The 51,825-nt window shown below is 65.8% G+C and carries 40 protein-coding genes, 1 tRNA gene and 3 pseudogenes; 26 read left to right on the top strand and 18 right to left on the bottom strand.

The genetic code is table 11. From position 1 onward, the window contains the following. The 3 genes and pseudogenes from BFF77_RS34435 to BFF77_RS34430 form a co-directional block, all read right to left on the bottom strand. Nucleotides 1–231, bottom strand: a 231-nt coding sequence (locus BFF77_RS34435; RefSeq protein ID WP_211280210.1) for a Sua5/YciO/YrdC/YwlC family protein, incomplete at its 3' end; no start/stop codon positions are given. A 183-nt stretch (nt 232–414) separates the two neighbouring features. Then, entirely contained in the window at nt 415–759 is a 345-nt protein-coding gene (locus BFF77_RS12345) for an isochorismatase family protein (protein ID WP_066947745.1), read from the bottom strand. Between the two features lie 43 nt (nt 760–802). Beyond that, nucleotides 803–958: pseudogene (locus BFF77_RS34430) on the bottom strand (site-specific integrase); the annotation flags it as partial. Here BFF77_RS34430 and BFF77_RS35160 point away from each other — a divergent pair. Continuing rightward, a complete protein-coding gene (locus BFF77_RS35160) occupies nt 950–1,837 on the top strand; it encodes a ParB N-terminal domain-containing protein (protein ID WP_169922656.1) in 888 nt (295 codons plus the stop codon). The pseudogene BFF77_RS34430 and the gene BFF77_RS35160 sit on opposite strands and share 9 nt — an antisense overlap. Nucleotides 1,838–2,052: 215 nt before the next feature. Here BFF77_RS35160 and BFF77_RS35595 read toward each other — a convergent pair whose 3' ends face one another. Then, a complete protein-coding gene (locus BFF77_RS35595) occupies nt 2,053–2,199 on the bottom strand; it encodes a hypothetical protein (protein WP_169922659.1) in 147 nt (48 codons plus the stop codon). A gap of 178 nt (nt 2,200–2,377) precedes the next feature. On the opposite strand from BFF77_RS35595, the gene BFF77_RS12335 reads away from it, so the two are divergent. The 3 genes and pseudogenes from BFF77_RS12335 to BFF77_RS12325 all read left to right on the top strand — a co-directional run bounded on the left by BFF77_RS12335 (nt 2,378) and on the right by BFF77_RS12325 (nt 5,679). Beyond that, nucleotides 2,378–3,049, top strand: coding sequence for a hypothetical protein (locus BFF77_RS12335; protein WP_141698423.1), 672 nt, complete (start codon nt 2,378–2,380; stop codon nt 3,047–3,049). Nucleotides 3,050–3,420: 371 nt separating this feature from the next. Then, nucleotides 3,421–3,855, top strand: a pseudogene (locus BFF77_RS12330) (aldo/keto reductase); the annotation flags it as partial. Between the two features lie 1,176 nt (nt 3,856–5,031). Continuing rightward, the gene (locus BFF77_RS12325) at nt 5,032–5,679 is read left to right on the top strand and encodes a hypothetical protein (RefSeq protein ID WP_141698422.1); all 648 of its coding nucleotides are present in this window, start codon (nt 5,032–5,034) and stop codon (nt 5,677–5,679) included. Between the two features lie 223 nt (nt 5,680–5,902). Here BFF77_RS12325 and BFF77_RS12320 read toward each other — a convergent pair whose 3' ends face one another. After that, nucleotides 5,903–6,220, bottom strand: a complete 318-nt coding sequence (locus tag BFF77_RS12320) for a helix-turn-helix domain-containing protein (protein WP_066947732.1) — start codon at nt 6,218–6,220, stop codon at nt 5,903–5,905. Between the two features lie 191 nt (nt 6,221–6,411). On the opposite strand from BFF77_RS12320, the gene BFF77_RS12315 reads away from it, so the two are divergent. From BFF77_RS12315 to BFF77_RS12295, 5 genes and pseudogenes are all read left to right on the top strand, one after another. Next, nucleotides 6,412–7,365, top strand: coding sequence for a hypothetical protein (locus BFF77_RS12315; RefSeq protein ID WP_245703375.1), 954 nt, complete (start codon nt 6,412–6,414; stop codon nt 7,363–7,365). A 220-nt stretch (nt 7,366–7,585) separates the two neighbouring features. Further along, a complete protein-coding gene (locus BFF77_RS12310; RefSeq protein ID WP_066947730.1) occupies nt 7,586–8,500 on the top strand; it encodes a hypothetical protein in 915 nt (304 codons plus the stop codon). Beyond that, complete coding sequence (locus BFF77_RS36815) at nt 8,497–10,050, top strand: hypothetical protein (protein WP_245703374.1); 1,554 nt, start codon at nt 8,497–8,499, stop codon at nt 10,048–10,050. The genes BFF77_RS12310 and BFF77_RS36815 overlap by 4 nt, the downstream gene beginning before the upstream one ends. A gap of 227 nt (nt 10,051–10,277) precedes the next feature. Next, nucleotides 10,278–10,350, top strand: a tRNA-Arg gene (locus BFF77_RS12300). A 128-nt stretch (nt 10,351–10,478) separates the two neighbouring features. Then, nucleotides 10,479–10,956, top strand: a pseudogene (locus BFF77_RS12295) (DUF3631 domain-containing protein); the annotation flags it as partial. 548 nt (nt 10,957–11,504) lie between these two features. Here the strand turns inward: BFF77_RS12295 and BFF77_RS12290 are convergent. The 4 genes from BFF77_RS12290 to BFF77_RS12275 form a co-directional block, all read right to left on the bottom strand. Beyond that, nucleotides 11,505–12,977, bottom strand: a complete 1,473-nt coding sequence (locus BFF77_RS12290) for a hypothetical protein (RefSeq protein WP_066947727.1) — start codon at nt 12,975–12,977, stop codon at nt 11,505–11,507. Nucleotides 12,978–13,046: 69 nt separating this feature from the next. Next, on the bottom strand, nt 13,047–14,021 hold the full coding sequence (locus BFF77_RS35155; protein ID WP_141698421.1) for a hypothetical protein: 975 nt from the start codon (nt 14,019–14,021) through the stop codon (nt 13,047–13,049). 91 nt (nt 14,022–14,112) lie between these two features. After that, a complete protein-coding gene (locus tag BFF77_RS12280; protein WP_141698420.1) occupies nt 14,113–14,637 on the bottom strand; it encodes a hypothetical protein in 525 nt (174 codons plus the stop codon). Between the two features lie 329 nt (nt 14,638–14,966). Then, the gene (locus BFF77_RS12275) at nt 14,967–15,545 is read right to left on the bottom strand and encodes a hypothetical protein (protein WP_066947722.1); all 579 of its coding nucleotides are present in this window, start codon (nt 15,543–15,545) and stop codon (nt 14,967–14,969) included. A gap of 481 nt (nt 15,546–16,026) precedes the next feature. On the opposite strand from BFF77_RS12275, the gene BFF77_RS35590 reads away from it, so the two are divergent. Beyond that, a complete protein-coding gene (locus BFF77_RS35590) occupies nt 16,027–16,350 on the top strand; it encodes a helix-turn-helix domain-containing protein (RefSeq protein ID WP_066947759.1) in 324 nt (107 codons plus the stop codon). A 543-nt stretch (nt 16,351–16,893) separates the two neighbouring features. Here BFF77_RS35590 and BFF77_RS37735 read toward each other — a convergent pair. From BFF77_RS37735 to BFF77_RS12255, 4 genes are all read right to left on the bottom strand, one after another. Continuing rightward, entirely contained in the window at nt 16,894–17,022 is a 129-nt protein-coding gene (locus BFF77_RS37735) for a hypothetical protein (RefSeq protein ID WP_281196396.1), read from the bottom strand. Nucleotides 17,023–17,257: 235 nt separating this feature from the next. Further along, entirely contained in the window at nt 17,258–17,422 is a 165-nt protein-coding gene (locus tag BFF77_RS36265; protein WP_211280209.1) for a hypothetical protein, read from the bottom strand. After that, nucleotides 17,419–17,625, bottom strand: coding sequence for a hypothetical protein (locus tag BFF77_RS12260; RefSeq protein WP_066947717.1), 207 nt, complete (start codon nt 17,623–17,625; stop codon nt 17,419–17,421). The genes BFF77_RS36265 and BFF77_RS12260 overlap by 4 nt, the downstream gene beginning before the upstream one ends. An 826-nt stretch (nt 17,626–18,451) precedes the next feature. Then, nucleotides 18,452–18,973: a VUT family protein gene (locus BFF77_RS12255; protein ID WP_066947714.1), complete on the bottom strand. Its 522-nt coding sequence runs from the start codon at nt 18,971–18,973 to the stop codon at nt 18,452–18,454. Nucleotides 18,974–19,529: 556 nt separating this feature from the next. On the opposite strand from BFF77_RS12255, the gene dpdE reads away from it, so the two are divergent. Genes dpdE through dpdD form a run of 8 tightly spaced genes read left to right on the top strand, consistent with a single transcriptional unit; the run spans nt 19,530 to nt 37,109 of the window. Beyond that, nucleotides 19,530–22,814 carry a protein DpdE gene (gene dpdE, locus BFF77_RS12250; RefSeq protein WP_079125071.1) on the top strand — a complete coding sequence of 1,095 codons (3,285 nt, stop codon included), beginning with the start codon at nt 19,530–19,532 and terminating at the stop codon, nt 22,812–22,814. Next, nucleotides 22,807–25,410 carry a protein DpdF gene (gene dpdF, locus BFF77_RS33150; RefSeq protein ID WP_079125070.1) on the top strand — a complete coding sequence of 868 codons (2,604 nt, stop codon included), beginning with the start codon at nt 22,807–22,809 and terminating at the stop codon, nt 25,408–25,410. The genes dpdE and dpdF overlap by 8 nt, the downstream gene beginning before the upstream one ends. Further along, a complete protein-coding gene (gene dpdG, locus BFF77_RS12240; RefSeq protein WP_066947708.1) occupies nt 25,410–26,321 on the top strand; it encodes a protein DpdG in 912 nt (303 codons plus the stop codon). Before dpdF ends, dpdG begins: the two co-directional genes overlap by 1 nt. Next, entirely contained in the window at nt 26,314–29,385 is a 3,072-nt protein-coding gene (gene dpdH / locus BFF77_RS12235) for a protein DpdH (RefSeq protein ID WP_066947705.1), read from the top strand. The genes dpdG and dpdH overlap by 8 nt, the downstream gene beginning before the upstream one ends. Nucleotides 29,386–29,390: 5 nt before the next feature. Beyond that, nucleotides 29,391–30,071 (top strand): hypothetical protein, encoded by a 681-nt coding sequence (locus tag BFF77_RS12230; protein WP_066947754.1) that lies wholly within the window; start codon nt 29,391–29,393, stop codon nt 30,069–30,071. After that, nucleotides 30,068–34,573 (top strand): protein DpdJ, encoded by a 4,506-nt coding sequence (gene dpdJ / locus BFF77_RS12225; RefSeq protein WP_066947703.1) that lies wholly within the window; start codon nt 30,068–30,070, stop codon nt 34,571–34,573. Before BFF77_RS12230 ends, dpdJ begins: the two co-directional genes overlap by 4 nt. Further along, nucleotides 34,570–35,091: a phospholipase D-like domain-containing protein DpdK gene (gene dpdK / locus BFF77_RS12220; RefSeq protein WP_245703373.1), complete on the top strand. Its 522-nt coding sequence runs from the start codon at nt 34,570–34,572 to the stop codon at nt 35,089–35,091. The genes dpdJ and dpdK overlap by 4 nt, the downstream gene beginning before the upstream one ends. Continuing rightward, nucleotides 35,088–37,109: a protein DpdD gene (gene dpdD / locus BFF77_RS12215; protein ID WP_066947700.1), complete on the top strand. Its 2,022-nt coding sequence runs from the start codon at nt 35,088–35,090 to the stop codon at nt 37,107–37,109. Before dpdK ends, dpdD begins: the two co-directional genes overlap by 4 nt. Before the next feature lie 55 nt (nt 37,110–37,164). On the opposite strand, the gene dbpB (BFF77_RS12210) is transcribed toward dpdD, so the two are convergent. The 4 genes from dbpB (BFF77_RS12210) to BFF77_RS36810 are packed head-to-tail and all read right to left on the bottom strand — an operon-like array spanning nt 37,165 to nt 41,190. Further along, entirely contained in the window at nt 37,165–38,262 is a 1,098-nt protein-coding gene (dbpB, locus tag BFF77_RS12210) for a DGQHR domain-containing protein DpdB (protein ID WP_066947696.1), read from the bottom strand. A gap of 47 nt (nt 38,263–38,309) precedes the next feature. Next, nucleotides 38,310–39,563, bottom strand: coding sequence for a tRNA-guanine transglycosylase DpdA (gene dpdA / locus BFF77_RS12205; protein ID WP_066947693.1), 1,254 nt, complete (start codon nt 39,561–39,563; stop codon nt 38,310–38,312). Further along, nucleotides 39,560–40,702 (bottom strand): DGQHR domain-containing protein DpdB, encoded by a 1,143-nt coding sequence (dbpB, locus tag BFF77_RS12200; RefSeq protein WP_066947690.1) that lies wholly within the window; start codon nt 40,700–40,702, stop codon nt 39,560–39,562. The genes dpdA and dbpB (BFF77_RS12200) overlap by 4 nt, the downstream gene beginning before the upstream one ends. After that, on the bottom strand, nt 40,699–41,190 hold the full coding sequence (locus BFF77_RS36810; protein ID WP_245703372.1) for a hypothetical protein: 492 nt from the start codon (nt 41,188–41,190) through the stop codon (nt 40,699–40,701). The genes dbpB (BFF77_RS12200) and BFF77_RS36810 overlap by 4 nt, the downstream gene beginning before the upstream one ends. A 505-nt stretch (nt 41,191–41,695) precedes the next feature. On the opposite strand from BFF77_RS36810, the gene queC reads away from it, so the two are divergent. The 8 genes from queC to BFF77_RS12165 all read left to right on the top strand — a co-directional run bounded on the left by queC (nt 41,696) and on the right by BFF77_RS12165 (nt 50,465). After that, nucleotides 41,696–42,406 carry a 7-cyano-7-deazaguanine synthase QueC gene (queC, locus tag BFF77_RS12195; protein WP_066947686.1) on the top strand — a complete coding sequence of 237 codons (711 nt, stop codon included), beginning with the start codon at nt 41,696–41,698 and terminating at the stop codon, nt 42,404–42,406. A gap of 2 nt (nt 42,407–42,408) precedes the next feature. Then, nucleotides 42,409–43,044 carry a 7-carboxy-7-deazaguanine synthase gene (queE, locus tag BFF77_RS12190; RefSeq protein ID WP_066947683.1) on the top strand — a complete coding sequence of 212 codons (636 nt, stop codon included), beginning with the start codon at nt 42,409–42,411 and terminating at the stop codon, nt 43,042–43,044. Continuing rightward, a complete protein-coding gene (gene queD, locus BFF77_RS12185) occupies nt 43,044–43,400 on the top strand; it encodes a 6-carboxytetrahydropterin synthase QueD (RefSeq protein ID WP_066947680.1) in 357 nt (118 codons plus the stop codon). Before queE ends, queD begins: the two co-directional genes overlap by 1 nt. 3 nt (nt 43,401–43,403) lie before the next feature. Beyond that, the gene (locus BFF77_RS12180; RefSeq protein WP_066947677.1) at nt 43,404–44,171 is read left to right on the top strand and encodes a GTP cyclohydrolase I FolE2; all 768 of its coding nucleotides are present in this window, start codon (nt 43,404–43,406) and stop codon (nt 44,169–44,171) included. Nucleotides 44,172–44,432: 261 nt separating this feature from the next. Continuing rightward, the gene (locus BFF77_RS35585; protein WP_169922657.1) at nt 44,433–44,582 is read left to right on the top strand and encodes a hypothetical protein; all 150 of its coding nucleotides are present in this window, start codon (nt 44,433–44,435) and stop codon (nt 44,580–44,582) included. A 1,300-nt stretch (nt 44,583–45,882) separates the two neighbouring features. Then, the gene (locus BFF77_RS12175; protein ID WP_245703370.1) at nt 45,883–47,280 is read left to right on the top strand and encodes a S8 family peptidase; all 1,398 of its coding nucleotides are present in this window, start codon (nt 45,883–45,885) and stop codon (nt 47,278–47,280) included. A gap of 262 nt (nt 47,281–47,542) precedes the next feature. After that, a complete protein-coding gene (locus tag BFF77_RS12170; RefSeq protein ID WP_066947674.1) occupies nt 47,543–48,298 on the top strand; it encodes an SDR family NAD(P)-dependent oxidoreductase in 756 nt (251 codons plus the stop codon). A gap of 181 nt (nt 48,299–48,479) precedes the next feature. After that, on the top strand, nt 48,480–50,465 hold the full coding sequence (locus BFF77_RS12165) for a class I adenylate-forming enzyme family protein (RefSeq protein ID WP_079125080.1): 1,986 nt from the start codon (nt 48,480–48,482) through the stop codon (nt 50,463–50,465). On the opposite strand, the gene BFF77_RS12160 is transcribed toward BFF77_RS12165, so the two are convergent. Continuing rightward, complete coding sequence (locus tag BFF77_RS12160) at nt 50,462–51,691, bottom strand: M6 family metalloprotease domain-containing protein (protein WP_066947747.1); 1,230 nt, start codon at nt 51,689–51,691, stop codon at nt 50,462–50,464. The genes BFF77_RS12165 and BFF77_RS12160 overlap by 4 nt on opposite strands. Nucleotides 51,692–51,825: the final 134 nt, after the last annotated feature.

Below are 51,825 nucleotides of genomic sequence, written 5' to 3'. Positions count from 1 at the left end.
TCCCTGCCCTCCGCCGGCCGGCGGAGGGCAGGGATCGAGGCAGGCTTGTCGGCGCCGCGCCGTTTGGGCGGCCAGGAGGACGTGTACAGCCTGTGGGTCGAAGGCGTTGGCGCCGATGGCGTAGACGGTGTCGGTGGGAAAGCCGGTCAGTTGTCCGGAACGCAGGGCTTCCGCGGCGTGAAAGATCCCGGTCTGCCGGGTCGCCCCGGTCAGGCAGTTGTAGACCTGCAATGTGCGCTGCTCCTGTGCAGTGGCTCGTGTGGGGCTTCGGTCCGCCCGTCGGCTGGGGTGCCTGGGGGCCGCTCCGGTCCGGTCCGGGGCGCATTCGGCGCCCGCGGTGCACGCCTCCCGGGTGTCGGGTACGCAGGCGCCAAGGCACCGGAGCCCATGCCCCGTCCGGCCTGGCCCTCTGCGTCAGCGGGCCGGGTTCTCGGGGGAGACTGCCGCGCCTGTGGCGGCCTCGAAGGCGGCGACGTCGAGGATGTCGGCCTGCGTGGGCAGGACTGACTCCATCAGGCTCTGATGGACCTGCGGGTCGGGGTCGGCACAGACATCTCCCAGGACCAGCAGATGGTAGTCGCGGTCGGCGCCCTCGCGCACGGTGGACAGGACCACGCCGCTGGTGAAGATACCGGCGAGGACCAGGGTGTCGATGCCCTGCTCCCGCAGAAACGGATCCAGCGTCGTGGTGCTGAAGGCTCCGACCCGTGTCTTGGTGACCGTGCGAGACGCCTGATGAACAGGACCATCACCGAGCACGAAGCCGTAGAGGAACCGTTCGTCGAGTCAGATGCGGAGGCGGTCAACGGCGGGCGTCGCCGGCGACGAGCAGGCTGGTCAGCTCGGAGATCGCCTCCGGGGAGGGCTTGAAGTAGCGGCGGACGTTCTCCGGCTTCTTGCGCCGGGACTTCGCCATCAGCATCAACAGCGAGACACCCTGCTCGCCGAGATGGATCAGGGCGTCACAATGGCGTCCACCAAGCCGATCTCTCCCTCGCTGATCGCCGTGATGGACAAGAGCGCCACGCCGAACCGCCTCGGCCAACACGTCATCCGCCGGGCCAAACTGTTCGAGGGCCGGGTCACCTACCTTGCCAGCGCCGCGCACAAGGAGCTGGCCAAGGAGACCGGCGACGCCTTCGAGGCCCTCTACCCGGCTGCGGCGGCCCGCTCGGCCGCCTCGGCCATCGCGGGCGTCGGCGTCCGCGACCGCTCCCCCGAGATCCGCGAGACGCACCTGGACGCGATCGTCCAGGCCCGGACCGCTGCGGGGTCCTCGGGGGACGAGGCTCTGGCCCTGATCGGCGACGAGGTCGTGGAGCTCCTGGACCTCGCGTTCGAGCGGATGCCTGGCTGGCGCGAGATCGCTGAGGGGACGATCAGCGTCACCGAGTTCCGTCAGCAGTACCTCCACTCGGCGGCGGCCGGTCTGCACGTCATCGCCAACTGCATCGCAGCGGCGCGGATCGCCAAGGTGCCCGTGCCCGAGGTCTTGGACGCTCTCGTCGAGATCCCGTGGCGGCGTGACGCCCTCCAGACCGAGGCCCCTCCGAAGGACGGTTCCACCGACCTGACCGACCAGAAGCTGCCCGCCTTGCACCGCTTCTTCGAGGGCACCCTCGCCAAGACCGTGTGGGACGAGCGCGCGCGGAGCTGGCGTTCCAGCGCTTCGGGGGCGACCCGGGCGGGCTACGAATCCGCGATCAACCGCGTGCTGCACCACATCTGCAAGGAGCACCCCGAGCTCAAGGCCATCGCCTCCGACGACACGTTCACTGAGCTCGGCCTGATCGCCCGCAAGCGCAAGCCCGGCCGTCCGAAGAAGACTGCTGAGTAGCCGCTCGGCTCGCACACCGAGGCCCCGCCCCTGCCAGGGCGGGGCCTCGGTCCTGCCCAGGTGCCCGAGCGGCCTCGGACGTTGCCCGGCTGCAGGCGATGCGTGGGGAGTGGCTGGACTCCCCGGCCGAGGACCGCACGTTCGCGCTGGCCAGCGCCTGCAGGCCCGAACTGCCACACGCCACACTGACCGCCAGCCCGCGTCGGTGCTCACTCCTACTCGGCCCGGTCCGGGTCGTGCAGGGGCCGCAGCCCGCCGGCCGGGCGTCCGCGATCCGCCAGCACGTCCTGGAGATGCCCGCCCCCGTCGTCGCCGACGCCCTCGGCTACCACCAGGTCACCACCGCCAAACTGACCGCCCAAACCGGAGGAACCTGGAGCCCATACGCCGCTAGAGACCACCTACGATCACCATCCGGCTGGGCACCACAGAGAACTGACGACACTTGAACAAGCAAGCTCACCGGTATCAGTCCCCGATCATGTCCCGATCCGGACACTCCACCGGGTGCGGCCGCCGCTGCTGCTACGGTCCAGCGCCATGAACACTGACGGCTGGACGGCGCTCAGCGCCATTGCTGCCGCGGTCGGGGTGGTGGTCACCGCGGTCATGGCGTACTGGACGACCCGCAAAGCGGCGGCGGCCGCCGCGGACTCGGCTGACACCGCGCGAGAGGTGGCAAAGATCGAACGCGACCGCTGGCACCGCGAGCTGACTCCTGAGCTGACCTTCAGCCTGATCCGCGTGGGCCCCAACCGCCTGAGGCTCACCACCACACTCGACGGCCCGATCGGCCTGGATCACCTCGACACGATCACCCTCACGGTGCGCGACGAGGCCGGACGGGATCACTCAGCCAGACCGCATTACGACGAAGCAATGCGTACAGAGCTGTCGTCGGTGATCTGGGGGGCCGCCCGATTCAGCCCCGGGGTCGACGGGGTTGCCGCGCCCGGCCGCAAGAGCATTATCCGGAGCCTGGAGCGCGGCAACTTCGTGTACCGGCAGATGGATAACTCCGAGCCGCCGAGCTGGTTCCAGGACCCGGGAGACTGGGTGGACGGGTACTGGGACGCGAAACTGCGCCTGCACGCGGTCTGCGAGGTGGAGGGGTATAAACCATGGATCGTCGTTGCCGAGGTCGAGAACCCGGGGATGGAGTACATCTCCGACGGCTCAAACGAGATGGAAATTCCGGAGCAGTACCGCTGAATCACGGCTGCCCGGGGTCGAGGCCCCGGCGGCAGGCCCTCGCCGAGCGCCGCTGAACGCCACCCGCCCCGGGCCAGCACAAGCAGCTCATCCGAAGTCGATACGCCGCTGGAGATCACACACGGTCACCAGCGGGCAGGGTTCCTCGGGGAACTGGCGACAGTTGAATACGCGAGCTCACCAGTATCAACCCCCGTCCTACGGTCCGCGGGGGGGGGGGGGGAAAAAACCCGGAGTCAACGGGCTCGGTCTGGTGGTGCGGCTGCAGAGTGTTGCCAGCGGCGTAGTGACCCAGCCGGTCATGGTGGGCCGGGCCTGGGCCGACCGGTGCACCGACGACTGGGAAGGCGCGATCCCGGAGTGTGAATGGGGAGGTGGAGGACGAGATCCTGCCGGTGCTCAGGGAGCTGGGTATCGGGCTGGTGCCGTACTCCCCGCTGGGGCACGGCTTCCTGACCGGGGCGGTCAAGCCCGCGGACCAGTACCCCGAGGGCGACATGCGCCCCTGGGACGAGCGCTGGCAGGGTGTGAACTACACCTACAACGCGCGCGCCACCGCGCAGCTCAAAAGAACTCGCCGCCGCCAAGAGCATCACCGTCAGCTCGCTCTGGCCTGGCTGCTCCACCAAGGCGAGGACATCGTCCCCATTCCCGGCACCCGCAACGCCGTGCGTCTGGCGGAGAACGCGGGCGCGGTGGATGTCGAGCTCACGGACGCCGACCTGGTCCGTATCGTCAGGATCCTCCCCGAGGGCTCTGCGGGCAGCCGGCCCGAGGCCGCACGAGTTGCCGCGACCACCGACTGATACCAGACGGCTCGGGTCGGCCCCGGCCCCTTCCATGGGGTAGGTGTCGTCCGAGTTGCCGCCGGTGGGCCCGGTCTGAGGGCGCCCCGCAGATTGGTGCCCCGCGATCGACAGTCCTCCTCCGGGGCCGTGCGCGAGGTCACCGTGAGGGAGACCGTGCCTGTGGTCGGGCATCGGTCCGTCGGGAGGGCACGAGCGACTCCGCCCCGGCGCGAGTGCCCACCCGTACGCCGCCGGGGCTGACGGGTGTGGACCCGGAACCGGCCGCCGCCTCCGAGGGCACCCCGAAGTCCCCACCTCGGCGCCGCCGCAAAGAGCCCCAGCGTCGAGACGCGGGAACCCTTCAAACACAGCTACAGGGCGAACAGGGCCGACTCGGCATACGGCATGCAGAAGCTCTCCTACCGCACAGCTTCTGCGCAGGGGCGTGACGTCCGTTTCCTCGCTGCGATCCGCCGGGCCGAGCCCCGTGGTGAGGACCTGCGAGCAGTTCACCGCAGGCGGGGCAACACCTTCCGACGCCTGTCGATCAGCCCCGGGATTCCCTTGGGGCGCCCACCGACCTACGCGCCGTCAGCCCAGCGAAGCCCCCTCACTCTGAAGAGATTCCTCTGTCGTAAGGTGACATCGCATGCTTACCGCGGGGGACCTGCAGAAGTCAGGTGCGTTGTACGCCTGAGCTGTTCACAAGGTTCCGTGTTGGTCGCACCTCACGTGGCCCCCAGAGTGCGCCGCCCACCCGTTCAGCAGGCAGCGCCCAGGTACCCCTGCGGGTACTTCACAAGCAACACAACCGTAAGTCACAGAGCGACGGATCGTTCTCAACTGGCCTTCTTCACAACCTATTTGATGACGCATTGAGGCCTCCCCGCAATTCCCCTGAGGCTACGCGGCACGTTATATCTCACTTGTCACCTTCCCCGTTCCGGGAGGTCTTGTTGTGTTGTGCTCCAGACCCGGAGCATCCCGGAGTACGGAGGAGCAGCGCCGTGCTGCTCACACCTGAAGGACGCGAGTTCTCCGGATCTGCCGATGCAGGCCGGTTGAGCTGGTGCCTCTTCCACTGATCGACATCGGTCGGGGTCGGACAGGGAATGATCAGGTACGGACGAGTTGCGGACTCCTGATCCCGTTTCAGGCGACCGCGGAAATCGCCGCACCTCTAGCGTTGCGCCCATGAGTTTGGCCGATGACCTCACGCCCTCTCCGGACTGGGTCGCCAAGGACATGGAGTCCTATGTCCGCGAGTGCAACGCTGCGCTCTTGTCGAGGGAAGAACACAAGAACCGTCTCCGTGTGGGCATCGGAGCCCTTGAGTGTGAGTGGGAGCAGACCGACGCGGAATGCGTCCTGATCACCGCGAACCGCACGAAGGCCGAAAGCGTCCTGGCCGCCATTAATGCCGCGACACAGGAGGGGGCCGAGTTGCGTCAGAGCCGCATGCAAGACCCCACCGGAGCCCGGGCCGAGGCCCCGGAACCCGACGCGCATGCCGCCGACGGAGCCACCGCACCGGAGCCGGAGGAACCGGCCGCTCCCACCGACACTGACAGCGGGACGAGCTCTTCCCCGTCCGCCGTTCGGGTCACCGGTGAACGCGCGATCGAGGTGATGCGGATCATCGAGCGCGAGCCGGACCGGGACTGGACCCCGAAGGACGTCGCAGTGCGGCTGGAGGGCGAGAACAAGGAACAGGACACTGCCGCTCACCACCGCTTCCGCTCCTCGATGGACAACCTCGTCCGGAAAAAAGCCCTGCACAAGAAGCATGTCGAAGGCGGGCGTTGCTTCTACCGGCTGGCCGCCGCATGGGTGGCCGCGTAGGCGGCGCCCCACGGAACGACCGCCGCCCCCCTCGGCGCTGGCTTGGTAGGCCCTGGGCCGGGCAGGGGCGGCGGTCTTACACGCGGCTAGGCCGCCATTCCCGACATTGGCGTGTTGTTCCCGCGATGCAGGGATGTCCGGCCGGTTTCTCCTATCGGGAGGTCGAACAGACATGCCCTATTCCGCCCCACGCTCGAAGCGGCCGGAACAGAACTGGCACGGATCAGCCAGGATCGCGGCCGGCCTGGAGCGACGGAGGCTGCTGACGCACTCCGTTCTCGTCGGCAGGCCAGTCCACGTGCCGGGGCCAGAGCATTTCCCCCAGGGTTTCCTCAAGGCTGGCCACGGTCAGCAGGTCGGGCCATGTCACACCGGCGAGGACGTTGGAAATGACCTGCCTGTTGACGCCCGAAGCCGCCGCGAGCGCATTCGCACTCAGCCGCCTTCGCTCCATGGCCTCCGCCAGCGTCCTGGCAATCGCCTGTCCGACCTGGGCAGGCCGGTAGCCGTCCATCACCGCGTGCGGCCAGTTGCCAGCCACGGCGTACTCCCACGGCTTCTTCCCACGTCTCGTTCCTCCAGGCACTCGACCAGTGTGACGGACGAGGTGCCGGTATGCGCACCCCGACAGAGAATGCTACTCAAGCAGCAAGAGGAAGTTCGGTCGTTCCTGCGACCGCCCACCAGAAAGGCCGCCTAAGTGATCGTTCGACAAGACGGTGTTGATGGACTGTGAGCAAGGGACGTTCCCTGCTGGCGCCCGACGAAAGACTTCTGCCGACGTACAAGATGCGCCCGGAGCTGCAGCTGTCCGTCTACGAAGTGGCGTGCTCGGCGGCAGGGCCCGTGGGGGCTGCCGACTTGGCGGAGGCCACCGGCCTCCATGTCAAGAACTGCGGCCTCGTCCCGGCTTTCGCACTGAGCACGGGGCTGCTGGTGCCGGCCCACACGCATGCCACGTACCTGCCGAGCGCGAAAGGCCGCGCGGTCGGCCGTGCCTTCAAAGAGAGCAGGCAGGTCGGGCTAGAGGCTCTTCGCCAGCGCTGGAGGGGCCAGTGGTTCGGGCGTGCCCTGCGCGAGCGGACGGGGCGCGGACCGGTGACCCGCGAGGGACTGGTCGTCAAACTGCTGGAGGCGGCACGCGCAGACCGGCACCGCATCCGGCAAGCCCAGGTGCTCCTGGACCTTCTCGTCGCGGTGGGGATGGTCGTCCCGGACGGTGAGGGATTTCTGAGCTGGTACGAAGGCGCGTACTACCTGCCCAACAGGGGGCAGAGCGACCAGCGAGCCGGTGCTTCACCGGCCGAAGCCGAAGCAGGGCAGAACGCCCTCTTCGAGAACAGGGCCCAGGACCAGTCCGGAACCGAACACGAAACTCCGCCCCGGCAGCAGGCCGCGGCCGACCCTGACAACGAGAACACAGCGGAAGAGGAGAACGTGGCCAGCCCGCAGGAGGAGCAGGAGGAACCGGTCTCCGCGAAGGTTCCGCCGCCCCGCCGCGAACAACCAGTCGCCCCTCCGCCGGAGACCGGACACGGGAACGACGACCTGCTGACTCTGCTGCTGCCGCCGGTACTGCTGGCGGATCTGACCCGCCTGTCGGCGCAGGAAGTACTGGAACTGCACAACCACCTGCGCGCCGTAACCGCACTCACCGCGAAGCTTCGGGGCCGCCCTGTCAGGTAAGACCCCGACGAAGAACGGTCCGGCGGCGCCTCCACCCCTTGGCCAGGGTGGCGCCGCCGGACCCCCTCCTCCACCCGACAACCAGCGCGGCACAGCCGCGCGGGAAGGGGCTTCGGCATGCCCTCACACAAGGCGAGGACCGCCGTCCACGGTAGCGCGCTCCCACAGCACGGCGTGTGCCATTCACCCGTACGGTGCAAACTCGCCCCGGGAATCCACCATGGCTAGGGCGACGATCAAGGAAGCACTGCGGGAGGCCAGCCGCCTGTGGCTGCTGCAAGCCGCCGACGGCGTACTGAAGATCGATACGGTCGATCTCTACATCCAGACCTGTGAACGCCTGCTCTATTTCGCCCGGGCCCACCAGGTCACCCGCCTCGACGACATCACCCCCGAACTGGCCGAGGCGTTCATCGCCGCCCCCGGCCGTGACCGGCGCAACAACATCACACCGGTCCCCGCGGACAGGACACGCAGCCAGCGGCGTTCGGCGGTCACCTCGCTCTTCACGCACGCCCGGGCCCTCGGCCTGACCAAGACCTCACCGTTCCTCGACTCACCCTCCATCCCGCGCAAACCCCGCATGACCGGCGCCTGCCTGACCGAGCGTGACATCTCGGACCTGCAGTTCCATGCCGAACGCGGTATGCCCACCACCCGCAACGCAGCCCTCCTCGCCCTCCTCCGCGCCGGACTCAACAGCGCGGAGACAGCGGCGGCGGCCACCACCGACCTCGACCTGTCCGCACCCCACGTCATCACCCGCGGCGGCACCCGCACACACGCACGCACGCGCCTCCTCGACGAATGGGGCGTGTACGTCCTGGGTCTGCGCGCCGCTCACCAGGCACGGACCGGGCCTGGACCGCACCTGCTGGTCACCAGCTCGGAGTCCGCCTCGCGCGTCGCTCAGTCCAGCGTCGGCGCCGGGTTCAGCGACATCGCCCGCCACGCCGGACTGTCCACCCGCACGCGCAAGGTCGAACCCCGGGACATCACCCGCTACGTCGCCCGCCGGATCCTCCACGAGACCGGCCAACTCTCCGAAGTCGCCCGCGGACTGGGCCTGTCCTCCCTCGACGGCGCCGCCGACCTCGCCGGCCTCGCATGGCGGACCAGGAGTGATAAGCCGTGACCACTCCGGGAAAACCCCCTCGCAACCCCAGACCCCCTCGCGGTCCCAAACCCACAGCGCCGAAGAGGAAGACCCGGGCGGCAAAAACGCCCTCTACGGCCGGCCGACGGGCGAAGTACGAGTTCGGCGCCATCCCCGACGACACCTTCGGCTCCGCGACCGACATCCCGCCGCCCAGGAGCCCCGAAGCACCCCCGCTCGCCCAGGACCAGCGCTTCGAGTACCTGCTGGACAACCCCGACCTCTACAAAGCAGCAGCCGCTCTCCCCCCACCGAGCGATACCGGACGGCCCGCCCACCATCCGCCCGTCATCTACCTGATCTTCCTGTGTTCGATCTCCCTGTTCGGCTCCGCCCGCGCCACCGCATGTCACCTCCAGCGCCGTCTGTGGTGGGACATGGTCCGCCGGTCCGTCCATACCCATATGGGTGACGCCGTCGCCGACACCCTCAAACCCACCGGGCCCTCCCGCAGCAACTGGAATCACTACTTCCACAAAATCCTCAAGCCTGCCTACGAGGACATCCGGGACACAAGCCGGGACCTCTGGATCCAACAGGCCCTCGACCACGGGATGATGGAAGCAGCCGGCAAACGCAATAGCCGTGTCAACCCCGAGCGGCACCAGGTCCTGCACGGCGACGCCACCGTCGCCAGTCCGCCTTCCTCCCAGACCGAGCACGAGTCCGTCGACGAGAGGACCGGGGAGATCCGCCGTCACCGCGTCGACGAAGACGCCGGCATCACGGTGGAAGGCGGCGACAAGTTGGTCTACGGCAACAAGTTCCTCTCCGTCGGCGTCCGCCTCGCGGACACCCCGCACAGCCGCGTGATCATGGCCCTGGAATCCATCCGCCACAGGTCCGTGAAGGACGACCCTGACCGCGACGCCGAGGGCACCGCCTTCGTCAAGATGGTCACGCACATCCTCACCCGCGCTCCGGGCCTGCGCGCCGCCACCTACGACACTGCCCTGCGCGGAGTTCACCGCGCCCCACTGATCGCCGAGGGCCTGCTCGTCTTCACTCCTCAGCACTCAGGACTCCCGCCCCAGTCACTGCAGCGCTACGAAAAGGGACCCTGCACCCACGACCTCTACGTCGCCGAAGCCCGCGTATGCCTGCGCCGGATCACCGTCGACGGACAGACTCACTACACCCCGCTGCCGGTAGAGGAACTCGAATACCGGGAAGGAAAGCGAACACGCTACTACCACCGCGTCACGATCCCCTGCGCCGTCAGCACGCACACCGTTCGTATTCGGGTCGACGAAACCGAAGAAGACCGTCAGATCGACCCCTCCACAGGCCGACGACGGTTCAACCGCACCGAACACCTGCGCCAAATTCCGCCCGATACTCCCGCCGGCCGTCGACTCAAAGGATTCCGCCAGGACAGCGAATCTACTCATTCACGCTTTGACCAGTGTTATCCGCACAAAAGGGTCCCAGTCTACGGAGCCACGGCTGGTCTCCTCGTCTACATCGGGTTCGCCTGGCTGAACAACTCCGTCACCCGAGCAAGGACAGGCCTGATCACCGCCTCCTGACTTCCAGCCCCCGCACGGGCCGCGCACCGCCCCGGGGCACACTTCCATCGTGCCCCTCAACGGGCACGACGAGTCCTGCGCAGGCACCCCCCTACGGATCGCACCCCACCCGCTACACTGTCTGCGGTGGCCGGGCTCTCAGCAGCCCACCATGACCCTGTCAGCAGCAAGCTCGAAGCCCAGGCTGATTAAGGCCAGGTTTTAGACACGCTTTTCGACAGATCCCTGCCTTCGTAGCTCAGGGGATAGAGCACCGCTCTCCTAAAGCGGGTGTCGCAGGTTCGAATCCTGCCGGGGGCACAACGCATTACCGCTCTGACCTGGGGTTTCTTCCTCAGGGAGGGCTCCTAATCGGCCTCGGACTCCTCGTCCGGGGCCGTTTGCGTGAGCGGACGGAGAGTTGATCTCCCAAATCTCTCCCAACGGATCAGCATCATCCGGTGGTGGGGCCGGCGAAGCAGTGCGGCAAGTCGCGGCTGCTGGACGTGGTGACCGAGACCGTGCACAAGCACCTGATCACGGTCAACGCCGGCCCGGCGGCGATCTTCCGGTCGATCACCGCCGAGGATCCGCCCATGCTCCTGGTCGACGAGGCCGACCCCCTCTTCGGCACCGCCAAGGCAGCGGAGAAGAACGAGGACCTGCGCGGCCTGCTCAACGCCGGGCACCAGCGCAACAGGCCCACCCTGCGGGTGTCCGGCCCCAAGCAAAAGCCGCAGGCGTTCCCCACCTTCGCCATGGCGGCACTCGACGGGTGACCTGCCGGACACGATCATGGACAGCTCCGTGGTCATCCGGATGCGCCGCCGGGCTCCGGGCGAGCGGGTGGCGGCCTTCCGCACCGGCCGGGACACCCCCGCGCTCCAGGTCGTCCGTGACCGCCTCACCGCCTGGCTCGCTCCACTGCGCGCGGGTCATGGAATCGGAATCACCTGACCAGGTGGGGGCACGCCAGGACGCCGCGCGATGTGGACGCGGAAGGGGGAGAGGGCCCTGGGGCCGGGTCGGAGCCGCCGTCCGGTCAGCGGCAGGCAGGTGCCGACGGCGGGGGTGGCACCGGCAGGATCCGATGCTTCTGCTGAGGTCGAGGCCCTAGCGGGCGCGGAGTCTCCCGAGCAGCCGTGGGATGAGGTGTTGCTCGCGGTGGTCGAGGGCGAGCCCGCAATTCCGCCCGTCGGCTCCGGAGGAGCGCACAGGTGGCCTGGTGGTGATGGTGTTCGGGCCGGCTGTCCACCGCTGTGCTTCTGTCACTTCGCCTTGTCGCAGCGATCCGCCTCCGTGTGGAGGGCACCATGGCCTCGCAGGTCTATGACGCCGTGGCGCGGATGCTCAGTCGACGCTCTTCGTGGTGGCGATCCGGGCGTGGTGACAATTGAAAGCCGGGTGCGGCGCCTTCTGCATGAAGGCGAGACCAGTAGAGGGGAGGGCTCGGTTCCCTGTCTTCCCGGGAGTGATCACGCGCTGTTCTGGCGCCTCATGACGGCGTTGGCGTGGCCTTCGAGGAAGACCTGGCGGCTGGTGGCGTTCTGGGAGAGGGCGAAGCCGAGGACGAAGACCTTCTGGCGGTCGACGCCGTACGCGATCATCCGGCGGTTCCACAGGCTGAGATCGAACTGGCTGTGCACCGACTCGGAGTCGCTACGGTACGGGTAGACCAGTTGGTGGGAGAGCGTCTCCTGGGGGATCTGCTGGAGGTACTCGGCGCGGTGGAAGCCGCGCTCCTGGTCGCTCGGGATCCGCCGGCCGGTCGTGGAGTCCCGCAGGGCGCGGTCCTCGGCCGTGGTGGTGATGCCGACGGGGACGCGGTACTGGTGGTCCCCGTGCCGGCAGGGGATCCTCAGCACGTGGTACCAGCGGCTCTTGGACACGCCGATGCGGGGCTCCAGCCTGGTGATCGGGGCGGGCTGGAGCACGCGGGTGCCGTCGTCGATGCGGATGCTCTCGGCGATGCGGCCCTGGTCGCACCACAGGTCGTGGCCGCTGCGGCACGGCTTGATGCGTTCGTAGAAGACGGGGCTGACCGAGCCGTGCTGCTTGTTGATCACGAGGAGCCCGCGGCGGGCCAGGGCGTCACGGTGGACACCGCGCAGCGCCCCGTCGTAGATGACGCCCATGCAGTCGGGCAGTGCCGTCTTCAGCCGGGAGAACTGGCGGACCGCGATCGCGGCCTCGTACTCGCCGCCCGCCACGTGAGCGAACGTCAGGATGACACGGGTCCAGTAGCCGTCGCCACGCCCAGAGCCGAAGAACCACTTCGTCCCGCGCACGGGCCGCTTAGCCTTCTCCCCGTTCTCGTAGTAGTCGCGGGCCGCAGGGTCGACACGGTGGTTGCGCAGTTCACCCGTGACGGGGTCGACCGTCTCCTGCTTGCGTGCCTTCGACGGTGCTTTGGGTACGGTGGCGTCACCCACGAGCAGCTGCCGGCGTTGGGGACGGCTCCATGTCTTGGGCGCCGAAGCAGGGAACAGGCACTGTTCCAGGGCCTGTTGGGCTGCGTATCGCCGGAACTCCTCCTCCAGCGCGTCGATACTCGGTACGAGGAGCGTCTTCACCGCGTAGTCGTACTGGCCGCGCGTCGGTGCATTCAGAGGCAGCGCCGCGGCGGCCCGGCGGCACATGTTCCGACGGACGGCCGCGCGCAGGCCGCGCCACTGGCTTGCCGAGGTCAGAAGCCCGGCCGTGGACCGCTTCGACTTCGTCACCGGGGTGAGCGCCGCCATGAGCAGGTAGACGATCGATGAGTACTCCCGCGGGCAGCCGACCATGTGGGACGCGGGCAGCAGCTCGGCCATCTCGTACAGCAGCGGGTAGTCCAGGCAGTCCTGGACGCGCTGGTCGACGGTGCGCTGATGGTGGTCGGCGAGCTGACGTTTACGACTGGGGCGCGCGAGGTCAGGCAGGGGCGCGCCGACGATGTCGTCAGGCATCGGGCGCACATCCGTCCGTGTAGGCGGGATCGGTGCGCCAGCCGTAGTCGACGATAGCCGCGGCGCGGTCTAGAGAACGCAGGCCGAGCCGCCGGGCGGCCTCCTCGATGCGACCGGTGGCCTCGAAAGCCTCCACCGCGGCCCTGGCCGTGACCGAGGCGGGTTTGACGTGGGGATCGGGGCCGAGCCCGACTCGGCGTAGCAGGTCGCCCAGAGCGACGCAGGAACGTGCCTGGAACGCCGCATCCGGTGCGGGTAGAGGGGAGACGGCCAGGCGCGCCGTGGCGGCGTCGGGGTGCCTGGCCGTGACGTGCGCCGCGCGCTCGGCCAGTACGTGCCGTCCCCACGCGTCCAGGCGGCACCAGCGGGGCTCGTACTTGGTGGCGCTGTGCATCCAGACCTGGGAACCACGGAGGTCCAGGTCGGCGACGAGTGGCCGATTTCGCCGTTGTGTCCACCGGCCAGGGCGAGCGCGGCAGCGGCGGCGTGCCGGGTGGGCCGGGTGACAAAGGCGGCGTGGTGGCGCAGCAGCACGGCCTCGTCTTCGGTCAGTGCGCGGACGCCTTCGTAGGTGCGGGTGGGTAGGTCGATGTCCCGGGTCGGGTCCTGGTCGCTCAGGCCGAGCTCACGCAGGGTGCGAAAGGCCGCCCGCACGACGCTCCGGCGCAGAGAGCGGGTGGCGAAGGCGGCCTTGGAGACGCGGCCGTGACGGCTGCGTCCTTGCGCGTTCACGAAGTCCTCGGTGATGCCGGGGCCGGCCTCGGGGAGGACGAGAACGCCCTGGAGCGTGGCGTAGCGGGTGTACCGCTTGAGCAGGAGGGAGAACTTGTCGTAGGTCTGCTCGGACATCTCGTCACGGGCGACCATGTCCTCCCAGGCATTGAGTACTTGATCGATGGCGTGGACGAGGGAGGGCTCGCTTCCCACGATGACGTTCCTCCGACGGGTGAGGGCGGCGCCGACGAGTTCCGCCTGTCCGCGTACGGCGCGGGAAGGCAGGCGGGAATCCTCGTGGTCGTTCCATACATGGAACACATTGGGCATGGGTGATCTCCGCGGCAACAGGGAGTGAGCGAAAGAGTGAGAACCCCGCGCCGACCGGTCGCCTGGCGGCGCGGGGGTGGCGGTCAGGCGGCTATGCGGGAGGTGTCGTGCTGCCGGCGTGGGCTCGCGAGGTGAGGGGTGTCCGGTACGCCTGCATCACCGCGAAGAACTGGCTGTCAGGGAGGGCCGAGATCTCCTCGGCCGTGGCCAGGAGCGGTGCCGCGGCCGCGGGAGCGGGCGTCGGAGGCGGCGTCGTTGCTCGCGCGGCGACGAGCTGCATGCGTCCTTCACCGTCCTCTTCCACGACCAGGGCGTAGTCGAGCCACTCGACAAGGTGCATGCCCCGCTCGGCCGTTCTGCTGAGGTGCCGGGACAGGCGCTGGGCCAGCACCGTCGCCTCCTCAGGTGCGCTTCGCAGCAGCTTGGACGCCGACCGGGTGAACCACGCGTCCTTCCACAAATCCCGCAGGTAGAGGCGGGCGCGCGCGGAATCTGTCTTGCGTAGCTCGGAGAGTCTGAAGCCTTCAGCGGTGACGGTCAGTGCTCCGCGGGAGGGACTCAGAAGGCCGTTCTGTCGCATGAAGCCTTGGGCGGACTGGACGGTGGCTTCGACCACGCGGAGACGGGCACCTGCCTCGGGAAAGGGTGCGGGGAGCATCTTGGGTCCGCCGAGCTCTACTGCGGCGTCGAGCAGTTCGAGCTGCCGCCTGGCGTTGATGCGTTCGGTCGGGACGATGGGGCGTACCCCGGATTCAGCCTGCCGCGGAGTCAACGGACACCGTCCAGTGACAGTCGGCGGAGGCCGGCGGCCAGCAGCGTTTGATGTGTGGGGTGGTGCATGTATGGACAGTTGATCATGATGTGGGCCCTCAGCTGACGTGTCTCAGGCGCCGCCGGAGGCCGCAATCCACCGGTGGCGCCTCTTCGTCTGCATGGGGGCGGCCGCTATAGGCGCTCCCCTTGCTTCGGCAGCCGATAGGAGCCGCGCTCGACGAGTACGAGCGCTCCGTCCCGGCGCAAGGTGGTGAGAGTGGAGCGGACGGCCTTGTCCGTCGTCTTCGGCCGGTGAACCCGCACCAGGGGCGCGACTTCTGCCGGCGACAGCACTTCGGTGCCGGTGAACGCCGCGAGGGTCAGCTCTTTGAGCGTCCGTGATTCGGAGGCTGGGGGGCCAGTGTCCGGAGGTGGATCCGTAGCCCGTGTCTCTTGAATGCCTGCGGGGTCGACGGTCGGGTCGCGCAGGAAGTCCTCGGCGCTGGCGATCATCTCGGCCGCAGCTGATACGCGCTCGGAGGCGATGAGTCGCCGCTGCTCGGCCTGAGCGAGTTCCCGCTCTGCATCCGCCAGCTGCAGACGCACCTGATCGATCGCGTCCTGTGCCTTGGTGCAGGCTTCGTCGGCCGCGATCCACCGGTCCTGCTCAAGCGTCTCGACCTGCCGCAGGTGCACCACAAAGGGGTGCGTGGCAGCGCCTTTGGTTGTGCCCATGATGTCGCTCGTGGGACGCAGGAGAATCTCGAACATCGGTGGTGCTTTGGTGCTTTGGAGAGGCACGAAGGCCAATCGAGCGCAGTCGTAGGTGAGTTGTGGTGGTGAGTGCCCTACGCCGCAGGTGGAATCAAAGGTTCTGCTCCGTGCGTGCCGGACTGAACCGCGGCTCTGGTTGGCACATGCCGCAGTGGAGGCGGCGGGTGCGGCGCAGTGGGGTATTGCGCAGGCCGGGATGCGGCGCGCCAGCCCGGGGCGGCGGTCGAAGGCGCCCGGGATCTCGATGTGGTCCCGGTGGGCGTCGCACCCCCGCATCAGCCACTCGAGTGTGGCTCGCCATCCGGGCGCGGACTGGCGAGGGCGGCTCCGATCGGCCGGGGCTCGTAGCCGCAAACACCGCCCCAAAGAGCCGGTGGCCCTCTATGTTTGTTCCATACTTGCAACATTGGTGGAGTGTCGTCCAAGGAGTCGAGACGGGGAAAGGTGCAGGCTTATGGGTGCGTGGGATGATCTCGGCATGCCCAGGAGCAGTAATGACCAGGTGCCGCGCCACTATGTGGTCGACGGCTCCTGGCCTCATGCCGCTCTCGCGCCGGACGCCCCGGCCAGTGCCCACTACGGCCAGGCGTTCGCGCGCAACCTGGGGCGGGCCATGGCGTCCACGGGGCACACTCTGCGCACTCTCGCCGACTCGACGGGCGTGACCCATTCCACGGTTAGCAGGGTTCTCAATGGCAAGGTCATGCCCGATCTGGGGACGCTCGCCCGACTTGAGGCGGCCTTCGGCTTCCAGCTCTGGCCGGGGCCGGCGGCCCTGCCTCCGGATCCTTCCTCCCGCTGAATCACCTGCCCGTACGCCTTTCGGCTGCTGCCGTCTTGCGTGGCCACCACGCGGCGCGATGATTTTTTCATGTGCATGTATGCACCGTCTTTGCGGCGGATGGTGTCTACCTGCTGTGCCTCGACCCGCGACGCAGGTTGCTCCTGACCTCCGGCACGCCACCCGCTGGTGGTGGCGTGCCGACGCTCCCGGTGATCCGATGCCAGGAGCGTGAGACGTACGAGAGGGCGGCGCGACGGCTCCTCTCAGGCCGATCAGTGCGGCGCGGGGATGTCGTCGCACGTGTGCGTGCGGCACCTTTCCCGGGGGGTGGGTACCGCGAGGCGCGCGTCTACACGACCCACTCGCTCGCCACGCAGGCCGCCCTTGAAGGCTGCTGGATCCCCTGGTGCGACGCCGTTCAGGACTTGGGTCATCTCGAGATCCCGGAGCTCGCCGTCTTCGTCGAGGGGTACCTCGGTGGCTGGATCCCAGACGGCTGGATCACGCTCGAGCCGTGAGTTCTAAGCCACATCGGGCCCCGTAGCAAGAGGGAGAGGCGGGCTACCAGCCGCGGATCTTGCGTCCGAAGTCGGTGTCGGGCCCGAGCAGCGCGTCGGCGACCCGGCCGCCGGAGTCCTTGACGCCACCGCCGAAGTTCAGGACACCGACCGCGTTGGTGCTGGCGGCCACGCCGTCCCAGTAGCGGGCCTCGCGCTCGAAGCGGACCGGCTCCAGCAGCCGCAGCAGTTCCTCGATGCTGAGCCGGCTGCCACCGTTCGCTCAGCTGGTCGCCTGGTGGGCGGCGATCCCGAGGCCGGCGAGCACGGCGGGGGTCGAGACAGCACCGCGCGTGTGAAGTGAGGGAAGAGCGCCGAGATCACCTGGGACAGCATCGGGACGAGTTCGCGCTTGGCCTGCTCGGCGCTCACGCCCTCCGGCAGGTCTCCTCGTGGGCCGTCGCCGAGGACAGCCCGAGCCCGCCCCGCCCGTGCAGCGCCGTGATCACCAGAACCCGCAGCGCGGAGAGCGTCACGGTCTCCGGGTCGGTCTTGGTCAGCTGGCGCTTGCGGCCACCGAGCGAGACTTTCACCGCGCCGATACCTCCAGCAGATCACCGAAGCTACCCTCGCCCACCAACTCGTCTACCCCCACCGCAGTGACGCCGAGTCCGTCCTCAACCAACTCGACCGGAGCATGTGGAACAGACGCCTGATCTCCTACGGCCTCGATCGCCAGGAGGTGTTCACGCTCGGCTTCGTCCTGGCCCAGAACGCCACCAGTCAGCGGCTGCACGTCGCTTGCCGTGCAATGGGCGGTGAACCAGCAGGACGGGTCGGAATCAGAACTTGATGAGCCCATACAGCAGGTACCTGCGCCAGAGGACGAAGACGAAGCAAGCGAAACTCTGGCAGTGGCTAGGCTCGTGCCGACCCGCCGCCACAGATAGCGCGCGGCCCGGGCTACGCCGGCGAGACACTGCAGTACTCCGTCCGTGCCTTCAATGACCGCCCGAAGGCCGCGGGAGCAGGTGCCCCCGCGGCATGCCTCACGGTTCTACAGCCAAGGCCAGTGGCCCCAACTCACCGCCCCGAGTCCCAGGCACGCACCTGCTGCACCTGCCACAATCGCGGGCGAGATGTACACCGCGAAGACGGTGCGGCCGCCGACCAGCAGTTGTACGTTTGCGCGCCGTACATGGGAGGACGTCGACGGTGGAGCCTCCGGGAACCGGGCGTCGTCCGCAGGGCCATCCCCGCGTGACTGCCGACTGGAACCTGTGCCATGGTGTGTACTCACCAGTTGTCCTTACGCATGAGCACGGCTGCCGTCTCCCTGGCCGCCAAACCTGAAGAAGACGGTGGCACGCGACATTCGGTCCCCCCGGGTTCGAGAGGACACAAAAGGGCCCCACCAGACCTAGGCATGGTGGGGCCCTCATTGATGACGCGACCGTATCGGAAGCGCCAGGAGCGAGGCAAGTTGACCCTGCGACTCATGCCCTGGCGTCAATGGCCAGGCCTTAACCGGGAGTTGTACTGGTACTGCGCACGCACAGGTCAGTGCCACGCGACGCCCACACCAGCGCCCCCGATGACGTCGCCAACGGTGCTGAGGGTGATCAGGTGCTCGCGCTCGCCTGCTTGCGTCGTCGAAGGAGGGCCAGCACGGCGATTGCAGCGAAGGTCATCCACGCCTTGCCGAGAATCTGGCCGGGCAGGTACTCGAAGGAACCGAAGGCCAACTTGAGGAAGAGGAGGCTGTCCGCGAGCAGGCCGACGGCGTTCGAGGCGAGCATCGCGATCAGTAGGCCGCGTTTCCGGAGAGGCTCGTAGACGACGAAGTCCATTGTTTCGGCCACCGCGAAGGCGGCAGCTGAGGCGCCAGCCAGCGCCGGGTCAGCAAGGAAGTACGACAGGATGGTGCCGATGGCTATGGCCGCGAGAACAGCACCACGGCCGGCGGACTCACGGGCAAGGTCCCGAAGTACCAAGGCGAGACCCACCATGTAGACCCCGGCAGGGGCGGCGTAGCCGAAGCCGACGGAGACGGCTCCGAAGTGGGTGACGGCAAGGTTCGCAGCAGGGATGGTGGCGACGTAGGCGACGAGGGTCGCGATACCGGCAGGGGCGGGGACGTTCACGGTCTTCTTTCTGTTCTCGGTGATGTGGTTGTTTGCGCCGATACCACTCCGTGGACGGACAGCGAGGCGAACGCCCAGACAGTACAACCCAGGCCACTGGCATCGGCACGGCTCCTGGCTTTGGAGACTCTGTCTGGGATTGAGTGCACTGCCAGGCGGCATATGCAGATCAGGGCAGCATGGGTCGGCTACATCCGGGCGCACCAGGGAGTGCGCCTGGAGCATGCACTCGCAGGTCAGGCGGAGGTCGTTCCCCGGCGGCGGCGCGAGCGTCGTTGCTGTGCACGGCTCGCTGCGATAGCGGTGTCCCCTCCGGGCAAGATGTTGTTTCGGTCGTATTTTGTGGCGCGATGCATTTAGCGAGCCAGTCCGATAGATCCATTTAGTGCGCATTGGGCGGGTACATGACGACCATAGAGGGATGCCGCAGGAGCACCTACTATCCAGTATCGAAAACGCATGCGAATTCGCGATCTACTCCGTCGACTGCGTTGTCAGTGGATGCGCTTAAGCTCGTGCCAGTTGTTAAATCAGCAGGTGGGGGGCGAGCAGAAGTATGTCTTCGGGCTTCGCGGTTGGACACCTCGTCGAGTTCACGGGGGCTCCGGGCATCGGCCGGGTTGGCGCCATCGACGGCGAGCTGCTGCGCGTCGACTTCTTCGAATCAGTAGCTGAGGAGGTCGTCCACTCTCAGCGTGTGCCGGCGAAGAGCTGCTGGCGGGCCAAACTCGAAGCAGAAACGCGGGTCTACTGGCGCGAACCGAGCACCGGAGATTGGCTCGCTGCCCGGGTCACGGGGGAGCATCTCCCGGAATACTTCATCCAGGTTCCCAACAAGAAGTGGAACGAGCGCGCGAACGAGTGCGATCTCCGAGTGCGCTGGGACCGCCCCGTTCACGATCCCCTCCAAGTCCTCACGAGTGGTGGTGGCGAGTCGGGGTTCTTCCGCGACGCTCGGCTTCCCTTCCTACGTGACCTCGTTGCACAACGGGCTGCTTGCGCGAACATGGCTGCGCTGCTGTCCTCGGCTGCCGAGGTCTTCCCACACCAGATCCGCGCGGCAATGACGGTGCTCACTGATCCGGTGCAGCGATACCTCATCGCAGACGAAGTAGGCCTGGGGAAGACCATCGAGGCTGGGTTTGTCATCCGGCAGACCCTCCTGGACGATCCGCAGGTACGAATAACAGTCGTTGCCCCCGAGTCACTGCGGCGCCAGTGGGACAAGGAGCTCCGCAGCAAGTTCTTCGTCGACGACTTTCCTTCAGCCCGGATTGTGATCACGTCCCACGAGACGCCGGAGAAGTGGTCCGCGTACCACGACAGTGCACTTGTCGTGGTGGACGAAGCCCATGCACTGGTCCAGAACGCCGACGAGGGCCTCTCGCCCTACCGGGAATTAGCCGCCCTGGCGCACTCCGCACCGAAGCTTCTGCTTTTGTCCGCGACCCCCGTGACTTCGCATTACACCACTCACCTCGGCCTGCTGCACCTGCTCGACCGCGACCTCTACAGCTGGGACGACCGCGAAGCTTTCGAGCACCGCTATGCCCTACGAGCCGAGTTGGCCGACAGCGTCTACGCCCTGGATGCCACCTTCACCTTCCTGCTGAGGTCCACGCTCAAAAACATCCGGCGGATCCTTCCCGATGACCCCCGATTTGAGCACCTTGCAGATCGGATCGTCGAATGTCTCACTGAGGACGATGACCTCCGCGATGAAGTAGAACCCGATGAGCTCTCCCTGCGCGTGGAGGAGTTGCGGGGGCACATCAGCGAGACGTACCGCCTACACCGTCGGGTGATCCGACACCGGCGCGACCAGGTGGAGAGGCCGGAAGACGATACTGAAGAAGGCGAATCCTACGCTGTCCGCGGGCGGAAGCTCTCGGACGTCATCACCCTGGCGTCCACCTTTGATGCGGTCGAAACTGCCCTTACAGAGTGGCGCATTGGCGTCTCGAGTTCCTTGCTCGATGCCGGGCTTGAAGATCAGACCACCGCGTACGCCCGCATCCTCGGTGTCCTCATGTCCAGGACAGGCGGGCCCTTCGACGACTTCGTCGATGCCCTGCGCTGGCGGGTCCGCAGAGATGCCGAGGCGGCGCAACGAGCCGGCCTCAGTGCCCAGGAACAGGCCATGCTCGCCGTGCCCACTCTCATCCCTGCAGAGGTGGAAGCACTCGACGAGCTAGAGAGGCACCTCGACGAAGCAGAGGGCAACCAGCCACTCAAGGCGACAGTCAACGCCCTCGTCCCAACTCTGAATCGCGGTGGACGCATCGTTGTCTTCTGCGGTGCGGGCGTGCTGGCGCAACAACTGGCGTCGTATCTACGGCGGTTGTCTCGTACAGCCTGTGTTGTGGAGCACACCGCACAAGCCGGAGCGGCGGCTTCTGAGGATGCGGTCACGAAGTGGCGCACGGCGCCGGGCACGTCCGTCCTTGTCGCCGACCACACCGCCGAGGATGGCCTGAACCTTCAGGTCGCGAGTGCCGTTGTTCATATGCGCCTGCCGTGGAACCCCAACCAGCTCGAACAACGGATCGGACGGGTTGACCGTTATCCTAGTGGCGAGTCCGGCAGCCAACTCGATGAAGCCAGCCAGTACGTGGTCAGCGCAAGCGCCGAGGATGAAGCCCTTGGCACGGCGTGGCTCAACCTGTTGCGTGAGGGCTACGACGTCTTTTCGAGGTCAGTGTCGACACTGCAGGACGCCATCGCAGAAGGCCGCGATGCTGTCTGGAGCGACGCCCTACGAGATGGCCCGTCCGGGCTCGCGTCCGCCCAGCAACGAGTTCAAGATCAGCTCCGCGAAGCGCGCCAACAGATCGAGAAGATGGACATGCTCGAAGCCATCTACCTCGATGTCGATGACCGAGACAGCATGGTCAAGACCCTCAGGGGGCTAGAACTGGAGTGGAGAGAGATCCAGCGCGGTGTCTTCCGGTACACGAGCGCAGGATCTGGCGGTATCAACATCCGCCACTACGAGCGCACGGCCGGCAAGAGCGCCTTCGATCTCGTTGGGTCACGGCCGCAGGTGCCGCCGCGGCTCTACGTGGCGCAGACCGCGGCGCTGGATCCTGCCATGGCCCAGGGGACGTTCAACCGGTCCAGGGCCCTGCGTGATCCTGGCACAAGGTTGTTCCGCATAGGCAACCCCTTCATCGACGCGCTCGCCGCGTTGAGCGACGTCGACGAACGTGGCCAGGCCACTGCCTACCAGCGAGCGGACCCCAGCCACATGGGTGACCCGGAGCCCTACTACGGCTTCGACTTCCTGGTTGAGGCCGACATCTCCGTGGCGGCAGAGGCGATGGCCAACCGGGGAGAGGTGGAACGGGCGTTGCAGCGCCAGGCCGATTTCCTGCTTCCGCCGTTCACGCGCAGAGTGTGGGTGCGGGCTGGAAGCGCCGAGGCACTGACGCTGGCCTCGGCGCTCGAATGGCTGAACGACTCCTACAGCAACCAAGAGTGTCAAAACCTGAGTGGTCAGCGGATTCGTGTTCTCATCGACGTGTTCGGTGGCTGGTCGGAGTTCCGGCATGCTGCTGAGACCGCCGAGAAGGTCGCACGCGACGAACTCTTCCGCGTCACTGACCTGAAGGCACTCTGTGCCGAGGCCCAGGAACGCGGTCGCCGGCGACTCGCCGTGACTCGGGCGCAGGCAGAGGCCCGCAGGGCTGCCGGTCGCCTCCTGCGTGAGGACGAAAGCCAACTGGCAGATGTGAAGACCGCTGGTCTGCTCATCGACGGCCTCATGCAGCCCAGCGTACGGCTCATGGTTGCAACCTGCGTTCTCCGCGCTGAGCGAAAGGGGGCACAGGCAGGTGCGTGACAGTTGGATTGGGGCACAGCAACTCTTTGACGCTTGGCCGTTCGTTGTCCCGACGCCGGAGGAGGCGGAATACAGCGGCACATTGCGGCGGCTCAAGGATGCCCTCGACGGCCTGACTGAACAGAGGGCCTCGTGGCGTGACGTGGCAGCATTGACACGGCAGATCCTTCTCGAAGCTCAGGCCGGCGGAAACACCTTTGGCCTTTCAGTTCCAACTGGCGCACCGCTGCCCACGCGAGAACAGTGGGACCAGATGCGTTGCCATGCGCTCCCGGACAGCCGTCGTGTCTTGGTCACAGCCCGGCCGTGGCACCCTGGCGGGGAAGATCAGAAAGCTGACGAAGCAGCCACGTACGACTTGGAGAAGGTCCACCTCGGGGAAAGCCTTCAAGCACACATTGAGTTGGAGGCGTGTCCACCTGACCCCTTTTGGATCCGTGCTCTCGGCAGCGGTTACGCTCAGTACAAGTCAATCGGGCAGCGGCAAGCTGCGCGCGCTGTGGCACTCGCAGAGCCTGGCAGCACTGTCATCGCTTGTTTGCCGACCGGCCACGGCAAGACCGCCCTCGTACAGGCTCCGGCTCTGCTCGCAAGCAACCGTACCGGAGTCACGTTGGTCGTAGTGCCGACTGTCGTGCTCGCGTTGGACATGGAACGTCGCGCCCAGGAGTTGCTGAACAGCCGCGGACGACAAAGTCCCTCCGGCCGCTACGCCTACATCGGCGGCCTCGACGAGAACCTCAAGCAACAAATACGAGAAGATATCCGGACAGGTAAACAGCGGCTAGTCTTCACAAACCCTGAATCGCTGGTTTCTGGACTTAAGTCTGCGCTGGAAGATGCTGCCGAGGCAGGCCACCTTCATTACTTCGTCATTGACGAGGCCCACCTCGTCGAGCAATGGGGCGAAGGCTTTCGACCTGAGTTCCAAACCATGTCCGTCCACCGTCGGACCTGGCTGAGCGCAGCACCGCCCGGACGTGCACCCGTGACGGTCTGCATGAGCGCCACACTCACCGAACAGCAGGTAACCACGCTCGAGAAACTCTTCGCAGACCCCAAGCCAGCCGAGATCGTTTGGGGCGCCCAGGTGCGCCATGAACCCAGCTACTACATCGATGCCTTCACGGACGAGGAGCAGCGCACCGAGGCAGTCCTTCGCGCCATCGACCGTCTACCGAAACCACTAGCTCTGTACGTGACAGAGCGGAAGGACGCTAAGGCGTGGCTCGACCGCCTACGCACAGCCGGCTTCGCACGAGTAGCTGACGTCGCAGGCTATTCCAGCCCCGACGAACGCCGAAACGCAGTGGAAGGCTGGAGCGGCCGTTCCGCTTCGGGCCCTATCCCCACCAGATACGACATCGTCGTAGGAACTTCAGCCTTCGGCCTGGGTGTAGACCTACCCGACGTCCGCAGTGTGGTGCACGCCTGCTTGCCCGAAACCGTCGACCGCTACTACCAGGAGGTAGGGCGCACAGGCCGGGACGGACGTCCGTCCGTGGCCTACCTGGCGTCCGCCCCTCGGGATGAGCCCGTCGCCGAGGGCATCAATCGGCAAGCGATCATCGGTGCAGACAAGGCGTGGTCGAGGTGGCGGTGGATGTGGACGCTCAGAGACAAGACCTACGCACGTCCGCGTCACTACCTTGTCAATCTTGACTCCATCCCGGACAACGTCCACGACACCTCCGAGGCCAACCGCGACTGGAACATCCGCACCCTGAACCTCATGCTGCGCGCTGGGCTCATCGGTCTCCACGTTCCTGAACCGCCCCAGCGACGCGATGACGAACCACGCGCAGCCTTCCAGGAACGCCTCGACCGGTTCTACGAGGTGGCATTCACGCACGTGGACGTCACGCTCGAAGACACTCAGACCAACGACGAGGAGCACTTCCGGACTCGGTTCGAAGCGGAGCGCCGGCGCTCAATCACCGCGCAGCGACACGCCCTAGCCAATCTCCGCACCCTGCTACGCGGTGATCGATGCACAGGCGAGGTTCTCAGCACCTACTACCGCGTCCAGCAAGGCGGTGCCCCACTGCTGACAGGGGTGAATTGCCGAGGCTGCCCCAGTTGTAGAACGACAGGCCTTCCACAGGAGAACGGCTTCTACAAGCTGGCCGGAGACCCTCATCCACTGGTTCCAGCCCCTAGCCGGACCAGCCACGATCCACTCCGAAGCATGCGAGGTACAGCGTCCTGCCTCAGTTTGTGGTGGGGGACCGAGAATGACCGTCAGGTCAAGGTGCCTAGGCTGTTGGAGATGCTGGCCCTTCGTGGCATGAATGTCATTGGTGGGCCAGGAATCACGCCATCTCTAGCTGAAGCCCTTCAGGAGGATGTGGCACCGCACCCGATCATCTGCGACACCGACGCGGATCTACTCCGCTTCTACGAAGGCCCCATCGTCTGGGTTCTGGAAGACGATCCCTCACCGATGGACCGGGTACTCAGGTCGCGACTTGACTCACCAGACGTGACCTACTTGATCCACCCGCGAAGCACGCCGGATCCGAGTCGCCCAGCCCTGACCTTCGGCGCTTTTCATCCTCAAAGTTTCTCCGTCCAGACCGCGTTGGAGTCGTTCTGATGGCCCTGATCAACGTGGACGCTTCGCGCCCCGACCCCATGTGGGCAGTCGTCCGTCTACTGGCTCACTCGAAGAAGCCAGTACCACTCAACGGCGCACGCGCTCTGCTGAATCCACCGACCCTCGCATCTGGTGACAAAGATGCGTCGGAGATGTTCAACAAGGCCGTCAAGACGCTGCGGGAGCTAGGGCTGCTTCACGTCGACGAATCCACCGGTGAGCTGACGCTCATGGGACCCGCTGAGCATCTCGACGGCCAAGACTGGGACGCATTCGCGGCTGCGCTGCGCAGCGCCGTCTTCGCACCTGAGCGCAACAGTGGTTTGGGCGACAACGATGAACAGAGAGAATCCCGAGACCTCACGCGTGCCCTGACATGGTTCCTCACGCTAGATCCCATGGGCCCTCCCGTGGACTGGGACCAGGCGCAGGACCTCATGAAGGAGACCCCTCTCAGGCCCGAGGCGGGACCGGCTGTCGTAAACGCCGAGCGATGGCGACAGTTCTGCGACTGGGCCCCGGCGCTAGGGCTCGCAGCACGACCACTCCTTGCCGGCGGAGGTGGCAGTCGATTGGTACCCGACTGCACCGCTGCGGTCAGATACGTCATACAGCGCCTGTGGGAGACGGGCCGCCAGGTGAATGCCGTAACAGCCGTCCGAAGCATCCGCGAGCACTTGCCCATACTCTCCGGCGCCCAATACTCCCTGGCTCTCGACCTCCCCAACCCCGGTGACCGTGTAGCGGGCCCGTCCCTCTCCTTTGCGCTGCTTCGCGGTAACGACGAGGGCTGGCTGCGTCTGGAACTCGATTCCGATGCCGCATTGGTGCTGCAGGTGACCGATCCAGAGCAGCCCTCGAGTCCGCGCTACGTAAGCGACATCACGATCCAGGAGGTCCCAAGTGCCTGACTTCCGCGGGAAGGTCTGCTGGGATCCCGCCACGGCCGCCAACACCATCAGCGTGGAGGCGATCTCCCCTTCTCCTGCTGTCTTTCGGGCCACTCATGCGCCGTTGCGTATCCAACGAGCGCGGCTCGACGGCCGGCAACTCGTGCTTGAAGGCCAGCCGATTGACGAGCGGACGGTCCTTCACGACTTCCTGAACCACGAGTCCAACAGCGGCGCATTGCTTATGCCCATCGTGGGCGAGTCCGGGTCCGGAAAGTCTCACCTCGTCAGATGGGTCCGTGAGCACCTCGAACTGGTCGACGACAGGCCTCATGATCGCGAGATCATCTACCTTGAGAAGCATAGGACAAGCCTCAAGGCAGTGGTGCAGAGCCTGATCGCCAAGGCGGACAGTGACGAACTGAAGCAACTCAAGTCGGAGATCCACAAATTCACCGCTGATATCGATGCGTCGGCTCTTGCTCGGCGACTGATCCATTCCCTTAATGAGGCCCTCGTAGCCGAGACTGGAAGCGGTGTATCAGGACCGGCGCGGCAACTCTTCGGCCCTCATGGTCTCGGAGCACTCCTTGACGATCCGCACGTCAGTGAATTCATGCTCCAGCCCAAGAAATTTGTTCCACAACTGGCCACTTACCTCCTTCGGGACCGCACCAAGGGAGATGAAGATCGCCCACCGAAGTTCACAGTTGATGATCTCCCGCTAGACATCACTGACGTCAGCAAGGCTTCGGTGCTCGCCAAGAAATGGGTCCAGGTTCTCAGCTCCAAGGCCGAACTCCAAGAGATCGCGATCGACCTCCTGAACGAGCACTTGGAGACTGCGATCAATCGCAGCTTCAACCTGGGCATGGGTCGCTTGCTAGAGGCCATGACCCTTGTCCGTGAGGAGTACCACCGACAGGGCAAAGAGATCATTCTCCTCATCGAGGACTTTGCCCTCATTCAGGGGGTGCAGAAGGACCTGCTGGACGCCGTCGTCGAAGCCGCCCACCGGGAGGGGACGACACGGCTAGCCCCCATCCGTACCCTTATGGCGGTAACGACTGGTTACTTCCGTGACTTGCCAGAGACTGCGCTCACCCGTGTACAAGCAAACCTGGGATACGCGTATGACCTGGATGTTCCGTTCAGTGAAGAAGACACCGGTGAAGAAGCCATCGCTGCATTCGTTGGCCGCTACCTCAACGCAGCGCGCATCGGCAAGGATCAACTGGAACAGGTAGGCGGTGCCGAACCGCCGAACGCATGTGACACCTGTCCCCTGCAGCCTCGTTGTCACGACGCGTTTGGAGCATCGGGCGATGGATATGGGCTCTACCCCTTCAATCGCCCAGCCTTGACTCGCATGGTCCACTCCACCGCTTCGAAGGATGAACCGTGGGGGTTCGTCCCCCGAACGGTGCTCGGGAGCGTGGTACGACCAATTCTCATTGAGCACGCTGGGTCACTGCGGCGCGGGGAGTTTCCCGATGTGGCCTTCTCCGAGAGCTTCCCTACGGCTGACATCGACACAACGCTCGACACAGCCGTGCGATCGTTCATCGATAGCAATGATCGGGTGGCCGGCCCACGGCGGAAGCTGATCCTTGAGTTCTGGGGCGACGCGGCTGCTCGGGGCATCGAAATCGATTCCACAGTGTTGGAGGCCTTTGCTCTCAACCCCATGGCTGCCGGGGTCCAAGCCCCTCCGCAGCAGCCGCGACGTGAGGTTGAGCCTTCCCCCCAACACAGCGCCACGTCAGGCACTGCCAAGACGGAACACAAGATCTATCCGCTGTCTGTTCAGCGGAGCCTCCATAACATCGAGGAGTGGGTGACCCGCGGCGACGACCTCAAGCAGGATCATGCCCGAGCCATCCGCACAGTCATCGCCACAGCAGTAGCCGAGCGGTATCGCTGGAATACGCCGCTCATGCAGGCCCAGGGCAACGTGAAGGAGAAGGGCTGGCCGAACAACGCGACCGTCGTCAGCATCGAAGGCTCTGCTGTCGCAGGCATCACAGGTGCTGATAGCGCGCCGATCCAGTTCAAGCGGAGTGCTACGAACAGCAGGTTCTTCCAGAGCTTGGTCCGCGCACAGAACGGGTTGGACCAGGTCCGCGGAGAGGACATCCGGAGGCTCGCGACCCTCGCCGAGCGGCACGCCGGTGCGCTGGCATCCCGGGTTCAACGCAACTTGGAAGTCACGGACGACGACCTTGTCCTGGGCCTACGGGCGTCCGTTCTGGGAGCAGTTCTTGCTGGCCGCTGCTGGCCTGGCATGAGCATCGAAGAGCTCCTGGCGGCAGCGGTGGACGACGGCGACGCTTGGAGAGGTGCCGGCGTCATGTCAAGGCCGGACCGGTGGACCGCCGCCCTCAATCAGCACCTGTCGGCGCGCAGCGCCCTGGTGAAGCGTATTCGTACCGGAATCGGCATCTCGCAGGGCAGCAGGGGAGCCGTGGGCATGATCGATGCAGCCCGGGCAGTCCCTCTGCTGGAAGAGGCAACAGGCACCTGGGCGTGGGAAATGCCGGCGGGCAGCATCCCAGAGTGGGTGAAGCCCGCAGTCAAACCATTCGCGTCGTGGTCCGCGCTCATCGACGGGCAAGTCACGGTGCTCAGGGACTGGCTGAGCGACATCCGAATGCGGCAACCCCGCGGCACCCCGGGGAATCACACCCTGGCCAGCATCAGATCTGCCGTTGACAGGGCAAGAGAGGTCAGTCTGTCGTTGCCCGCCCAACGAGCGCGTGAACTCGATGCTCTCCTTGAGCAGGCTGCTGCTGTGGAGTGGTCCGCGATCTCCGCTTTGGAAGACGACCTGGGTCGGTGTTTCGACGACGATCGCCCTGAGGCGTCGCGTCTGACTGCGCGCATCCGTACGGCCGCCCAGGACCGAGGAGCTTCCATCGCAGTTATCCGGAACCTGCTTTGTGTCGCTGATGAGTGGCTTGATGAGGCACTGAAGGGTGCCGAGATGCGGGCGAGTTCTTCGGCCGCAAAGAGCGCAGCCGAGGGCGTGCAGGAACTCGTTGCCGAATGGCGTTCCCTGGCAGTTGAAGGGGTTGATCAACAGTGACCCGGATGTCCGTGTACGAGAAGGCAAAGCTGCTTGAGGATCACGCTTCACGCATCGCGGATGGCGAGGACTCTCAGCGGCAGGCCGCTCGTGTATCAAGCCGGTTGCTGGAACTCCGCTCTCAGCTCAACCAGCTTCGCTCGCAACTGGCCGTCACGCAGGCTCTGCAGTCCCGCGGCGCGGGAATTGGCATCGACTTGTCCGGCATCGATGACGGCAGAGTTGGATTTGAACGCAGTCTGGGACCCAGCGGACTCCCCTCCAACCAGGTGTTCAACACGGCGAAGAAGAAGACACAGGCGGCAACCGATCGCCTCGCGGAAGAGAATCAAGCGGCTTGGTCTGCCTGGACGGAGCAACTCCTCGCGGAACTTCCCCTGGCACGAATCTCGATGCTTGTCGAATTCGAGGCCGAGGAGCAGGCATCCAAGCGACAACTCGAACTGGAGCGAATCGCCAAGGGTAAGGCGTCCAAAGACGCCATCACCACATTCGCAACCACGTACGCCGGACTGGCGGAACTTCTTCAAGATACTCAAGATCCGCCGGAAGCACTTGTCGACCTGCTGAATCGGCTACGCGAGAAGCCTGGCCTGACGCTAGGCGACGTCACAGACGAAGAGATCGCGCTCCTTCGCGAATGCCGGATGGACGCCCACATCACCCTGAAGAGGAAGGGTTCGTGAACCAGAGCCCCGTAGACCGGAAGTTCGTCAACGAACTCCTGAACCAACTTGAAGATCTTGAGTTGCCCCTCCTCATGTGGGGCGTGACGGAAGGTGCGCTCTCAGAGGATGACGTCCTCAACTGCATTGAGCGGTTCCTCGACGAATGCGAGAATCCGCCAGCACTATCAGCTGTCGAGATCCTCCGCGAGATGCAGGGCCGCGCGCTGCTCTTCAAGGTGTCCTGGCCTACTGACGGATCGATCTGGTACCGCACTCGTTTTGCTGAAGCTCTGCGCTTGACCGCGGGACTGCGTCAACTGTTCCGTCCTCGCGGAGACTGGGCAGACGACACACCCAACGGGTGGTGGCGGCAAGGGAAGCGGCTCGTTGCTGACTACCGCCTACACGTTCGCTACCGCCGTTACCCGGATCGAGACATTCCGGGCTCCCAGGCACTCAAGGAGTTGCGCGCCCTTCCCGGTTGGGGCGATCTTCAAGACCGCGTTGCCCAGGATCAACTGGGCGGCAAGGACCTCGCCCGTTTTCAATTGGAGGCAACGCAAGCTGTCTTCTCCTCACTGCGAGGCCAAAACCGTTCCAAGGGCATCATCGTCAGCGCCGGCACCGGCAGTGGCAAGACGCTGTCCTTTTACCTGCCCGCCTTCGCGGCCATAGCGGAGTACGCCCACAGCAGGGTTCAGAACAGGATCCACACTCTGGCTCTGTATCCGCGAACTGAGTTGCTGCGGGATCAGTTGCGCGATGCGATCGTCAATGCTCGCAGCGTTCAGAGCGCGCTCGTCAGCCAGGGGAAGAGGCCTCTGCGTCTCGGCGCACTCTACGGAGGCACCCCGAATCACGCCGACGACTGGCGACTTCAGCCCGGACGAGGTTCCGGCCGTTGGGCACGTGCAGGGGACGGCGCCGTGTGTCCCTTCCTTCCCTGTCCCAGCCCTGAGTGTGAAGACGGCGAGTTGATTTGGTCCGACAGGGACCGCGCTGAACGCGTTGAACGCCTCATATGCCGACGCTGCGGGGACGACATCCCGGACGGTCAACTCGCCCTGACTCGCGAGTCCTTGAAGAAGAACCCGCCGCACCTGTTGTTCACCACTACCGAGATGCTGAACAATTGCAGCGCCGACGGCTACCTCGATAGCCTCCTGGGCTGGCGCGGGGGAAGCGTGCCGTCCCTGATGCTCCTCGATGAGGTGCACACCTACTCGGGAGTGCACGGGGCGCAGGTCGCCTACCTCCTACGCAGATGGAGGGACGCAGTAGGCAAACCCGTAACTTTCGTGGGCCTCAGCGCCACACTGCGCGACGCGAACCAGTTCTTCGCACAGTTGGTCGGCCTGCGCGAGAGCGACGTGGACCCCATTGCACCCGACGATGCCACCATGGTGCGGGAAGGCCGCGAGTACGCGCTCGCGCTGCGAGGCGACCCAGTCTCGGGAGCCAGTCTCCTGTCCACGTCGATCCAGACTGCGATGCTCTGGGGCCGCGTACTCGACAACGGTGACGACGCCTTCCTCTACGGCTCGACCGGGTTCCTCTTCACGGATGCCCTGGACGTCACCAACCGCTTCTACAAGTACCTCCGCGACGCCGAGGGCGACCAGGACCACCGTGGGCGCACGAATCGCCGGGGTGACGTGCTGGCCGGGTTGCGGTCACGTGCGCGCCCTGAGCCCGGGCCTCGCTACCTCGAGGGACAGAACTGGGAACTCGTCGAGCGGATCGGTCATGAACTCGACCCCGATCTCCGCATGCATCCCTTGATCATCGGGCGGACCTCATCCCAGGACGCGGGGGTGAACCGCGATGCGAACCTCACCATCGCTACGGCGTCGTTGGAAGTGGGCTTCAACGATCCCCGGGTTGGTCTCGTCCTTCAGCACAAGGCACCGCGGAATGCTGCTTCGTTCATCCAGCGCCGCGGCCGCGCTGGCCGAGAGCGCGGGACTCGGCCGCTGACCATTGTGACCTTGTCGGACTACGGTCGCGATCGCCTGGCCTACCAGGGCTACGAAACGCTCTTTGCTCCGGAGGTCGCTGCCACGACCTTGCCGCTCAAGAACCGGTACGTCCTCAAGATCCAGGGAGCGCAGGCTCTCCTTGACTGGGCCGGGCGCAGGATGCGTGTCCAGGTCGGGCGGGGCGACGTGCGTAAGCTCCTGACAACCCCGGATGACCCGAGGATCTTGTCCGAGTACGAGAACGAGCGCCTCGGACTGATCAAAATCCTGCATCAACTGCTGACCGAGGAGCGTGTCCAGGACGAGTTTGCACGACACCTCGTCAAGGCGTTGAAGATCAGCGTTGACGACGCGCAGGCCGTATTGTGGGAACAGCCTCGCTCCCTCCTCATGGCCGTCGTGCCCACCGCTCTTCGCCGGCTCCGCTCTCGTTGGGAACCTCTTGTAAACGACCCGGGCATGGGCAAGAAGGCCATGCTGCCCGAGTTCATCACCCGTACCCTGTTCGAGCCGCTGAACCTTCCTGAGGTCGATCTGGAACTCCCCTTCGACAATGGGGACGGATCCATCGAGCACATGCCCATCGGTAAGGCGCTGACTGAAGCCGTGCCGGGACGGGTCAGCCGACGTTTCGGATACCTGGACGACACTCACCGCACGTGGCTCCCCATCCCCGACGAGGACGGCCACGTGCTCAACCTGAGGGAAATCGTCACCGAGGGCAGGCTGGAGGGAACCTGGCAGCCTCATGGATGCGATGGCGCCCACTTCGAAGTCGTCCGCCCATTGAGTCTCGCGCTTTCCCAACCCGATCCCGACATCGTGGACCAGTCCCACGGACAGCCGCAGTGGGGCACCCAGATCGTAGTGGAGGACGACGCACCCCTCAGTGAGGGGACCGTGCCGAAGCCTTCTCCCTGGCAACGTCGCATTGACACGGTCAGCTTTGCGACTCACGCGGCCGGCAACCCTGTACAAGTGCGCCGCATGACGTTCGGCGCTGAGTGCAACGTCCGCCGGGAACGCCAGAACAGTCAAGCCCGCACTGTTCGATACGAACTCCGGGGACGACCGGCCGCACTCGGATTCGCCTTGGGTGTCGACGCCATCCGCTTCGCACTCAAGCCGCTCAACCTCGACGATCCAGCTGTCAGGGAGTACCTCACTACGCCTCAGTGGCGCTCTCTGGCCTTCTTGCATACGGTTCAGGATGATCCGGCCTTGGCCGAGATCTCCGACAGCTTCCAGAGGGAGCGCCTGGCCCAGATCTATCTGACCGCGTTCGCTCTGACCGGACTCGACGGGAACCGCACGAACGCTGACGTCCGTGCGCTGCTGAAGAACGGTTCCTGGACTCACGATCTCTCCAAGATCTTCCAAGTGCTCTACCGTGACTCCGACGTGACTGAGCAGGAGGTCGACGGTGATCGACTCGTGTCAGAGTTGATCAAGCTTGTCGCCAACAGCACGGTCATCACCGCTCTGGACAGGGCAGCAGAGCTGCTGGTAGCAGAGGACATTTCAGCTGAGACCAGCCCGCTCGCGCGGCGCACATACCGCGACACGATGGCAGCTGCGATTCTCGCTGCTGCTCAACGCGCGTGGCCGAACGCACAGGACGGCGATCTCATCGTTGACACACTTCCCGGTGCGGGAGAGGACTCGCTCACCGAGGTGTGGCTCAGTGAAACGTCCGTGGGGGGGTTGGGGATCGTTGAGCAGTTGGTCGACTTCTACTCGAAGGATCCCCGGCGATTCTGGGGGCTTGTGACGAGCAGCCTCGCGCCAAGCGAATACGAGTACGTCGACGCCACGCTGACCCGGTTCCTCCGGCACGTCATCGACGAACCCAGCGGAACAGCTGCCCAGGCAATGGCGACACTCCGGGCTGGCAGTTCCGCCAAGGAGGCCGAGGACGCTCTGGACGTCCTTCGCGAGGCCTGGGCACGGCTCGACGGCCCGCCTCGGCATGCAGCTGTTGCTGCCCTGTCCACGCGGCTTCTGCGCCCGGGGTCTGGACCCGATACTGACGTCACCGCTCTCGTCCTTGTTGACGCATGGACGGAGTTGGAGCGACGTCTCCGGGTCGAGGTCGACGCTCGCGTAATCGCATACGCCGTAGGATCCGGCAAGCTCCAGATGGAAGGCGCCCGGTCCCTGACCGCAGACCAGGTCTTCAGTCTTCTGTGGCCCCGTGGCCACCAGGCCCGCACTCAAGACCTGAAGCACTACCAGCCATATGCCGACGGCCCCGTCCTCGAGCGTCTGCTGGTCCAAGCCGCACATGATGACCGTATACCGGTGATCGACGTCACCAAGCCCACCTGGGATAACGCCTACCGGCAGCAATTGACCGCGACCTCGGCTGTCGAGATGGTCTGTCCAGCGGGAGACGCAACTCTGATGGCTCAAGCCTTGAAGCAGGTTCCGGTCACGCCCATCGACCGGGATGTGCTGCGCGTCTACGGAGAAGTCTGCGGCGTGGTCCGCCACCAGAACGAGATTCGAGTCAGGGTCGAATTGAGGGAGGCAGCCCAGTGAAATCCCAGGAACGAACCCTCCGCACTGGGCAGCACACCGCGATTCGCGTTGACACCATGCTGTCCGCCGCGCTGATTGCGGAGTTCATCGCACCCAGCGACCACCTATGGTTGGTGTCCGCGTGGATCACCGACGTCCAGGTCCTCGACAACAGCCACGGGGCCTACGACGCACTCTTTGGCGACACCCCTCCCGTGGGGTGCCGACTCTCAGACGCCGTGGCCCGCATCGCCCATGGTGGCGCACAGGTACACGTCGTGACCCGCGATGATTCCCACAACGAGGACTTCCTGCGCCGGCTGATGAAGGCGGCATCAGGAAGGAAGCTTCACATCGTCCGCGACCCGGATATCCACGAGAAGACGCTGTGCGGGAATGACTGGATGCTGAGTGGATCGATGAACTTCACGATCCGAGGCATGGCCCGGAACGACGAAAAGATCACTTACCGGGCAGGCGGCGACGCTGCCGCTCAAGCACGCATTGACCTGGCCGAGCGGTGGGGGAACGGAGAATGAACCAGACCACGTCCTGGACCATTGATCGTATCCAGGCGTTCCTGCACAGGTTCTTCGGCGAGGGCAACGACGCATGGCCCAAGATGGACCCCAAGCACTCGTGGACAGCGCGCACCGAGCCCTTCGTCAAGATCGCGCTTGGCGATAACGACGCGCCCATCGTTCTCCCTCGTTGGGTCGCCGAAAACCAGTCGTACTCGATGTACGCCATTGCACGTGACCCAGCAGATGCCGGCAAGACAGCTGAACTCATTGAGGCATTTGCCGGGCCTACGTACATTTACTGCAACATGGAGCGCGGTGGCCTTCGTCCAACCCTCCTCAACCGGGACGATCCCGTGGAACGCGCCGTCATCGACCTGGCTGGCGAACGTTCCACTTTCCGGCTGACAACCGGGGAGAGCGACAAGTACCGGCAGGGCCTGACTGATGCTCTGCTACTGATGCACCAGACCTACCTGAGGCGTCCGCCGAGGCTATGGCGCGTCGTAAAGCCGGTCGGGCGTCTCATCGCCGAGTTCGACGCGGCTCTCGCGGCCGGCGGCGAAGCTGCGTCGCTTGACCTCCTTGAGCAACTCGCTGCCGCGGGCGGGCTCACTGCGACGAATCTCGCGCATCTCAAGCTCAAGAGACTTGACCGTCTCGGAGCGAGTACCAAGGTGCTGGAGTTCCCGGCACTCCAGGACGTGGCCCGGCAAGATCCTCCTGCGCCGGTGAAGGCAGCAATCCTGAACGCCGTGTACACCGTTGCTCTGGAGGAGCCACTCGCGGCTCGGAATCTGGAGGCGGCCAAGTCCAACCTCATCACCCACGGCAGGGCCGTCCCCGAGTTGCTCGCAGGCGACCCGCGGTCGTATGGACCGCAGGCCATGACGGTGCTCCTACTGGCTTGCGTGATCCTCAAGAACGCAGAGGCCGCACGCCGGTTTGTGACGGCTGCTGAGGACCTTGACCAGACACCCGAGATCCCCACGCTTGTGTTGAACGAGGTCAATGTCCTCATTGCGCAGGCTTCGGACGACCTCGATGCCTCCACAGCCGCGCAACCCGAGGAGTCGGCCGACACGGCCACTCCGATCAACGATTGGCCAGCCCTGTTCTTCGCGCTCGCCGAGGGCGACAGCGCGGCGAAGGACGCTCTGGATGAGGAACAGTGGACCTTGTGGTCCACTCCTGCAGAGCACGATGGGACCCTCGCTGAGTTCCTGGACGGGTTGAGCGACGGTGCCGCGCGAGAACTATGGCGGGCAGTAGGCTCGTTCATCGATGCCGTGGGCTACGACGACCCCGCACCCGAATGCGCCCACGCATTCATCCGCAACGCAGTGCTTTTCAACCGCTACAGCCCTGGCGACTTGGCGGCCTTGCAGGCGCTGATGGATATCGCACTTCGCGCTGCTCCCTCTGCCGAGCAGTACGCGGAGATCCTTAAGGACATCGGTTCGGACTCGGAACGGTGGGTTGCTCCCGAACGGGCCTCGGCCGTCTTGGACTTCGTCGACCGCTTGTTCCTTGCAGCGTGCCCTGATCCTGAGGCCCGCACGAGCCTGTGCTCGCAGCTGCTCGGGCCTCTGTCTGCACACAGCCGCCGTCTCACTGAGGCAGACCTTGCCTTCGCTCGCCGGCTCTCTGAAGACCTCGGCATCAACTTCTCTTGGGATGCTCCTGCCGGCGAAGACGGCAAGGAGAGCACGCCCGTCGAGTTCCCCTCGGCGACACTGCTGCTCTACTCACTGGACGAGGCAGTGCTCACCCGATGCCAGGAGGAACTGAAGCGGCTCGCTCCCGCTGTGAAGGTCTTGACGGCCTACGACCATGTAGGCACGCCGCAGCTGCGGCAGAAGGCCCGTAGTGCCAATGTGATCGCTGTGGCCACGCGCTGCGCCAAGCACGCGGCCACCGGCTTCATTGATCAGAACAAGACGACAAAGTACGTCGGATATGCGAACGGGAGTGGCTCCGCGTCGCTCCTCCGCGCTGCCGTCGATACGCTCCGTCTCGCAGCAGCAGAGTCTTAACAGAGCGGGGGCCGCCCAGGATAGGGCGGCCCCCGCAGCAAGCGCGAGCTATGGGCTATGCGCTGACTCGGGCTTGCAGATAGCTGCTGAGCAGCCGTACGTCCTTGGACGTATTCTGCAGGCTGTTCCAGTTGGGCTGATGGTCATCTCCGAAGTTCCACTTCCCCGTGGTCCAGGCCACGTGCTCTTCCAGCCCACGCAGAATGGCACGAACGTCATCCCAGTCGACCTTGTCGACCGGGACATCCGCAGTGAGCCGGTCCATGACGAAGCCCATCGCCTGGATGCCCACCCCATGGGTCAGCCTGGACTCCTTCGGGGGCTTCCCCCACGCCTCGCGGAAGATGCTTGCCACTGGCGTCCAGAAGGCCATCAGATGGGCCAGCATCCGCTCCTCGTCCCCGGTGCCATCGGTGGCGTTGCGGTACTGGTACAAGGCGCCCTCGTAGATGCTGTGCTCCAGCATCTTCAGAACGCTGTTGTCCTTGATGTCTCCGGTCGGGGATGTGGGACTGCTGATCCTTCCGCTGAAGGGGCCGTCCCCCATATTCAGGTGCACCATGAGCCTCGCGGCGAGTGCCCTGCGCGCGAGAGAGCGCGGCAGTTGGCCGGTGGTCTCGGGCAGAAGCTCGTACACCAGTCCCTTGGGGAGCGGCTTGGTGGAGTTGACCAGGATGAACTGCGACCGCTGCTCTTCCTGCCCGGACGCGATGAAGCCCACGGCAGCGACAGGGAACTCAGCGAGGTCAGCGTCCCTGATGGCGGCGCTGCGCTGCTGTCCGTCCACGAGCCAGGCCGGCTTCTTGTCGTCGGCCAGTGACTCGTCGACCGGGATGATCAGCTCGCCCGGGATGGAGTACTTCACATCGCCACCACGGACCGCTGGTTCGAACCTCACCCGCTCGTCGAATGCGAGGACCACGGCGTTAGGGAGCATCGCTCCCTCGGACTCGAGGTAGCGGCGGATTGAGCGGATGTGGCTGAGGACCTCGGGCCGCTGGTACCCCTGCAACCGCTTCTGGTCATCACGGCGGATGCGCGACACGGCGGCGAAGTCATGCAGTTTCTTGCCGTCGACGGCGAAGCAGTAGATCTCCTTGGTGCCTTGGAGGATCTTGAGGGCGGGTAGCTTCAGCTCGTAGCGGTCGGCCACATCATCTCCTGTTGGGTTACTTTGGGTGTTATGCGCGTTCTGGGCGATTATGCGAACGACAGCTTGCGCATCTTTGCTTCGAGTACCGTCATGTTATGGAATCCGCGGCGCTTGTTACGCTCGGACCCACGGAATATGACCATCTCGATCTTGTGTTCCCGGCAGAGGTCGCATGTGCAGTGCTTCCATGGCCTGTCAACCAGCGTGGCGCCGTATCGCTTCAGTTGGTTGTCCAACTGCTTCAGCTTCTTGGTGTCGCCGAGGAGCACCTGGTAGCGGCGCAAGGCATCCAAGACCTCTGAAGCATCCACCAAATCCTTGTCGTAATCACGCAGCAATTGAAGGCACTCTCGCTCGGCCTTGATTGCTTCGGATTGGGATACGACGCCGGCTAGGATCAATCGCTTGAGAGCTGGATTTCCGTCGACCTGCGGAACGCGAATCGCCGTGTAGGCCGTATCCGCGGTGTGATAGTTGTTGCGCTCATCCATAAAGGCCTGACGGAAAGCGGAAGTGCTATCAAAGCTTTCTACGTGGAGTTTTGCGAAATCTTGCATGCTGTCGACGCGAGTGATTCCGAGGAGATGGAGGTCAACTCCTTGTTCGCGAACTTTCGCAATCTTCTTGAGGCATTCCACGATCTCGGGCGTCTTCAGTGGAACCATGCCGCCTAGGGCGATTCGCTTATAGCCCATTTTCTGAAGTCGAGCAACGCTGTCGGCGTAGCTGTCCGGGCTCCATCCCTGGGCTGCACCGACCGGTTCGAGCTTGTCGTCTTCTTCGAGGATCTTGGAATTGCGCGATCTGACACCAGAAATGAATTCTTCAGCCAACTCCAGTGAGATCTCACGTCTCTTTACCCATGCAGGATTTGCATCATCTTCGGTGAGTTCAGGATCATATCCGAAGATTACGTGGTCGATGCTGATCCCGGAGTTGAACTTGCAGCCGATATAGAAGTCGAGTACCTGATCAACCGTGTAGGGTGGGAGTTCTTCGTCGATGTAGTTGAAGGCTCCGCAGTCTCCAAGACTGCTCATCGTCTTGGGGAGCCTGAAGAAGTCCCGCACGCCAAGCCGATAGAGCCGTTCACGCTGCGGTGCGCTGTACTTACCCGCCCCCTTGACGGATCCGTCGACAATGGCCTTGCTGACCAGGATGCCGTCATACGGTGCCAGCTTCACAGCCTGATGGGCATAGAAATCGTCCCGTTGCCGGACGCGAAAAGGAGAATACTCGTCATTGAGGAAGTCATAGCTCGGACTGACCTGGTCCTGGCTGTCCGGAAAGTAGAACCTCACGCTGCGCCCATCCTTGCCTTCTGGTAAACGCGAATCAGGTAATTTGACAGGATGTTGATGTGCTTTGTGATGTTCTCCAATTCGTTCCAGGTGTAGTTAATCTCGGGCCAGCGCCCCTTGGTCCAGCGGCAGTAGGGTTCGACAAGAGCCAATTCGGCCATGACCTTGCTGTAGGCATCGTCCGAGTTGATGTCTACTTCAAACATCACTCGCTCCATGACGCGGTCCATGAGCTGCCCCATTGACCGAATGCCGACGCCGTGCATCAGTCGGCTCTTGTTGGGGGAGATTCCCCAGGCGTCCGGAAACGTGTCCCGCACGGCCGTCCAGTAAACGACAAGGATCTTGCGAATAGTGCTCGTATCGATGGTTCCGCTGGACAAATCCTTATAAGGGAAGAGCACCCCGGAAGGCGACAATGACGCAGTGATCGCCTGAAGTAGGCTGTTGTCCTTAACGACAGTCTCAGATTTCCTGCTAGCTGTCGTCGACGCTTGTTTGATAAGGCCCTTAAAGGGTGAGTCGCCATCCTGGCTCAGTGCATTCACCAAGATCGCCGGAAGCTTTCGAGACGAGAGTTTGGTGGGTAGCTGAGTGTTCACTTCCGGCAGGAGTTCGGAAACCAGGTCGCTGGGAAGCGGCGACACTGTGTTCACCCGCAAAAATTGCTCGCGCTGGACATGCAGATCTTCGGAAACGAAGCCGGCCACTGTGATAGGCAACTTGGAATTCTGAGTACGCGCAAGGGCCAGGCTCCGCTGCTGGCCATCAACGATCAGAGCTGGACGTGGAGCCTCGCGTGACTCTGGCAGTGGGATCTCAAGCATCCCAATGGTTGCAAGGCCGTCGCTAGGGTTCGGGCCACGGCTTCCCCTGAAACGCACTGAGGAAGGAAGCGCGAGGATGAGTCCGTTCGGAAACAGCACCTTGTCCCCGTCCAGATACTCCAAGATCTGCTTTACGTGCTGCTTTTTCTCAGGCCGCTGGTAGCCGAGAAGCTTTCCGGCTTCATCGCGAGAGATCCGCGCAACGTCGGCTACGAGGTCGACTTCTCCGGCTTCCAATGCAAAGAGGTACAAAGGGATGTCGGGGTGCTGATTGATGCGCAGAGCTCTGCGCGTGATGAGGTTCTCGGTCACTGATCCCCCATGGTTCGCTTGAACAAGCTGGCAAACCTGCTCTGTTCACATGCTCGGCCGCTGTCGCGCAAGATTCGCAACAGCCGTGTCCGTGAGACCCCCGGTTGAGTTCCCATCTCATGCCTGATGAAGGCGATGACCTGTGCATCGGTCATGGGCTGACGATTGAGTTGTTCCGGCTTCGGTACAGCCGACGCCCACTCGTGCCAGGCAGAACTGGTGGCCTCAGAGGTCAGTCGACTGTCTTCGCAGTGCTGGAGCCAGGAAGCGGCCATGCGCACATTGAGGCTCGTAAGTGTTCCGCCGAGCGCGGGTCGCAGCCCTGCATCGGAGGCGACTCTTCGGATGCCGGGGATTCCTTCGATACCGCCTACCAGCAGTGCCTCGCTCGCAACGGCACCCAGAGCTCGGAGTTCTGCTTCCATGGCTTTCGCGTAGACCTCAGACAGAACCATCAATATTGGTCCGCTTTTTTCGAGTTCCTGCAATGTTGTGCGACCTTGTTCCTCTTGAAGGTGCCTCCACCATTGGGCGCTTCCGTCCGCGGAGGTGGCCACCGAGTCAGCGTGTCGCGTGCTGAATGTCGCCGCGTATGCCGGGGCCGACTCGGATGCTGGCCGAAGACCGAGGCCGGCGGACGCGACCCATAGCCGTGCGTCGAAACCAGCCTTGGCGGCCATAGCGACGAGGTGACGCGACTGCGTCCAGTGGTCGCCGCAGTAGAGCTTGTCGAGTGGCTGGGTAGCGGAGGCGTCTGCGACGCGCCTCTTCCAGATGGTCGAGCGTTCCTCCGCGGTCCCAACTGGCAGTGACCTTGCGTGCAGTGAGGCTTCCGGCGCCACAGCCTTACGGTCAGTGCATGTGACCACAAGTGAAAGTTGCCTCATGCGGCTCGGCTCCCGACGCTCATAACTACCAGTCTATTGTCGTTACTCTACCTGTCACTTTTCGCGTAGGCTGCCGCAGTACACACGGAGCTAACTAGGAGCAGGCATGGCGGAGCGTCCCGCGATCGTTCTACTGAGTGGCGGATTGGACTCAACGACCGTTCTGGCGATCGCCAAGGACCAGGGCTACACGCCGTACGCGCTGAGCTTCCGCTACGGGCAGCGGCACAGCGTGGAGCTTGAGGCCGCGAAGCGCGTGGCTGAGGCGCAGGGGGTCGCTCGGCACGTCATCGCGGACATCGACCTGCGAGTTTTTGGCGGATCCGCGCTCACGTCGGACATCGACGTTCCGAAGCGCGAGTCTCTGGACGACGCTGGCGCCAAGGACACCGGCAGCAGTGTCCCTGTTACGTACGTCCCGGCACGCAACACGATCTTCCTCTCCTTCGCCCTCGCCTATGCGGAGACGGTTGGGACGAGCGACATCTTCACCGGAGTGACCGCGGTCGACTACAGCGGGTACCCGGACTGCCGCCCCGAGTACATGGAGGCCTACGAGCGCATGGCCAACCTGGCCACCCGCGCCGGGGTCGAGGGCACGCAGAGTCTCAAGCTCCACTCGCCGCTCATCGCCATGTCGAAGGCCGACATCGTCCGCGAGGGCCTGCGCCTCGGCGTGGACTACTCCCTCACCTCCTCTTGCTACGACCCGGACGAGCAGGGGCGGGCATGCGGACATTGCGAGACCTGCCTGCTCCGCCTCAAGGGCTTCGCCGAGGCCTGCGTCACCGACCCCGTGCAGTACCAGGGCGCGTGAGAATGACCTACCTGGTCAAGGAGATCTTCTACACCCTGCAAGGCGAAGGGAGTCACGCCGGCCGTCCAGCCGTATTCTGCCGCTTCTCCCGGTGCAACTTGTGGACGGGCCTGGAGAAGGATCGTCACCGTGCGATCTGCCAGTTCTGCGACACAGATTTCGTCGGAACCGACGGGGAAGGTGGCGGCCGGTTCAGCACCCCGGACGACCTTGCTCGAGCCGTCGAGCAGGCGTGGCCGTCGTCGTCCAGAGAGCACCGCTTCGTGGTATGCACCGGCGGCGAGCCCCTCCTGCAACTCGACGAAGCGGCGATCGACGCGCTGCACGCCCGAGGCTTCGAGGTAGCCGTCGAGACGAACGGCACCCGCGTACCGCCGAACGGCATCGACTGGATCTGCGTCAGCCCCAAGATCGGATCCGAACTGATCGTGACCAGCGGAGACGAACTGAAGCTCGTCTACCCTCAGTTGGGTGGCGACCCCCGTCAGTTCGAGCACCTGGACTTCCAGTACTTCCGGCTCCAGCCCATGGACGGCCCGGACGCTGAAGCCAACACCAGGGCGACGGTCGACTACTGCATGAAGAACCCGCGCTGGATCCTCTCTCTCCAGACGCACAAGTACCTGGGAATTCAGTAATGGAAATCTTCCGCGAGTTCACCTTCGAGGCTGCGCACCGCCTGCCCAACGTGCCCGAGGGCCACAAGTGTCAGCGCCTGCACGGCCACTCCTACAAGGTCATCGTCCACGTCGAGGCTCCCGTCGACCCTGAGACGGGCTGGGTCATGGACTTCGGCGACCTCAAGAAGGCCTTCAAGCCCCTCGAAGCACGGCTCGACCACTACTACCTCAACGACATCGAAGGCCTGGGGAACCCGACGAGCGAAGTTCTTGCCCGCTGGATCTGGGAGCGACTGAAGCCGACCCTGCCCGACCTCTCTGCGCTCACCGTTCGCGAGACGTGCACGTCCGGCTGCACCTATCGGGGCGAGTGAGCGATGCACGACATCCAGAACGAGACTGACACCCGCGGCATCGAGATCGACGAGGTTGGCATCAGCGGCCTGCGCTACCCGCTGTACTTCGAGGACGGCCACCTCCGCCAGGAGGGGATTGCCGAGATCGAAGTGACCGTGCGGCTCCAGCATGACCGCCGTGGCACCCACATGAGCCGCATGGTGGCTCTCGCCCACGAGTACCTTCGCCGGTTCGACCCGCGCAGGCTGCCGCACGTGCTGAAAGTCGGTGCGGACCGCCTGGATGCACCGGAGCTCGCAGTGTCGGTAGCCATCCCGCTGAGCACGACGGTGATCGCGCCTGCGACTGGCGCCGAGTCGTTTCAGGTCCACGATGTCCGGTTCGACGGCCGCTGGGACGACGGAGACACGACAGTGATCACGTCGGTTACCACCGAGGTCACCAGTCTGTGCCCGTGCTCGAAAGCGATCTCTGACTACGGCGCCCACAACCAGCGCAGCCGTGTCATGCTGTCCGTGACCGGGCACGGGGACACCCCCTATCCCTTTGGGGTGCAGCAGGCCGTACGACTCTTGGAACGCTGTGCGTCCGCGCCCGTCGTGCCCTTGGTAAAGCGTCCAGATGAACGTGTGCTGACGATGCAGGCGTACGACCACCCTGTGTTCGTCGAAGACATTGCCCGCGAAGTCAGCCACGTCTGCCGCGAGCGGGGTCTTCGTCACTCGGTGAGGGTCCGCAACCTAGAAAGCATCCATAGTCACGACGCCATCGCATACATCGCTGGCTGAGCCCCGCACTCAATCCAGGGCGTGTCACATGGCCTGCTCCGGTCGGGGCTTGCCTTGACGGAACCGTGGAATGATGTGGCTGACCTGCACCTTCGCACGCCCGTGGGGGTAAGCCCAGCCAAACGGTCCGGGATAGCAACAGGGCGGTGCCTCGGCCTCGGACTCTACGAAACTCGGAGCAGCTCACTGTGGGGCGATACCGTCCCTCTCGGTGACGACATTTGGATCACCGGCAACCATGTTCAGTCCGCAGTCGCCGCCTTGAAGACCGTCGGCGCGCGTCGCGTGGCGGTCGTCGTTCTCGGCCGCTACCTTAACCCCTCGCACCGCGACATCGGCGAGGTCGAGCGGGCCCGGCTGCGCCGCTTTTCCTGGGACGTGTACCCGCTGCGGAACTGGTCTCATTCTTGAGGGAAGAGGAAGTGGCACCAGGGCAGACGGGTGCCTGCGGGTGGTTCAGCTGTCCAGAGTGATCGGTCCGTCAGGAATCCAGCGATCCACGTATCCCTCGATGAGTAGTGGGAGTTTGGTCGGAAGATCGGCATCTCCGGCAGGTGCGCGAGTGGATGCCAACTCCCGTCGTGGGTCAGTGAGCTGGTGTCCGGTGCGGACAGTCTGAGGATGACGATCGCGTACAGGTGGAGTTCCGCCTCGACCATCACGGAGATGCGGCCGGTGACGGTTCCGCGTGTCATCGTGGGAAGCGCGGTGTGACACCGCCTCCACTGTTTGAGTGCCTTGGTCTAGGTAAGGCAGGCTGAGACGGGTCACTGCAGTGGCGTCAGGCGATGTGCCCAGCGCGTTTGCGCAGGAACACCGCCCGGCCGTCGTGGGAGAGCAGCACGATCAGGCTGCGGCGGATGCGCGGTACTCGGAAGGCCATGGTGCCCACGTTGATCAACAGTGGCGGCCTGGGCACAGGGGACGAGGCGTTGTGGGGAAGCGCTGAGCGACAGCAACCGTCGTCAACCGGACTGTGGCTGGCTGTGCTGCTGAGCAGCAGCTATTCGCTGAACGTTCCCGAATCGGGAGCCGACCGTTTCCGAAGCCTCTGCGGCCACCCCGCTGGCCTGCACCGATGGAGTTTTCTGCAAGCCCCACGAAGGCTACGAAGGCAAGGCAGGGGTCTGTGGCAGACCTTGTCGAGAACCCAGTGGCTGGGCCCCGACCTGGCTTGGCAGACCCGGTGGTCGGAGAGGTTCTGCCGCTGGTGTCCGGTGGGTTGGACGATTGCTGCGGCGGGAGCCTGGCCGACCACTGACAGGGTAGCGGATGTGCCGGTCGGCGCGCTTATCCGTTGGGGCTGGGCGGTCGGGGCTTGGGCCGGCTCGGCGATGGCCCCTTTGTGGCGGGCGGTGGGCTCGGGGGTGGTGAACCGGGCGCGATGGTGGACGGCGCGGACAACGCGGTTCGTCGTGTTCGCGGCCGATGCGGTCCTGGGCACTGCGCGGCGCCGGTCTCGGCCGCTGGGGCCTTCCGGGAACGGCATGATCCGTACGGGTACGGCCCTGGGCGATCGCACGGCCGTCAGCCGGGGGCGCGGGAGGTCGCACGGTCCTTGGTGATGGTGACGGACGAGGCGGAGGGGCTTGCGCCATACGGTCGGTGTCGCTCAAGCCGTGGGCGTGTCATGGCCGAAGGAAGGGTGTTCGTCGCTCGCGGGCCTGTCTTGGTTCGGCCGTGGGCGATTCCGTCCTCGCAAGGAGCATGTATGCGCTTGAGCGCGCGCTGGGCACCGATCGCCCTTCTGCTACTCGTTCCCCTGATCAGCGGCGCCGGCATGAACGGTGGCGCCGGCAGCGCCGACGCGACGGCCGGTTCCAGACAGGCTCCCGTTCCCGCACCGGCTCCCGTTCCCGCACCGGCTCCCGCACCGGCCCTCGTACCGGCTCCCGCTCCGGTTCCCGCTCCCGCAGCGACCCCCGTTCCCGTGGAGCGTTCCGCCGAGGCGATTCCCGGTCAGTACATCGTGACCCTTCAGCCCGCGTTCACGGCGGCCACGGTGGTGCGACAGCTCGGCGTCAAGCCTCGGTTCACCTACGGGACCGTCGTGCGCGGGTTCGCCGCCGCCCTCACCGAGGACCAGTTGCGCGCCGTACGGGCGTTTCCGGGCGTCCAGGCCATCGAGGAGAACGCACGGATCAGCGTCGGCTCACCCTTGGCCGCGGAAGCGACGCCCGGGATGACGCCCGGGGCGACGCCCGGCACGGCAGCCGGGGCGACGCCCGGCACGGCACCCGGGGCGACGCCCGAGGGACCCGAGGAGCGCGTGGTGAGGTCGGTCAGGGCCGCGAGCTGGGGCCTGGACCGGATCGACCAGCGCAACCTGCCCCTAGACAGCGAGTTCACCGTGACCGGTACGGGCCGGGGCGTCACGGCGTACATCGTCGACACCGGGATCGAGACCGCGCACAGCGAGTTCGGCGGTCGTGCCACCGTCGGGTTCGACGCCGTCGGTGACGGGCGCGACGGGCAGGACTGCAACTCCCATGGCACACACGTGGCGGGCACCACGGGCGGCGCGACCTACGGCGTGGCGCGCTCGGTCTCTCTTGTCTCCGTCCGCGTGCTGAACTGCCAGGGGCAGGGCGACTGGGCCGGTGTCATCGCCGGACTCGACTGGGTCGCGGCCCACGCCAGGCAGCCCTCGGTCCTCAATGCCTCCATCGGCGGCTCCTCGTCGGCGGCGGTGGACAGCGCCGTCAACGCCATCGCCGACCTGGGCGTCCTGCCCGTCGCCGCGGCCGGCAACGAGTCCCAGAACGCCTGCCGTGTCTCGCCCGCCGGAGCCGCGGAGGCGGTCGCCGTGGGCGCCACCGACATCCAGGACCGCGAGGCCCGCTTCAGCAACTACGGCCGCTGCCTGACGACCTACGCGCCGGGCGTCGCCATCGTCTCCGCCAAACTCGGCGGCGGCTCCAGCACGCTCAGCGGCACCTCCATGGCCAGTCCCCATGTCGCCGGCGTCGCCGCCCTCCTGAAGGAGAAGTACCCGACGGCCTCCCCCGCCGAGCTGACCCGCCGGCTCATCAGCTCGTCCACCAAGGACGTGATCCGTCCCATCAGTACGGCCTCACCCAACCGTCTGCTCCACACCGACGGACTCTGATCAGCTGTTGACGGATCCCGGCTGACCTTTGATCGGCCTGTTGATGGATCCCGGCTGATCTCTGATCGGCCTCTGAGGGATCGCGTGGTCCGCTCGTCATAGTTCGCCCCGGGAAGGGCCGGCTCCTCACCGGGAGCCGGCCCTTCCCGCGCCACTGGCGATGAGTTTCCACGGATCGTGGAGTCGGTGGTGTGGGCGCGCCCGTATCGCTGGTGCGGACGCGCCCACAGGTGACGACGAGGACGACGAGGAGAGCGGACCCATGTTGCTCAAGGACAAGACCGCGGTGATCTACGGCGGCAGTGGCGCCATCGGCAGCGCCGTGGCCCGGACCTTCGCACGGGAAGGGGCGCGTGTCTTTCTCGCCGCCAGGACCCCGGCGCCGCTGGAGCGGGTCGCCGCCGAGATCGGGGACGAGGGCGGCGCCGTCGAGGCCGCCGTGGTGGACGCGCTCGACGAACAGGCCGTGGACGCGCACGCCGCCGACGTGGCCGCGCGGACCGGTGGTATCGACATCTCGTTCAATCTGATCTCGCACGGCGATGTGCAGGGCACCCCCCTCGTGGAGATGCCGTTCGCGGACTTCCAGCAGCCCGTCATGACCGCGCTGCGGACGAATTTCCTGACCGCACGGGCCGCCGCGCGCCATATGATCCCGCGCCGCTCGGGCGTGATCCTGATGTTCGGCGGGTACGGCGACCCGAGGCCCGAGTGGAATCTGGGCGGGCTGCAAGTGGCGCTCCAGGCCGTCGAGGCGCTGCGCAGACAACTCGCCGGTGAGCTGGGACGGTACGGGATCCGCGCGCTGACGCTCCAGACGGCGGGGATCGTGGACACCATCCCCGAGGACTTCGAGGGCGGCGCGGCCATCGTCGAGGACACCGTGCGGCGGACGCTGCTCAAGCGGGCGGCGACACGGGAGGACGTCGCGAACGTGGCCGCCTTCGCCGCCTCCGACCGCGCCCGGTCCATGACCGCGACCGCGTTCAACATCACCTGCGGCACGGTGGTCGACTGAGTCCGGGGAAGGCGGGCGGTTCGACCACGGACCGGGCGGTCGAGTAGCGTCGCGGCGGGCCGAGCGGCCCTTGAACGCCGAGAGCTGGGACGCCGAGAGAGGTGCCGAGGTGCCGGAGCCGCACATCCTGACCGCGCCGGGGGCGCCCTTCGCCGTCGTACGGGACGAGAACGGTTCGCCCATGTACGCCGACGGACCGCGCACCCTGCGCGAGTTCGTGGAGGCGACCTGGGCCTACGGCGACCGGCCGTTCCTGGTGGCGGAGAGCGGGACGTACACGTACGGAGAGTTCTTCGCCGCCGCCTCCGCGCTGGCCAACCGTCTGCTCGACGGGTACGGGCTGCGCCGGGGCGACCGTGCCGTCATCGCCATGCGCAACCATCCCGAGTGGCAGATCGCCTTCTGGGCGGCCCAGTTGGCCGGGCTGGTCGCCGTACCGCTGAACGCCTGGTGGACCGAGGACGAGTTCAGCTACGCCCTGGACGACTGCGCGCCACGCGTCCTGCTGGTGGACGGCGAGCGGCTGCCGCGCGTGGCGCGCTGGGCCGCGCGCGAGGGCGTCCGGACGCTGGTCTTCCATCACGGCGTCGGTGACGGGGGCGAGCAGGACGAGACGGGTGAGGCGGGTGAGGCCGACCTGGGTGAGACGGCCGGGCGGTACGCGCGGGTCGAGCGGTACGGGCCGATCGAGCGGTACGAGGACCTGCCCGCGCCCGATCCGTTGGCCGCGCCGCCCGACGTCGAGGTACGGGCCGAGGACGACGCCACCATCATCTACACGTCGGGCACCACCGGCCGGCCCAAGGGTGCCGTCGCCACCCAGCTCGCCCAGGCAGGCGCGGCCATGAACCCGCGCTACCACGCCGCCGCCTCCGCCCTCGCGCGCGGACGGATCCCCGGGCAGGGCCCCGCGCCCGTCGCGCTGATGACGTATCCCTTCTTCCATGTGGCCGCGTTCACCTGCGTCTACTCGGTCATGGCCGTCGGGGGGACGCTCGTACTGATGCGTGCGTGGGACGCGCGGCAGGCCCTGAGGCTGATCCGCGAGCACCGGGTGACGTACTTCGCGGGTGTCCCGGCCACCGCGCTCCAGCTCCTGGACGCGGCGGAGACGGATTTCAGGGCCGGGGCCGGGACGGAGGCCGAGACCGATTCCAGCGCCGAGTCCAGGGCAGAGGCCGGGACCAGGGCCGCGGCGGAGAGCGACGCGCTGGCGACGCTGACCCTGTTCAGCACCGGTGGCGCCGCCGCGCCGCCCGCGCTCGTCGGCCGGCTCACCGCCCGCTACGGCGAGCGCGTCGAGCCGCGCAACGGCTACGGCCTGACGGAGACCTGCGGCGGAGTGCTGGCCGTCTTCGGCGAGGAGTACCGGCGCTTCCCCGACAGCGTGGGCCGCCCGACGCCCGCCACCGAGGTACGGATCGCCGGACCGCGGGGCGAGAGCGTTCCGGAGGGACAGGTGGGCGAGCTCTGGCTGCGCGGCCAGGCGCTCGTACGCGGCTACTGGCACGACGAGGCCGCCACCGCCGAGGCCTTCACCCCTGACGGCTGGTTCAGGACCGGCGATCTCGTGACGGCGCGCGACGGGCGCGTCGCGGTGGTGGACCGGATCAAGGACATGGTCGTCCGAGGCGGTGAGAACGTGTACTGCGCGGAGGTCGAGGCCGTGCTGCACGACCATCCCGAGGTCCTGGACGCCGCGGTGCTGGGCGTTCCGCACCCTGTGCTGGGTGAGGAGGTGGTGGCCGTGGTACGGCTCAGGAAGGCCGCCGGGCGGGCCGCCGCGCCGGGCGCCGGTCCGGGCGGAGGTGCGGGTGGAGATCCTGGCGCGGGGCCCGGCGGAGGTCTGAACGGAGGCCCGGGCGCCGGTCATGGCGAAGATCCCGACGGAGAACCCGGCGGAGGCCCGGGCGCCGGTCCGGGGGGAGAGCCCGGCGCAGGTCCCGGCACAGGTTCCGGCACCGCCGCGGACGCCGAGGCGCTGCGCGCGCATGTCGCCGCCCGTCTCGCCGCCTTCAAGGTCCCGGCCCATGTGCTCGTACGGGAGGAGCCGCTGCCGCGCAATCCGGCCGGCAAGATCCTCAAGCGCGAGCTGCGGACAGAGGTTCTCTCGCGGACCGGGTTCTCGCGGAACGGGGTTCTGCCGGACCTGCGGGACGCGCCTTAGGGCCGTGACACCCGCACCCTGAAGTTCCCGCCCGGCTCCTTCGCCATCACGGAGATCCGGATGTCGTGCTCGCTGTCCACGAAGGTCTCGCCCGGCATGTAGGGCGCGTCCGACAGCTCCGCGTGCACATTGGGCCGCCGGGTGCAGCCGCCGCTGTTCTCGCGGCTGTCCGCGACCGCGATCGGGCCGCGCCCGGTGTCGACCGTGGAGTCCACCCGGTAGATCAGCACACCGGGCCGGCAGACCGCCTCGTCGTTGCCCTCCCGGGTCCGTACCTCCACCGCGTAACCGGACTCCTTGGAGACCGGTACGAAGGTCACCTTGGGCCCGCCCCTGCGCGCCAGCGGCTCCAGCAGATACTCGCTGACGCCTGACATGGACGCGCAGCGGATCTGCTCGTCGTCCAGCCAGCCGAGCTTCCACTTGTGCCAGCCCAGCAGATCGTTGTTGGCGCCCCAGTCCTCGGACATGATGTCCCAGTGCCCGACCGAGCTGCCGCCGTCCATGGTGTAGAGATCGGGCAGTCCGAAGACATGGCCGTTCTCGTGCGGCAGCACCCGGTAACCGGTCTCGCGGTACGACCCCGAGCCGTCGTCCTGGCGGCTGTAGACGAAGGACGTGTTGGCGAGCGGTGCGCCGTCGGCCTCGGGCGCGTCCGAGTTGCCGGAGAACGTGACGGACAGCACGGTGTCGAGCGCCGAGGGCCCGGCGTTGGGCGTGACCAGGACATTGACCAGGTCGTACGCGGCGAAGTCCACCCGGCTGTCGGCGGCGGACACGATGTCCTCGACCAGCCGCCGGTAGCCGGGCTCGTACGGCGCTCCGCGCTCTATCCCGTACGCGGCGAAGGAGAGCGGCATCCGCAGCCAGTCCGTCAGCGGGGCCTCGGGCTGGTAGTCGAGCCGTCCGTACGAACTGTTCCTGAACCACTGGGACGTCTTCGGGAAGAACTCGCCGAGCCGGTCGAGCGCCTTTCCCGGGCCTTGCGCGTCCGGAAAGTCGATCATGAGATTGAGTGCGCGGACCGTGCCGGTGGAGGGCGAGTAGCCGGGCGGAGTGGGCAGGCCCTCCGACATCTGTACGGCCGAGGTGGCCGCGATACGGCAGGGGGTGAGGGAGGCGTCCCGGCCCGCGGCCACGGAGCCCGCGGAGGCGCGTGTGGGGCCGGGGAGCGTGCCGCTGGCGGTGGTCAGTGCGGCGAGGGTGAGGGCGGTGAGGCCGGCCAGGGCGCCGAGCCGGTGGGAACCCCGGCGGTGTCTGCCGCGGCCTCTGCCATGGCCTCCGCTTCCGCCTTCGCCTCCGCCTCCGCAGGCGTCACCGGATTCGCCGCTTGGTCCGTCGGCCCCGCTGCTTCCGCCGC

The organism is Streptomyces lushanensis, assembly GCF_001700515.1.
Lineage (GTDB): Bacteria > Actinomycetota > Actinomycetes > Streptomycetales > Streptomycetaceae > Streptomyces > Streptomyces lushanensis.
The sequence above is the reverse complement of the archived record's forward strand: the minus strand, read 5'-3'. Positions and strand labels throughout refer to the sequence as shown.

Coding starts and splice junctions, on each gene's coding strand:
- BFF77_RS35590 (WP_066947759.1), top strand. CDS start 16,027: ATGCCCAGGAGCAGTAATGACCAGGTGCCGCGCCACTATGTGGTCGAC.
- BFF77_RS12165 (WP_079125080.1), top strand. CDS start 48,480: ATGTACGCCGACGGACCGCGCACCCTGCGCGAGTTCGTGGAGGCGACC.
- BFF77_RS35160 (WP_169922656.1), top strand. CDS start 950: ATGGATCAGGGCGTCACAATGGCGTCCACCAAGCCGATCTCTCCCTCG.
- BFF77_RS12325 (WP_141698422.1), top strand. CDS start 5,032: ATGAGTTTGGCCGATGACCTCACGCCCTCTCCGGACTGGGTCGCCAAG.
- BFF77_RS12230 (WP_066947754.1), top strand. CDS start 29,391: ATGTCCGTGTACGAGAAGGCAAAGCTGCTTGAGGATCACGCTTCACGC.
- BFF77_RS12175 (WP_245703370.1), top strand. CDS start 45,883: ATGCGCTTGAGCGCGCGCTGGGCACCGATCGCCCTTCTGCTACTCGTT.
- queC (WP_066947686.1), top strand. CDS start 41,696: ATGGCGGAGCGTCCCGCGATCGTTCTACTGAGTGGCGGATTGGACTCA.
- BFF77_RS12335 (WP_141698423.1), top strand. CDS start 2,378: ATGAACACTGACGGCTGGACGGCGCTCAGCGCCATTGCTGCCGCGGTC.
- BFF77_RS12170 (WP_066947674.1), top strand. CDS start 47,543: ATGTTGCTCAAGGACAAGACCGCGGTGATCTACGGCGGCAGTGGCGCC.
- dpdG (WP_066947708.1), top strand. CDS start 25,410: ATGGCCCTGATCAACGTGGACGCTTCGCGCCCCGACCCCATGTGGGCA.
- dpdD (WP_066947700.1), top strand. CDS start 35,088: ATGAACCAGACCACGTCCTGGACCATTGATCGTATCCAGGCGTTCCTG.
- queD (WP_066947680.1), top strand. CDS start 43,044: ATGGAAATCTTCCGCGAGTTCACCTTCGAGGCTGCGCACCGCCTGCCC.
- BFF77_RS12290 (WP_066947727.1), bottom strand. CDS start 12,977: ATGCCTGACGACATCGTCGGCGCGCCCCTGCCTGACCTCGCGCGCCCC.
- BFF77_RS12275 (WP_066947722.1), bottom strand. CDS start 15,545: ATGTTCGAGATTCTCCTGCGTCCCACGAGCGACATCATGGGCACAACC.
- BFF77_RS12310 (WP_066947730.1), top strand. CDS start 7,586: ATGGCTAGGGCGACGATCAAGGAAGCACTGCGGGAGGCCAGCCGCCTG.
- dpdE (WP_079125071.1), top strand. CDS start 19,530: ATGTCTTCGGGCTTCGCGGTTGGACACCTCGTCGAGTTCACGGGGGCT.
- queE (WP_066947683.1), top strand. CDS start 42,409: ATGACCTACCTGGTCAAGGAGATCTTCTACACCCTGCAAGGCGAAGGG.
- BFF77_RS35155 (WP_141698421.1), bottom strand. CDS start 14,021: ATGCCCAATGTGTTCCATGTATGGAACGACCACGAGGATTCCCGCCTG.
- BFF77_RS12180 (WP_066947677.1), top strand. CDS start 43,404: ATGCACGACATCCAGAACGAGACTGACACCCGCGGCATCGAGATCGAC.